The organism is Paenibacillus sp. J22R67, from assembly GCF_059692175.1.
On the sequence record NZ_JCAUAX010000003.1, the window covers coordinates 403,699 to 461,369 of the forward strand.

Consider the following 57,671-nt stretch of genomic DNA (forward strand, 5'->3'; position numbering starts at 1 on the left):
CGAAGCAAATCAGGTAAAGTTTTACATTTTGACAACGAACATATGTTTGGTATAATACAAATGAAGCATCCAATCCAATAGGGTTGGATTTTTCTCATTATAGATGCTGTTCGCATTGTTCTTGCTCTTTCGAACGTTTATACTAGTAGTACAGAGTAGTACAGGAACAGGCGAATGGGGTGTAACAGTTGGATACTCAATCCGTGGATGCGTTAACCAAACATGAACAAATTTTACGTCATATAGAAAGCTTGAAACTTGGTAGTCGAATCTCTGTTCGCAAAATTGCCAAGAACATGGAAGTAAGTGAAGGCACGGCATACCGAGCGATCAAAGAGGCTGAGAATCAAGGTCTCGTCTCAACCAAAGAGCGAATCGGAACCGTGCGTGTAGAGAAAAAACTCCGACAAAACATCGATAAGCTCACTTTTGCAGAAGTCGTGAATATGGTGGACGGACAGGTGCTTGGCGGCTCGCGCGGACTGCACAAAACGCTCAATAAATTCGTCATTGGCGCGATGGAACAGGATGCCATGATGCGATATATCGAAGCTGGAAGCCTGCTCATCGTCGGAAACCGGAACGAGGCGCACAGCTGTGCACTCGAATACGGAGCTGGGGTGTTGATTACAGGTGGATTTGATACCAGCACAGAAGTGAAGCTTCTTGCCGACAAGCTGGAGCTGCCGATCATTTCAAGCAGTTACGATACTTTTACGGTAGCCTCTATGATCAATAGAGCGATCTACGATCGTTTGATTAAGAAGAAAATTATGCTCGTTGAGGATATCCTAGCTTCTGGTGCTTCACTGTATGCGCTGAAGGCGAATAGCACGCTGAAGGATTGGCAGCGATTATCGGAAGATACTGGTTACAGCCGTTTCCCGGTTGTGGATGAGTGGAACCGCATTATTGGTGTTGTGACGTCCAAGGATATGGTTGGGGCAAATGCTTTGCAGACGGTCGATAAGCTCATGACGCGCAGCCCGCTCACGGTTACGCCGCAGACTTCGGTAGCTTCTGCTGCCCACATGATGGTGTGGGAAGGTATCGAGCTGCTGCCTGTTGTGGATCTGAACCGCAAAATGGTGGGGGTGCTGAACCGGAGCGATGTGCTCAAAGCGATGCAATATATCCAGAAGCAGCCGCAGAACGGGGAAACATTCGAGGATTTGATTTGGTCCGGACTCGAAGAGGTAAGAGATGAGAAAGGGACATTACAGTTCCACGGTGTGATTACCCCTCAGATGACGAATCATCTGGGCACAGTGTCTGAGGGAGTTCTTACGACGCTAATGACCCAAGCGGCCTACCGCATTGTACAGGAATTTAAAAAAGGCGATCTTGTCATGGACAACATGTCCACCTATTTCCTCAAACCGCTGCAAATTGATTCTAAAATAGAAATACGACCCACCATTATTGAAGTGAGTCGTAAATTCGGCAAAATTGATGTGGAAATTTATCATGCTGGGGCTCTGGTTTCCAAAGCGATGCTGACCGCCCAAGTCATCTAGCGGAGCAGTCGATCGAAGTGCCCGTGATTGCGAATGCCTGCGAATAAATTAAATAATCCAAGCAGGACTAGTATGGTGCCGAAGATTCGGCGAAAGCTGGACTCGCTGAAGAAGAAGAGCTGAGTGACAGCAATCATCACGAGCATCAAGCCCATGCAAATATTCATACGAGCCGAATAAAGACCGCGTTTGGCGGGTTCCTTTTCACGACGCGCCCGGAAGCTGAAGAAGACCGATAAGGCAAGCAGCAGGCAAATGAGAGAGAATAAAGTAACTTGAATCGCGAACATGTGGTTCATCCGTCCTTTTAAGCGAGTTTACTGTTAACTTTAGCGATTTTGGGAGGAGAATGCAATCACATCTCGCGCTGATCATGCCAATTGCTTATGTTCGCTTCTCTTGGGCTGTGATCCAAACCGTCAATTCAGTCTGAATCAACACGATCGATTTCACATCAACAACATATTTTTTATCATGCAAAACGTAAGTTTTTTGAGTAATCAGCTTTTCGTACAGAGGTTGAGCGTCTTTGACATAAGTGGCTCTCTGGCCGATTACGAGCTTGAGCTCGCTTTTAATATCACTCTCAATTTCCTTTTGAATATCTTCGCTAATAAGCTCATCCTGATTTTTGGGAACTAGATGTACATTGACGACGTTAATTAAGGATTGTTTATTTTTGGTCTTGTTTAAACTGTCGATATCGGCGCGCAAATCACGATTTTCTTGTAAATATTTATGCATTTCCACGTACAGCTGCGTATAGGTGTGCTGATGAATACTCATATAGACCGCGCTCCCAATGATGGCTCCCGAAACCATCAGTGCGAAGTTCGCAAGCAAGCGCTGATAGCGGGCAAAAGGAGGAATCCTCAAGGCTGGTGGCCTCCCTTGCATATCATTTGGATGAGCGAGGTACCGATTTGCGCTCCTACGAAAGCGACGACAATCAGAATGATTTGTTTGATCGCAGGATTCAAATGTCCAACGGCTACATGACTTTCTATATAGCGTATCGGATCAATCGTGCCGCCTACAGCAGCCACCATGGCCCAGATTTTAATATTTTCAGCCACAGTCATCATTTTCTCCGTCGGTGATTGGAGGGTCAGCACAGCTGCAATGCCGCTTAACATGCTGCCCCCGAAGACGACCCCGAAAGCAATGCAGAAATATAAAATAATATTTGCCCAAAAGATTCCCATGACTTTACCGCTTCCTTTCCAGTCCGTTATGAGGACAAACTCTCTATACTTAATGTATGGGAATGCACAGCTACAATATGATAATATGTAAGGAATAAAATGAGAGCAGGGAGGAAATGCTGATGAGTTCGTTTGTACACTTGCACGTGCATAGTGAATACAGTTTATTGGATGGTGCCGCACGCATGGAGGAGCTTGTTACACAAGCAGCTAATCTGGGCATGACCTCTCTGGCTTTGACGGATCACGGTGTGATGTATGGGGCTATCGCCTTCTACAAAGCATGTAAGCAGCGTGGTATTAAACCCATTATTGGTTGTGAGGTTTATTTCACAGCGGGCTCCATTCGCGACAAAGGGACAAGACAAGAACAGCCGATCTATCATCTCATTCTGCTTGCCAAGAATTACCAAGGCTATCAGAATCTGATGAAACTTTGCTCGATTGGGCATTTAGAAGGCTTTCATTATAAACCGCGTATCGATCTGGAACAATTATCCAAATATTCAGAAGGACTTATCTGTCTGAGTTCCTGCTTGGGCAGCGAAATCTCGCAGCACTTATTGCATAATCGGCAGGATGAAGCGAGACAAGCAGCGGAGCGTTATCAGCGTATCTTCGGGGATGATTTCTTTCTGGAGATTCAAGATCACGGCATGATTGAGCAGAAAAAAGTGATGGTTTCCATGATCGAACTGAGCAAACAAACCGGTATTCCGCTGATTGCGACGAACGATGTGCACTATGTGACGGAGCCGGACCATGTGATGCAGGATATTCTAATCTGTATTGGAACTGGCAAAACCGTGGATGATACGGATCGGCTCAAAATGGGAACAAGCCAGATGTATTTGAAAAATGAAGAGGAGATGCGGCGTTTATTCGTCCATGTGCCCGAAGCGCTAACGAATACGGCTGTCGTGGCTTCGCGCTGCGAGCTCGAACTTGAGTTTGGCAAATCGATTTTGCCAAGCTTCCGTCCCATCCCTGAGCCTCTTACCGCGGCCCAATATTTACGAGAACTGTGCGAACAGGGCATGAATCAGAGATATGGTGCAAAGCCGGAATGGGAGCAGCTGGACTCACCGCTGAGGAAGCAAGCGGAAGAACGCTTGGCTTATGAACTAGGCGTCATTGAGAAGATGGGTTTCTCCGATTATTTCTTGATTGTCTGGGATTTCATTCGTTTTGCCCATGAAAAACACATCATGACAGGGCCAGGTCGGGGATCCTCTGCTGGAAGCCTTGTAGCTTATGTGCTGCGCATAACCAATGTCGACCCACTTCAATATAAGCTGCTTTTTGAGCGCTTTCTGAATCCAGAGCGGATTTCGATGCCCGATATCGATATCGATTTTAGCGATGAACGTCGGGATGAAGTCATTGATTACGTCGTTGCCAAATATGGGCATGAGCATGTAGCCCAGATTATTACCTTCGGAACGATGGCGGCCAAAGCGGCAGTCAGAGACGTCGGTCGTGTTTTGAACGTTCCTTACGGGGATGTCGATCGCGCGGCGAAAGCCATTCCTAATCAGCTGGGCATGACGCTGACGGAGGCGCTGCAGGTAAGTTCGGATCTCAAGTCTCTAGTTGCTAGACAGCCTAAGACAGCAGAACTGATTGAAATGGCTAAACGTGTAGAGGGTATGCCGCGTCATGCATCGACGCACGCGGCAGGGGTTGTCATTTCCAGAGAGCCGCTCACACAGTATGTCCCCCTTCAAGAAGGGACGACTCAGACGGCGTTGACACAATATACGATGGAGCATTTGGAAGCCATTGGACTTTTGAAAATGGATTTTCTAGGTTTGCGGACATTGTCGATTATTGAACGAACCGTGGATTGGATTGCCCAGATGGAAGGCCTGCATCTGGATTTCGATGGACTGGATATGGATGAGGACCCTATTACTTACGCGATGCTGAGCAGGGGGGAAACCACCGGCGTTTTCCAATTAGAATCAACAGGTGTCCGCAAGGTGCTGAAGGACTTGAAGCCATCTGTTTTTGAGGATATTATCTCTGTACTAGCCTTGTACCGACCGGGTCCGATGGAGTTCATTCCTAAATATATTTATGGTAAACATGGCCAAGTGGAAGTGGTTTATCCGCACCCTACGTTAGAACCAATTCTTCGAGATACGTACGGCATTATCGTGTATCAGGAGCAAATTATGCAGATTGCCTCCTCGATGGCCGGCTTTTCCTTAGGCGAAGCGGATTTGTTACGGCGTGCGGTTTCCAAAAAGAAGCGGGAAGTACTCGATGAAGAACGTGCCCATTTCGTAAAAGGCAGCTTGCAGCAAGGCTTTAGTGCAGAAGAAGCGAATCATGTCTACGATATGATCGTGCGATTTGCCGACTATGGCTTTCCTAGAGCACATGCTACGGCATATGGGGTATTGGCTTTTCAGACGGCCTATCTCAAAGCGCATTACCCAATTTATTTCATGGCTTCCATGTTGACGGCAGTCATGGGTAATCACAGGAAGGTCGCCGAATATGTAGATGAGTGCAGGCGTACGAAAATTGCTGTACTTCCGCCGGATGTGAATAAGAGTGGAACGGTGTTTACGCCTGATCCTCAAACGGGAGCGATCCGGTTTGGCCTTGCTGCAATCAAAAATGTAGGCACGCAGGCAATCGATGCAATTTTGTTGGAACGTAAGAAGTCTGCCTTCGAGAGCTTGCTTGACTTCTGCAGACGTGTTGATTTGCGAGTCTGCAACAAGCGGGTCATTGAATCATTGATTCAGGGCGGAGCTTTCGACTCTTTGGGAGGTCACCGTGCTCAGCTCATGGCTATTTTGGATGAAACGATTGCTTCCGCTACCAAATGGCGCAAGGAGCGGGATGACTTGCAGCTGCACCTCTTCGGATTTGTCGAAGAGCCGAACTGGGAAGTTGAAGTTCCGAACATTCCAGTCATGCCGCAGAGCAAGCAGCTGGAACTCGAGAAGGAACTTCTCGGGATGTACATCTCGGGGCATCCGCTGGATGCCTACGCACAGCCTCTTGAGGAGATGGACGCAGCCATGCTCCACCAGTTGGCTGAGCTGCCGGATAACAGCGAAGTTCTTGTAGCCGGGATGATCCTCTCGCACAAGACGATCATCACCAAGAAGGGGCAGCCCATGGCATTCATGGAGCTGGAGGATCGCATTGACAAGGTCGAGGTGGTGCTCTTCCCCGAGACCTGGAAGAACGCTGCTCCGCTCGTGCAGAAGGGCAGACTCGTCCTCGTCCGTGCGAAGCTGCAGCTGCAGGACGAGGATCCGCCCAAGCTGCTCGCAGATCAGGTGGCCGCGCTGGACGACCCAGCGGCCATTCAGCGGCTTCGCCGGCAGCCTGGGGCGCCTAGGCGCCCAGCTGGCGTAGCCAGCGAGCAGCCTGGGATGCATAGGCGAGCAGTTGACGGAGTCAACGACCAGCCTGCTCGTGCGGCTGCTGTAACTGGGGCCGCGCGCAGCGGCGCCCCTGTCAAGCAAGCGGCCCCGTCAGCGGGCCGCCAGGGAGCCGCTGCCGAGGCGAAGCCGCAGCGGGTGTTCGTCAAGATCTCGGCTAACTGCGAGCAGCCGGATAAGCTCTTGCAGCTGAAGGCGCTGCTGAAGCTGCACAAAGGGCCGCTCGCGGTTGCGCTTTTCTACGAAAGCAGCAACAAGCTTTTGGCCCTGAGCGACCAATACTTGATCGATCCCTCCAAGGATCTGGTCCGGATGATTGAAACGATCATGGGTAAAGATTCCGTAAGGGTGAAATAAAGCATGCTTCCTCCGCATATGAATAGGAACCCGGCATTTCAGGGGCATTCCATGCGTAGGAGGGGGACTTATGACCGAACAACATATGATCCAATTGCTGCAAAAACGCGGTGTGACGGTTGAACAAATTTCCGAAATTGTGTTCAAGCTGCAGAAGCCCTATAATGATCATCTAACGGAGCAAGAATGTACCGACAGTGTAATGGCTGTACTTGCCAAGCGGGAAGTACAATACACGCTGTACACGGGCATCGCGCTGGATGAGCTGGCAGAGAAAAAGCTGCTGCCCGAACCGTTGCAATCCATTCTTGAGGCAGATGAACCCTTGTTCGGTGTCGATGAAACACTGGCCCTAGGTATTGTTCATGTATACGGGATGATCGGATTAACCAGCTTTGGCTACCTAGACAAAGAAAAAATGGGAATTATTAGGACTCTCAATGATGATAAAACTTCTGTGCATGTTTTTCTGGATGATTTAATTTGCGGATTAGCGGCTGCCGCGTCTGCCAGAATCGCCCATCAGAATGAGCATGCGCCTGATTATAGCAGTAAATTACGTCTGGACTAACTCGTTTAGTTCAGACTTCACTTTTTTTTCAAGAACGTGCTCTGTTGCGGGGAAAAGAGAAATTATGATATCATTATTCCATTGTGTGTGCCTATGCTTATTACAGGATGTTTATTATCATCGTACTAAATGCCCTAATCCATGTAGCAATACTTCATAGGAGGTTTTTTTTTCATGTGGACGGTGATATACATAGCTCCTACCGCGAAAATTGCAGAGCGGATTAAACAGAGGCTAACGGAAGAAGGGTTTCTCGTACAAGTAAGGGGTATCTCCTTATCCAAAAATCAGTTTGAAATTGTCGTTCCCGCAGGGGAAGTTGAAGAAGTGCAGGAAGTACTCAATTCTATTTTACATAGATAGTGCAAAGTAGAAGCAAGTAACATGGCTTGTCAGAGATTGACGATAACAGCCAATTAGAGGTGGAAATGTGCTAAAGGATTTATTTCAAAAGCGTAAATACGCAACGATTCCTTCCGAGAAAACAAAAAGGGAAATTCCCGAAGGGTTAATGAATAAATGCCCGAAATGCGGTACCATTCAAACGAGCAAAGAGCTAGAGAAAAACTTAAAAGTCTGTACAGCATGCGGCTACCATTATCGTTTAAGCGCATTGGAACGTATTCAATTAACGCTCGATGAAGGCCAGATTCTGGAATACGATGCGGACATGATTTCTGAGGACCCTTTGCAGTTTCCTGATTATGTTGAGAAATTAGATAAAGCGAAGAGCACGACGAAATTACAAGATGCGATTATTACGGGTGAAGGCACCATTGGCGGCTTCCCGGTCGTGATTGCGGCAATGAGCTTTGATTTCATGGGCGGATCACTTGGGTCCGTTGTAGGAGAGCGAATTACGAGAGCAGTTGAAGCTGCTACTGAGAAGCAAATTCCTATTATTATTTATTCCACTTCAGGTGGCGCTCGTATGCAAGAAAGTATTCTTAGTTTGATGCAAATGGCCAAAACAAGCGCAGCCATATCCAAGCTTAACAACGCAGGCGGGCTCTTTATTTCCGTCATCACAGATCCGACATTTGGCGGTGTTTCCGCAAGTTTTGCGATGCTGGGTGATATTATTATCGCTGAACCAGCTGCACCGTTTGGATTCACAGGCCGCCGTGTTATTGAACAAACCATTAAACAGAAGCTGCCGGACAATTTCCAAACATCAGAATTCAATCTCGAGCATGGTCAGCTCGACAAGGTCGTGCCCCGCAAGGATCTGCGACCTACGTTAATCAAGCTGTTGGACATGCACGGAGTGAAGGGGGAGGCGACTTATGGCGGGTGAAATGCCGTTTGAACAGCCGCTGGCGGAACTAAAGAGCAAGATTGCGGAGCTGCGCAAATTTGGAGCAGAAAAGCAAATTGACTTTTCAGAAGAAATTCGCCGTTTGGAAGAAAGATACGTAGAGCTTGAGGATGAACTTTATGCAAGTATGTCTTCAGCGGAAAAAATGCAATTGGCTCGTCATCCGCAAAGACCGACGACGATTGATTATATTTTATCTATTTTTACTGATTTCATAGAGTTTCATGGAGATCGCTTATATGGAGATGACCTAGCGATTGTAGGTGGACTAGCCAAATTTAACGGCATTCCAGTTACCGTTGTTGGGCACCAAAAAGGGAAAGATACGAAGGATAACATTGCTCGTAACTTCGGTTGTCCGCACCCGGAAGGCTTCCGTAAAGCGCTGCGTATGATGCGTCAAGCGAACAAGTTTAATCGTCCAATCATTACGTTTATTGATACGAAGGGCGCATTCCCCGGGAATGCTGCTGAAGAGCGTGGTCAAGGAGAAGCGATTGCCAGAAATTTGCTGGAAATGGCCTCTTTTCGCGTGCCAATCATCTGTATTGTTATCGGTGAAGGCGGCAGCGGCGGCGCGTTGGCATTAGGAGTTGGCAATAAGGTGTTGATGTTGGAAAATGCGATCTATTCGGTTATTAGTCCGGAAGGCGCGGCTTCCATCTTATATAAAGATGCTTCCAAAGCTTTACATGCCGCAGAAGCAATGAAGATTACGGCAGATCATATTAAGGATCTGAACGTCATTGACGGCATCATTCCAGAGCCAAAAGGCGGCGCACACCGTGATCTGGCTGCACAAGCAGAATTCATTAAAACAGCGATCTGGGAACAGCTTCAGCCTTTGCTAAGCTTGACCGAACAGCAGCTGTTAGAGGACCGTTACCGTAAATTTAGAGACATTGGTCGGTTCACATTCACTCAGGAGGGAAACCATGCGTAAAACGAAAATTGTCTGTACCATTGGACCAGCAAGCGAATCACAAGAAAATTTGAAAAAACTCTTGTTAGCGGGAATGAATGTTGCCCGTCTTAACTTCTCCCACGGAGATTTTGAAGAGCATGGCGCACGTATCCGCAACCTTCGCGCTGCATCCGCTGAGACTGGCAAAGTAGCAGCTATCTTGCTTGATACCAAAGGACCGGAAATTCGTACCGGTAAATTGAAAGAAGAGCCGATTGAGCTTGTACAGGACAAGCACATCATTTTGACTACAGAAGAAATTCTGGGAGATGCAGACCGTATCTCTGTTACTTACTCGGATCTGCCGCGTGACGTTGCAGTAGGATCCACGATTCTGATCGATGATGGTTTGATCGGTCTTACTGTCGTTGACATTCGTGGAACTGAAATCGAGTGTCGTATCGTTAACGGTGGAACAATCAAGAGTAAAAAAGGCGTTAACGTGCCAGGCGTGAAAATCTCTCTTCCGGGTATCACGGAAAAAGATGCCAACGATATTGTTTTCGGTATCGAGCAAGGTGTGGATTTCATCGCAGCATCATTCGTACGTAAAGCTAGCGACGTCATGGAAATTCGTGAATTGCTCGAAAGACATAACGCATCGCACATCCAAATCATCAGTAAAATCGAGAACCAAGAAGGCGTAGACAATCTAGATGAAATCCTCGAAGTTTCCGACGGTTTGATGGTTGCTCGTGGAGATCTTGGTGTTGAGATTCCGGCTGAAGATGTACCCGTTGTTCAAAAGCAAATGATCAAAAAATGTAACATCGTGGGTAAACCGGTTATCACGGCAACGATGATGCTTGATTCCATGCAGCGTAACCCGCGCCCAACTCGCGCAGAAGCAAGTGACGTGGCTAACGCAGTGTTCGACGGAACAGACGCAGTTATGTTGTCTGGTGAGACGGCTGCAGGGAAATACCCAGTTGAGTCCGTGCAAACGATGGCTCGTATTGCTGAGCGTGCGGAAGAAGCTTTGGAATACAAAGAAATCTTCCTTCGTCAAGCACAAGCACAGCAAGTAACAGTTACGGAAGCTATCTCTCAAGCGGTGGCTAACTCGGCGTTGGAGCTTGGAGCAAAAGCGATTTTGACAGCTACAGAAAGTGGATATACAGCAAGAATGGTATCCAAATACCGCCCAAAATCACCGATCATCGCGATCACTCCAAGCGAGCAAGTTATCCGTCGTTTATCTTTAGTTTGGGGCGTTATCCCTGTGATGAGCGAACAAGCCAAAACGACAGACGAGCTGTTCAACCTTGCTGTTGATAGCAGCATCAAAACAGGACTAGTATCCTTAGGTGATATCGTTGTTATCACGGCAGGTGTCCCTGTTGGACGCTCTGGAACCACGAACTTGATCAAAGTTCACCATGTTGGCGAGATGCTTGCCAAAGGTACAGGTATCGGTATGCAAACAGCTACGGGTATCGTTGTCACAGCTCGCACACCTGAAGAAGCAAATTCCAAAATGGTTGACGGAGCCGTGCTAGTTACGGTAACTACAGACAAAGAGTACATGCCGGCTGTACAAAGAGCTTCCGCGTTGATTACGGAAGTTGGCGGTATCACATCTCATGCAGCTGTTGTTGCGCTTAGCCTGGGTATCCCGGTTATCGTAGGCGTTGAGAACGCGGTTGAGCTAATTAAAGACGGTACAGAAGTGTCGATCTATCCAGAAGTAGGTATCATCTACTCGGGTCAAGCGAGCGTACTGTAGGGTATAAACGAAGAGGCTATCTAGTGGGGTCTGAAAAGACCGATCTGGATGGCCTCTTTTTTGTTGTGTTGCTTCCCTCGCCAAAAGAGAGTTCCTGCAACCCCTGTGTTATACTAAACACATATTAATATTTCAGGAGGAATGCATAATCATGAACGAGGACCACTGGTATCAGCACCAGCTGCGCGTACGATATGCCGAAACAGATCAGATGGGCGTTGTGTACCATGCCAATTATTTGAACTGGTTCGAAATCGGACGAACAGAGCTGATCAGAGAGCTCGGCTACCCCTACCGCAAGATCGAGGATAAAGGCTTGCTGCTTCCCGTCGTTGAGGCGGATCTTAAGTTTAAGAAACCAGCTCGTTATGATGATTTGGTAACTATTAACACGCGAGTGCTTGAGATGACCTCGGTGCGGCTCCATTTTGCCTATGAGATTCGTAAGCTGAACGAGGATAAAGCGGCGGATTCAGAGGGGAATTCAGGGGAATTGCTTGTAACAGGAACAACGCGGCATGTTTGGGTGAATCCTTCTTGGAGGCCAGTACGTATAGAGAAGGAAGCGCCGGAATTGTGGCAGCTATTATCTAAGTACTCTTAAAGGGGATGGGCTTATGTTTCGTATCATTCTTGCTATTTTCATCATAGTGCCTGCCATTGAAATTTCTGTGCTTATCGCATTGGGTCATTTTGTAGGCGGCTGGACGACCTTTGGGCTTATATTGTTAAGTGGTTTCCTTGGCGCATATTTCGCTAAGCGAGAGGGGCGTAAAGTGCTGGAGTACGCTCGATTTGAGTGGTCGCAAGGACAACTGCCGGCACAGCAATTGCTGGATGGGATTTGTATTTTCCTCGGCGGTATTTTATTGATTACACCAGGCTTTATTACGGATATCTTCGGGTTCCTGCTTGTTTTTCCATACACGAGACCGATATTCAAGGTCATGCTGCTAGCGTTGATCCAAAGGCAAATCAGCAAAGGCAATATTCATTGGATTAATCGAAGATAAGCCATTCTTAAGCAAACAAAAGCTCGGTCCCCTCTTAGTCAGGAGGAGCCGAGCCTTTTTTTATGTAAGCAGCGATATCATGAAAGATTCTTGCTCGATAGAAAGCTGAGATGAGAATCAAGGAAACAGGGCCAATAATAAGCCCCAGGAGCCCGAACAGCTTGAGCCCTACGAACATCGCGATTAACGTAGCCAAAGGATCAAGTCCGACGGAGGAGGCTAGTACTTTAGGCTCCATAATTTGTCTGGCAATGACGATAACACCGTACAACACACTAAGGCCGATTCCCAGAAACAGATTTCCTTGTGCAAAAAACACGTACAGAATCCACGGCACCATGACCGCGCCTGTTCCCAAATAAGGCATTAGGTCCGCCAGACCTGTCAATAAGCCGATGGTGATCGCATAGTCTACACGCAGGACTAGCAAACCGATGATGACAACCAATGCTGTCAGCGATACCAGGATAAGCTGTGCGCGCATATACCCGAACAATGCTTTTTGTAAATCGTTGCGAATCAATTGCGTGGTTTTCACGATGAGATCTGAGAAAATGCCTTTGTATCTTTTGATGAGCTGATACCAGTCTTTACTTATAAAGAAGGTAGCCAACATGATGATAATTGTAATCGTTGCAATGTTCGGCAGCGAAGTGAGTAAACTTTTGAGCGTGTTAAAGACATAATTAATAATTAATTTACTCACATCAGCAATAGATCCTGCTGTGGACGAGAGGTTGTTATTAACGGTTTCCTGATATTTGGGATTATTTTCGAAAAACTCATTAATTTTCTCAATCCAATCTTGGAAAGCCGTTGAATTGATGAACACATTGAATTGCTCCACCCAGCGGTTAATCTGAAGCTGCAGGGTATCCGCAAGTGATCCTAATTCAACAATGATATTGGCAACTAGCAGGGTGATGGCAGTAACCATGGCCGCTAAAAAGATGAGCATAGAGAAACTGACGGCAAGCCATCGCGGAAATTTGAGCTTGAATTGAAAAAAATTCACAATTGGATTGAGCATAAGCGCCAGAATCCAGCCAAAAATAAAAGGGTAAATGAGTGGAATAACGTAGTAGAAAGCGTAGGCGATTCCAGCTATGATTAAAGCCACCCAAATACCCCTGAAAATCTGGTGAACTAGGCGCGGGTTCAGGATTCTCATCGTTCTTCTCTCCTTGATTCAGTTGTTTGTATTGTAACATGAACATGGATAAATACGGAAACGAACATCTCTTTACAAAATCTTAATATAATTGTGAAGGGGGGACTGCATTGTCGGCATTCCAGTCACATAGTACAATGAGGTAATAAACTAGATCAATTAATTGGAGGCTTTATGAGTATTGCGCGAGAACCCGATCTGAAAGAAGTTAAAGAGCTCAAGGAACATAAAGAACTCAAAGAGATTTCGACCAAATACTTAAATCGTGATTTAAGCTGGATCGAATTCAACTGGCGAGTTTTGGAGGAAGCTCAAGATCCAAGCACTCCACTGCTTGAGCGTGTGAAATTTCTGGCTATCGTATCTAGCAATCTCGACGAGTTCATGAGTGTTCGTGTCGCAGGTCTTAAGGACCAGATTAAAGCGGGGTATACCAAAAAAGATTTTACCGGCTACACACCTGCGGGGCTAATTAAACGGATTATGAAGCGCACGAACAAAATGGTGAGTGAACAGTACAAAACGTATCGCGAAGTCACGAGATTATTGACGAGAGAAGGCATCGTGTTCACCGAATACGAGGATTTAAATACGACCCAGAAGAAAGCCATGGATGCTTACTACCATGATATTATTTTTCCGGTATTAACACCGATGGCTGTGGACCAGAGCCGACCATTTCCACTCGTACATAATCATTCTGTTTACTTGGCTGTCCTACTCATCAGAGAAGGCGATGACCCGGATGATGAGCCTTATTTTGCCATTGTTCAAGTTCCAAGCAATTTATCCCGCTATATCTCAGTACCTACACGGCCTAATAGCAAGAAACAGGAATTTATTCTACTTGAAGAATTAATGGAGCATCATATACAGTCGTTGTTCAGTGGTTACATCCCCATATCCGTTCATGGTTTCAGAGTGACTCGTAATGCTGATCTAACGCTCAATGAAGAAGGGGCCGAAGATCTGCTTGAGGAGATTGAGAAAGAGCTAAGACGCAGGCGCTGGGGCTCTCCTGTGCGGCTTGAGGTTCAAGAGGGGATTCACCCTTACGCGCTTGCCCAATTACAAGAAGAGTTCGAGATTGAAGAGCAAACCTTTGAAATTGACGGACCGCTCGATATCACTTATTTTATGAAACTGGCCAATACGCTCAATGGTTTTGAAAATCTTCGATATCCGCGAATCAACCCTAAATATCCAGTGGAATTTGAGGATGAGGTCGATTTCTTCGATGTGCTGAAGCAAAAGGATGTTCTCGTTCATCACCCGTATGAAACCTTCGATGCTGTGACGGATTTCATTGTCCATGCCGCTTATGACCCTAAAGTGCTTGCGATTAAAATGACACTGTACAGGGCAAGCGGGAACTCGCTGATTATTCAGTCCTTGGCGCGAGCCGCGGAATCCGGCAAGCAGGTTACGGTGGTCGTGGAGTTGAAAGCGCGTTTTGATGAAGAACGGAATATCGCTTGGGCGAGAATGCTGGAGAAGTCAGGCTGCCATGTCGTTTATGGCCTTGTTGGCCTTAAAACACACGCGAAAATTACCTTGGTTGTGCGCCAAGAAGAGAATACTCTCCGCCGATATGTGCATGTGGGGACAGGGAACTATAATGATAATACAGCCCGTCTCTATACGGATGTGGGGCTTTTCACCTCAAACAGTGTCATTGGCGAGGATGCTTCGGCGTTATTCAATGAAATTACCGGCTACTCCGCTCCGCATGATTGGCAGTCTTTCGCTGTAGCTCCTACGGATCTTAAGGATAAACTGTTCGAGCTGATTGAAAGGGAAACGGCTCATGCGAGAGAAGGCAGACCAGCGAAAATCATAGCCAAAATGAATTCATTATCGAATCAAGAAATGGTGGATGCGCTGTACGCGGCGTCGCAGGCTGGCGTGAAGATTGAATTAATTATTCGCGGCGTATGCTGCTTGCGTCCAGGAGTTCCGGGACTTAGTGAGAATATTACGGTGCGAAGTATCGTAGATAGGTTCCTTGAGCATTCACGCATTTACTATTTCCAAAATGGCGGTCTGATTGACGTTTATTTATCTTCCGCTGATTGGATGACACGGAATTTGACGCGTCGAATTGAATTGATGTGCCCAGTCCTTGATCCGCAGATGAAGAAAATGATGATTTCGATTCTGAATGTCAGTCTGAATGACAACGTGAAAGCCAGAGAGCTTATGTCAAATGGTATGTACAGCAGCATAAAAAATGAACTGACCCCATATCGGAGCCAGTTCGAGGCCATGAAAATTACGTCTTGGAAAAAACTCCAGCTTGAATCTTAAGTTTGAGGCCCCAAGCTTTTTCGAAATCTTTGGTAATGGCTGCGAGCTCTTTCAGCTCTAAGATTGGGTTGTGTACACAGAGTAGTTTGAGCGTTAAGGACGTATCAGATCGTGTGACGACCAGCTTATGAACAGGCTGAGTTTCACTGTGATCTAGGGCAGTGGCAAGCTTTAAGAGTGTGCCTAGCTTGACAATTAACACCTCGTCGGATTCTTTCAACAAATCCTTGTAAGCAAGGGTTTGCTGATGGGTCCGGCTTTTTGTTTTGTACGTCGCAATGAGGGAGCAGATCACAATCTCTCGATGCGTGAGTCCATCGATGCGAGCATTTGCTAACATGTACTGAGTATGCTTCAGGTATTGATAATAGTGAACGCTGACACCGATTCGGTGCAGGAGCGCGGTTGTATGCAAATAGCGCCAGCTGCCTTCTTCAAGGTTAGCGTGAACCTCAAGCTTGTCATAGAGCAGCAAGGCAAGCTGATCGACACGTCGGACATGCTTCTCTGCCCCATTGGGATGAAGGCAAAGTAAGTTTTGGATGCTTGCTTCTAAGACATCCTGTTTAATTGGCTGCTGGGGATCGAACATTTCGAAGAAGATCCCGTCGCGAAGTCCCGAACCGCTGATGATGCACTGGGAGGCATTAGCAGCTTGGAACAAGGTATCTAAAATCAGGAGTCCCGGAACGATAATATCGGAGCGTTCTTTAGAAAGGCCGTCGACTTTCTTTCTCTTTTCGATGGGCAGAGAAGACAGTAACGTGACGAAAGATCGAAGCTCTCCGGGCTTCAGTTCGTAGTTATGTGCCAGTTGTAAAGAGTACTTCGAGCGTTTCTGGCTCATTTTGCCGAGCGTTCGAATCGTGCCGCCTAATCCGATCATCGGCAGATTCGGTGACTGGGTGATCCAGGGTTGACTGGCTATCGCATCTTCAACCATGCGGCGAATATCTGCTGACGCCTGTTCAGTGAGATTCGCATTTTTCATGAATTGATGGGTCGTGTTCACGGCACCGAACGGAAAGGAAACACTTTTCATCAGCTTCCGATCTCGCAGTAAAGTAACCTCCGTACTACCGCCGCCAATATCAATGATGAGAGCGTCCCGAATATCAATGGTATTGATAACCCCCAAATAGCCGTATCGCGCTTCCTCCGAACCGCTGAGTACCTCTATCTTCAGACCGGTCTGCTCCTCAAGGACACGGACGATCTCATTAGAGTTGGCCGCGTTACGAATGGCTGCTGTTGCAACTGCTCTTACCGTTTGAACTTCGTGTACTCGGCATAGCAGCGCATAATGCGAAAGAATGGGGACAATAGAAATAATATCTTTGCTATGTAAAATGCCATCATATCCGATGCGTTCACTGAGTCTTGCGGAATCCTTATGCTCGCTTACTACACGGTAGGCTCCCAACTCGTTGATTTCATAGATCACGAGTCGTATCGAGTTGGACCCGATATCGATGATGCCGATTTTTGTGCCGCTGCTCATGTATTTGCTCCTTTATCCGAGAAATCACTGATGCTTTGCCTACATTGTATCAAGGGAAGGCCAACTCGACAAACTTTTGCAAAATTGTTGTATAATTCGGGGAAATAAACAAAAACTTGTAGCGTGTGTTTTAAGTTGTGGAGTAAAATAAAGTGGCTTTTTTGTGTCAAAAAGATTCTTTATGGTAGTGATAATGAAGTTTTATGCCCTATTTTGTTCACTTACCGAGTAAAATACTTTATTATTAAAGTTAGGAAAAAAGCAATTTTTTGCTAATAGAGTAGCTAAGGAGAGATTCCAATGACTGCAACCAAAGGTTTAGAAGGAATTGTAGCCACGACCTCGTCGATTAGCTCCATTGTAGATGGAGTGCTAACATATCGCGGGATTGATATTGATGACCTCGCAGAAAATGCGACATTTGAAGAAGTAATTTATTTGCTTTGGTTCGGCAAACTCCCTAACCAAGCTGAGCTTGAGAAACTGCAAAGCGACCTGAACGCTTATAGCAAGGTGCCTGATGCGGTAATCGACCAGTTGAAAGCATTCCCGAAAGATGTTAATTCCATGGCTGCGCTTCGCACAGCTGTGTCCGCTCTTGCATTGTATGATGAGGAAGCGAACGACTTGAGCCAAGAATCCAATGTGCGCAAAGCGATCAAGCTGCAAGCGCAAATTCCGGGTATCATTGCTGCTTTCGCTCGTATCCGTCAAGGTAAAGAACCGCTGGCTTCGCCTGGATATTCTTCCGTTGCGGCTAACTTCTTGTACCAATTGACTGGAAAAGAGCCAGACAAAGTGGCCATTGAAGCTTTGGACAAAGCGTTAGTGCTTCATGCTGACCACGAGTTGAATGCTTCCACATTCGCGGCGCGTGTAACAGTTGCTACACTTACTGATATATACTCCGGTATCACATCGGCTATCGGCACGCTCAAAGGACCTCTTCACGGTGGTGCAAATGAAGCTGTTATGGCTATGCTTGAAGAAATCGGTACTGTAGAGAATGTAGTTCCTTACATTAACGGCAAATTAGAGCGTAAAGACAAAATCATGGGCTTTGGACACCGTGTTTACAAAAACGGAGATCCGCGCGCGAAGCACTTGCAAAAAATGTCTTACGAGCTTGGTAAAATGACTGGCAACCTGAAATGGTACGAAATGTCCATTAAAGCGGATGAGCTGGTGACAGGCCTTAAAGGCTTGAAGCCGAATGTAGATTTTTACTCAGCTTCCGTTTATACAACACTTGAAATCCCGCGTGATCTGTTCACACCGATCTTCGCGATCAGCCGTACATCCGGTTGGACTGCACACATTCTAGAGCAGTACGAAAACAACCGCTTGATCCGTCCTCGCGCTGAGTACACAGGTCCAGTTAACCAAAAATACATTCCGATTAGCGCTCGCTAATTGGCCTAGATTAGATGTAACGCTCAAGGTGCGGGCAGTTCGGTACCGGCTTCAGGGACTCAAGTTCCTTGGGGGCGTACCGCAACTCCCGTCGCTTTTTGTGTGTCTACCACTCTTCTCCCGACGAGTTATATTTGTGTAAAGGGTACTCGTTGTAGTAACGTAACTAGTGGAGTGCTTGGCAGTGCCTGTAGAAACTTTGTGCCCGCCTTTATAATCGAGTTATTTACATAGGAAAGTTGTTCGCAAATAATGGATTATAACAAGTGGTCGGAATGAACTGTCAAAAAGCATGCAGCATATTGCACCATAGTTAACTCATTAATGCCATTTTAAACAAATCTTAGGAGGAACTATCATGCCACAATTCGAAAACTACGAACTACCAACAGAAGGTCAAAAAATCACCATCGAAAATGGTGTTCTGCAAGTACCTAACAACCCAATCATTCCTTACATCGAAGGTGACGGTACAGGTCCTGATATCTGGGCGGCTTCCGTACGCGTTCTTGACGCTGCTGTAGAGAAAGCTTACAAAGGCGAGAAAAAAATCGCTTGGTACGAAGTTTTCGCAGGAGAAAAAGCTTTCAACAAATTCAACAACTGGTTGCCTAACGATACATTAACAGCTATGCGCGAATACATCGTGTCCATCAAAGGACCATTGACTACACCAATCGGTGGCGGTATCCGTTCCCTGAACGTTGCGCTTCGTCAAGAGCTAGATCTATACGTATGTTCCCGTCCAGTTCGTTACTTCAACGGCGTTCCATCACCGGTTAAACGTCCTGAGCTAGTTGACATGGTTATTTTCCGTGAAAACACAGAAGATATCTATGCAGGTATCGAGTGGGAAGCTGGTTCCGATGCGGTTAAGAAAGTAATTTCTTTCTTGCAAAACGAAATGGGCGTTAACAAAATCCGTTTCCCAGAAACTTCAGGTATCGGTGTAAAACCAGTATCCTCTGAAGGTACAGAGCGTTTGGTTCGCGCTGCAATCGAGTATGCAATCAAACATGGCCGTAAAACGTTAACTTTGGTTCACAAAGGTAACATCATGAAGTTCACAGAAGGCGCGTTCAAAAACTGGGGTTACGAGCTAGCTGAGCGTGAATTTGGTGATAAAACATTCACATGGGCACAATATGACCGTATCAAAGAAGCAGAAGGCGCTGAAGCAGCTAACAAAGCTCAAAAAGACGCAGAAGCTGCTGGCAAAATCATCGTAAAAGATGCGATTGCTGACATCGCGTTGCAACAAGTATTGACACGTCCAACTGATTTTGATGTTATCGCAACATTGAACTTGAACGGTGACTACCTGTCTGATGCACTTGCTGCACAAGTAGGCGGAATTGGTATTGCTCCAGGAGCAAACATCAACTACCTGACTGGTCACGCGATCTTCGAAGCTACGCATGGTACAGCTCCTAAATATGCAGGTCTTGACGTTGTTAACCCAGGTTCTGTTATCCTTTCCGGCGTAATGCTTCTTGAGCACCTTGGCTGGTTGGAAGCAGCTGAGCTGATCTACAAAGGCTTGGAAACTTCGATCAACAACAAAACAGTTACTTATGACTTTGCTCGTTTGATGGAAGGCGCAACTGAAATTAAATGCTCCGAATTCGCGAACGAAATCATCAAAAACATGGCTTAATCATTGTTAACGCTCCAAGGGTACGATAACTAATCATTATTAGGAGGCACATCTCAAATGGCAATCCGTCGTAATAAAATTACTGTTGTCGGTGCAGGCTTCACAGGAGCAACAACTGCTCTTATGCTAGCTCAAAAAGAACTTGGTAACGTTGTTCTTCTAGATATCCCGCAATTGGAAAACCCTACAAAAGGAAAAGCGCTCGACATGCTCGAAGCTGGCCCGGTTCAAGGTTACGACGCTCAAATCACCGGTACATCTAGTTATGCAGATGCTGCTGATTCCGACATCGTCATCATCACCGCAGGTATCGCCCGTAAACCGGGAATGAGCCGCGATGATCTGGTGAACACGAATGCGGGTATCGTGAAATCCGTTTGTGAAAATGTAAGAGAAGTTGCTCCAAACTCTATCGTGATCATCTTGAGTAATCCAGTTGATGCAATGACTTATGTTGCTTATCAAGCTCTGGGCTTCCCGAAAAACCGTGTAATCGGTCAATCGGGTGTACTGGATACAGCTCGTTACTTGACGTTCATCTCTCAAGAGCTGAATGTTTCAGTTGAAGATGTTAAGGGAGTTGTAATCGGCGGTCACGGCGATGACATGGTTCCACTTGTTCGTTACACATACGCAGGCGGAGTGCCAATTGAGAAGCTGATCCCAGCTGACCGTATTGAAGCAATCGTGCAACGCACACGTACGGGCGGCGGGGAGATCGTTAACCTGCTTGGTAACGGTAGTGCATACTACGCGCCAGCAGCGTCCCTTGTGCAAATGACTGAAGCTATTCTGAAAGATAAAAAGCGTATCATACCTACGATCGCTCTTCTCGAAGGCGAGTATGGCTATGATAAGCTGTTCATGGGCGTTTTGACTGTCCTTGGTGCGAACGGTATCGAGAAAATTATGGATATCGAACTTACGGAAGCAGAAAAAGCGGCTTTGGACAAAACGGCTAACTCAGTTCGCAGCGTTATCAAAGTTGTAACAGGTTAATCAAACCAAAGAGCCGATCACCTATTGAAATAGGGGGTCGGCTCTTTTTTTAACTTGTTATTTATGTTACCAAGGCAGCTCTTCGTCTAAATAATAGAATTTACCAGTTGGACCATCAGCAGGTAAAGTAGCTAGTTTCACGCTGGTCATGCTGCCTTCTCTAGCATCCAATTGGGCGTGTTTTCCGCCAATTTCTGTCTTCACCCAACCCGGATGTGCCGAATTTACTTTAATTGAAGTATCTCTAAGTTCATGTGCAAGATGATTAGTAAATAAATTCACTGCTGCCTTTGAAGAGTTATAAGCAAGCAGCTTCATGCCATAAATCGGAGCTTCAGGATTAGCGTGCAGGGTAAGGGATCCTAGAACACTGGACAGATTGACGATTCTACCTGCTGGTGATTTACGAATTAACGGAAGCAATTTTTGGGTTAATTCAATCAGTCTGAAGAAATTGGCATCGAATGTTTCACGAAGAACTTCCGGCGAAACGGTGCTTGTTTCATTCATAGGTGCAAGATGCTCGACTTCTTTCTGTACACCAGCATTATTAATTAAAATATCCAGCTTTCCGTAACGTTGTTCAAAAAAATCATAGGAAGCTTGATGATCTTCAACACGAGTGACATCAAAGACAAGGCTCTCCGCTTGGAGTCCTTCGGAACGAAGTGTTTCCGCGGCACCTTCCCCTTTCTCTAAATCACGTGCTCCAATAACGACCTTAGCACCAAGCTTAGCTAGTTCACGTGCAGTTTCCAATCCAATTCCTCGATTTGCTCCTGTAATAAAAGCAACTTTACCTTCAAGATTAGATGAGTTTGTTGTCATTTTCTATTTCTCCTTTGATTTTAATTTGATAGAAGAACTGTTGGCCGACCATTACGAAATGGTTGGCATCACCGCCTTTCATCTAGAGAGGATCATTTTCAGGATTAATGAGAACGATCATTCTATATTTGGCAAAAAAAATTATTGAAGGATTGATAAGGTTGTGTCGGTAAGGCTTCTTAGTTTTTCTTTGTCATTTGTTGTCTTAACCAGAACACGTAACCCCACCCAAGCGTTATTCAGATAAACCGAAAGATGCTCAGGACTGTGCTGTTTAGAAATTTCTCCTGTTTGCTGTCCATTCACTAACAGGTTATAAAATAATTTCTCTGTAACTAAAAACTCCTCCTGAACTTTAGCAGCCACTTCCGAATCGAGCAAAGCTAATTCTACCGCGGAATTAACCAATAGACAGCCTTTGGGCTGATCGTCTTCTCTGCTAATTGTCATGTCAAACAATAGACGTATGGCCTGTTTTATAGAATTAGTTTGATGAACTCTGTTATTTATATTTGTTTCAATCATTGTTTTGTATCGATTCATTACTTGCATGAATAAATCATGTTTGTCTCCGAAAGTATCGTACATGCTTCTTCTATGGATACCCATATGGGTGACAAGCTCTTGTATGGAGGTTTTCTCATAGCCTTGTCTCCAAAATAAATCCATTGCTATGTCTAGCACAGCATTGATTTCAAATTCTTTATTTCTAGCCATGAGCATTCTCACGTCCTTATTTATGAACTAGTCGTTGTCTACAAAACCTATGTTAACATATTGAGAACGATCAGTAAAGAAAAGGTTTTGACATATTTGGTCACATTTATATGGAGATATGGTGAAAAAGGAGAATTGTTGACATCGCTTTCTTGTCCCAAAGATAGGTATTCGGTATACTTACATAAGAACGATTCTAATTCAAAATTGCGGAGGTTATTAGAATGTATCAAGTCATGATTTTTTTACATGTGCTTAGTGCCTTATTGCTTGGCGTATACGTCGTGTTCCCGTTCATTGTGGGACGTGCCGCATCGTTAACTGGCGCTGCACTCGAGGGGTTTATGGGGCTGCTGTCTACGTTAAATCGGGTTGGGCAATTTTCATTGATTGTGACCTTCATCACAGGCGGAGCTATGGTTTCCAAAGTTGACGCATCCGTGTTGTGGATGGTACTGGCTGTTGTTTTACTGGTTATCGTGGGAGCGGTGACTGGCATGATCGGCGGAAGAATGAAGAAGTTGGTTGCTAACGCTAAGGCTGGAAACAGCACGGCAACAGATGCTGCGAAAATTAAAACATTCAGCTGGATTGCCGCGGTAGCGGTAGTGGTTGCTATCTTGTTTATGACGAATCCTCAAATATTGGGTTAAGGTTGAAGTAAAAGAGAGGCTGTATCAAGAGTAGAATATTCTACTTTTGATACAGCCTCTTCGTATTATTGGGTCCTCAGGAATGGGGAGGAGTCAGGTGAATTAAAACCTTTTCAAATCGTGGAATCGCCTTGGTTTGGATTTAGCGTAATCTCATCCAGTGTTTTCTCAAACGAAGCGCTCATATGTTCAAGGAAATAATCAACTTCCGGCATATTCATTTTCTTTAAGCTTTCTAGAATTTGCTGCTTCGCAACAACGAATTCGCGGTTGCCGGTTGAAAGTTCTGTTAAGCACTTGATGTAAGCCTCAAGCAAGTCTGCAGCCTTCACCCAGCGGTAAAGCTCGGGATCTGGTTCCTGAATCAGCTTACGGTAGATGTCGCTAATTTCCGGCGGAATCGTCTGAATGAGCCGCTCTACCGCGACATCTTCGATTTCGCGGAAATTGCGCAGAATCTGCTCATTGTTATGTTTGACGGGCTGAGGGATATCACCCGTTAATACCTCAGAAGCATCGTGGAACAAGGCGATAGAGACAACACGATCCGTAGGGACATTGCGGCCATAGACTTCATTGGCAATCGTACAAAGCATATGCGCGATCGTGGAGACGTAGAAAGAATGCTCAGCTACAGTATCCCTGCGCATGTTCCACATGAGACTCCAACGATCGATGTATTTGAGGCGGTATAAATAAGCAAAAAAGTGATGATTCATGAGGTCTCATGTACTCCTTCAGTTTGATTTCACGCTCGGCGCCACCCGCGCAGCCACCGTTCCGGTGGCCGGGGTGTAGACGAGCGGCAGCCCGACCACCGCGCTCAAATCATCGAGCGCGATCGTGACCTGCCCGTGCTCGCGCAGCACGGGCTCTTTCAGCTTCACGCGCGCCGAGCCGCGCGTAGCCTCAGTCGCATTCACCTGCAAGGTGAATGCCTCTTGCCCGAGGCGGAGGCGAAGCGCTCCGCCTTCTGCACTTGCGCTGCCGCCGAGCTGCGCTATGGCAGCGGCCGCGTCCACGCGCAGCGGGGCGCTGCCCGGGTGCGCCTGAATGCGGCGCTGGATCGAGCGGTCCAGCAGCTCCGGCGTGATGCCGGGGCTTCCCGCATTGATCCGCGGGATGAGCAGATGGTCGGCGCTGCGCGTGGCCATCTCGGGGGAGATCGTGAAGGCGTAGCGGATGCCCGCCTTCTGGATTTGTTCCGTCGCCGCAGGCGACGTGATGCCGTATGGATACGCCATTGTGTCGAGCGGCGCGTCCGTCAGCCCTGCAAGCTTGCCGACGCAAGCTTGTGTATCTTGCAACACGCGCTGCTTGTAGGCGTCGTCGCTTTCTGCATCCAAGCGGCCGACAAGTGCAGCATCGCCGCTCGGCAGCTTGTTATGCAAGCTATCGGTGTGGCAGCCGATATCGATGAAATTCGTCGCATGGGTCATTTCGCTGATTTGTTCCTTGGACATCGAAGGAATATAGGATGCCATCGGATCAGCCAAATCATGCGTGATGACAAAATTGACAGCGGGAACACGCAAGCTTTTCAGAATTGGATAAGCCCCTGTATAAAAGCTCTGATACCCATCATCAAAGGTCACTAGGACCGCATTGGAAGGAACCGTGGCGCCAGCCAAATATTGCTTAAATTCATTCAGGGAAATAAAATGATAGCCCTTGCTTAGTAAAAATTGCAGCTGATTCTGAAACAGTGAGGATGTAATGGTGCTGGAGCTTGTATCGGTGTCATGGATATGATGATACATGAGGACAGCAACTTGATCCTGATAGTAAATATCTTGAGATCGCTTAGCGGAGAGCGGCGTAAGCAGAAGCGTGAGCCCTATCAGACTCAGCAGAATCGTGATCCCGATTCTTTTGGACATGTCAGCGTAACTCCTTATATGATATAATAGTTTGTAATGATTATTATTTGTTAAGTCGAGAGGAGCCATTTTTAGTCATGCAGCATTTTTATCAAAGCGTCTACGATCTAATTGTCGAAACGTCCACAAACCTTCCGGGTGATGTACGTCGTGCGGTGCAAGCCGCAAGTGAAAAAGAAGACAAAGGAACTCGCTCAGCGCTCTCCCTATCCCGTATTGCCGATAACATTCATATGGCGGAATGCAATGTCTCTCCGATTTGCCAGGATACAGGCATGCCAACGTTTATTATACACTGTCCGGTTGGGGCAAACCAAATTATTATGAAGAAGCACATTCTTGAAGCAGTCGCCAATGCGACCAAAGCCAGCAAGCTTCGCACGAATTCCGTAGATTCCTTAACAGGCGCCAATACTGGCGACAATTTGGGACCTGGAACCCCGGTTATTCATTTCGAACAATGGGAACGCGATGAAGTGGAAGTGAAGCTGATCCTGAAGGGCGGCGGCTGTGAGAATAAAAACATTCAATACAGCTTACCTGCTGATCTCGAGGGTGTAGGCAAAGCTGGACGCGATCTTGATGGTATCCGCAAATGTATCATGCATGCCGTGTACCAAGCACAAGGGCAAGGGTGCAGTGCAGGCTTTATTGGCGTTGGCATCGGCGGCGACCGGACAAGCGGTTATGAGCTGGCGAAACACCAATTGTTCCGCCATGTTGATGATGTGAACCCGCATCCAGAGCTTCGTAAAGTTGAAGAGTATGTGTTAGAGCATGCGAATACACTCGGAATCGGTACTATGGGTTTCGGTGGGCAGGTCACACTATTAGGCTGTAAAGTTGGTGTGGCAAACCGTTTGCCTGCTAGTTTCTTCGTTTCCGTTGCCTACAACTGTTGGGCGTTCCGCCGTCAAGGCGTACTGCTTAATCCTGAAACTGGCGAAATCAACGGCTGGTCGTATCCGAGAGGAAGCGAAGTTTCCTTCCAAGAAGCTTTTGAAGCGAGTGCCGAAGCGGCTAAAAATGTGAAGGAAGATGAACGTCGCGAGATCGTTTTGACTACTCCGATTTCGGAAGAGCAAATTCGCAGTTTGAAAGTCGGCGATGTGGTCGTTATTAACGGGACTATGCACACGGGACGCGACGCGCTGCACAAATATTTGATGGATCATGATGCTCCGCTTGATTTGAACGGTGCAGCTATTTACCACTGTGGACCGGTTATGAGCAAAGACGAAGATGGCGAGTGGCATGTGAAAGCGGCTGGCCCGACGACAAGTATTCGCGAGGAGCCGTATCAAGGCGACATTATCAAGAAATTCGGTATTCGCGCGGTCATCGGAAAAGGCGGAATGGGTCCGAAAACATTAGCAGCGCTTAAGGATCACGGCGGCGTTTATCTAAATGCAATTGGCGGTGCTGCGCAGTACTACGCACAATGCTTTAAGAAAGTAGAAGGCGTTGATTTCATGGAATTCGGTATTCCTGAAGCTATGTGGCACTTGGAGACAGAGGGCTTTGCTGCTATCGTTACAATGGATTCACATGGCAATAGCTTGCATGCTGATGTTGAGAAAAACGCATTCGAGAAGCTGTCAGCGTTGAAAGAACCTGTTTTTAAATAAGCTTAAGCGTTAATTGATTTTGCTCTTATTCATCTTTACAATTAAATAACTGGATTTGGTACGGGAGAAAGGGTTACTATGTAGAGTAGCCCTTTTATCTTTGAATTCAGACTTGATTTATCGGAGGCCAGAGAAACTGATGACTAAATTCCGTGCCAAACTGACATTTATTTTGATTGTAATGATTGGTTCATCCATGCTGCTTGCTGGTATTTTTATGGCAAAAGTGCTTGAGGATTCTCATGTGAAGTCCTTGGAGGAGAATATGGAGCGCGAGCTGCATGTCCTTGTAGCGACGGGGGATTGGGGCAGGATGGGATCAGAAACTGAAATGGTATCCTATTTCTCCGAACAAGCCAAACGGATTAAAACAGCAACGAATGAACGTTTGACCTTTGTTCGTGCAGACGGCAAAGTGATCGGTGATTCCGATCAAAATCCAGCGCAGATGGACAACCACTTAAGTCGTCCGGAGATTGCCGCAGCTGCAGCAAATGGCGTAGGCTACGTTACGCGATACAGTGATACCCTGAAAGAGAAAATGTTGTACGCCGCCATTCCAGTGAAGAATGAGGCACAGGTAACAACTGGTTATTTGCGTATCTCGCTGAGTCTGGAACAAATAGATAATTCGATCCGCAGTTTGTGGTATTTTCTCATTGTAGGGTTGATGATCCTATTCTTGATTGCCGGTCTGGTTAGCTATCGAATTGCTAAGGGGATTACTCATCCGATTGAGAAAATGACGAAGGTCGCCCAGCAAATTACGAATATGAATTATGAATCCCGTGTTCCCGCCTATAGTAATGATGAAGTTGGGCAGCTAGGGCAGGCGATCAATCGTATGTCCGAAAGCCTGCAGCAGCAGATGGCGCGGATTCAGGAGAATGAGCGCAGACTTCAAGGCGTTATGGAAAATATGCTGAGCGGCATTATGATGATTGACCGCGAAGAGCGGATCATGTTGTTAAATCCTTCAGCTGAGTACATTTTGGGCTTTTCTTCACAGGAGCTTTTGGGGAAAAGATATAACGAAGCAAAGCAGCAGTTTGAGTTTACGAAGCTGATTCAGGAATGTATTGAGACGCGCGAATCGATTCGTGACGAAATGATCTTCTATTATCCGGCTGAACGCATTCTGGACATTCATTTAAGTCCAATTGCGCATGAAGACGAAGAGTGGTCTGGCGTGCTGATCGTAATTCATGATATCACGGCTGTTCGCAGGCTTGAACGGATGAGAAGCGAATTTGTAGCGAATGTATCCCATGAGCTTAAGACGCCGATTGCTGCTGTCAAGGGTTTCGCTGAGACGTTGCTGGCAGGCGCGCTGAACGATAAGGAAACGGCGGTATCGTTCCTACAGATTATTTTTGATGAAAGCGAACGGTTGAACCGGCTGATTGGGGATATTCTCGAACTTTCGAAAATTGAATCCAAGCGGATTCCAATGAATTTTTCGCCTATCTATTTACCAGAGTTTCTAGAGAGATCACTTAACGTTCTGAGAAAAGAAGCCGAGAAAAAGCATATCGAGCTGGGTTTGCAGGTCGATGAAGATATGTATATTGAAGCTGATGAAGATCGCCTGCGCCAAATTATTATCAATCTTCTCTCCAATGGCATTGCGTATACGCAGGAAGGCGGCAAGGTTAAGCTTCGGATAGAGCCGCTTGATCCCAATAGCGAGGGTGATTACGAGCGTCTGCGTTTAATTGTCTCTGATACGGGTATGGGGATTCCGAAGAAGGATTTACCGCGTATTTTCGAACGTTTTTATCGGGTTGACAAAGCCCGTTCGCGAAGTTCAGGTGGAACTGGATTGGGCTTATCCATTGTGAAACATTTGGTTGAGCTGCATAAAGGGACGATTCGCGTGGATAGCGAAGTCGGAATTGGGACGAGATTCACCATTGAATTGCCAGTCATCCACTAAATTATATGGATAAAATGCGACATTTACATTCACTATGCAAAAATGTGTTATTATATGGATGTGCAATGTTAATAAACTGTAAATACGGGGGATCCCATGGCACAAAAAATATTAGTAATTGAAGACGAGCCTACCTTGGCCAGGTTGTTATCGTACAATCTTTCCCAAGAAGGGTATCATACAAAAGTTGTGGATCATGGTGGAGATGGTCTCCAAGAAGCGATTCAGCAGTCCTATGATTTAATTATTTTGGACATAATGCTGCCAGGATTGAATGGCTTTGAGGTATTGGCTAAGCTTAGACAAAAAGGAAATAGCACGCCAGTTATCATCTTAACGGCCCGCAATGCGGAAGATGAAGTTGTTCAAGGCTTGAAGCACGGAGCAGATGACTATATAACGAAGCCTTTTGGTGTTGCGGAATTGCTGGCACGGGTATCAGCCGTACTGCGCAGAACGATGTCGGAGGATCTCACGGTAGACAAGCAGGGAACGAATGAGAAAGTCATTCAAGCGGGCGAACTTTTCATCTATCCAGAGAAGTATGAAGTCGTACTGAATGGCGAATCGATTCCTTTGAGACCGAAGGAGTTTGAGGTGCTGCTGTATCTTGTTCAGCGTCCAGGCGTAGTTGTGACTAGGGACGATCTTATGAATATCGTTTGGGGCTTTGATTACATCGGCGGACAGCGAACAGTGGATGTTCACGTGAGTTCGCTGCGTAAAAAGCTGGAAATGAATCAGCAATCGGTGCAGATTGATTCGATTCGCGGTGTAGGATATAAGCTTGTGGCGTCGATTATCAAAAAATAAAGAGCCTAGGGTGCTGGTGAAACAGTTACCCAGGCTTATTTTTTTGCGTGGATTCCGTTCTCGTCATATCAGAAAGCACAATCGGATATATTTATCGCCAGATCAGAAATTTTATTTTTGCAGGTTTTTGATATACTGATAATAGTACGAGCTCTGACGAAAACCCTAAGGAGGACCATCATGTCCAAAACGTATCGAATTGCGATTATCGGCTGTGGAGGCATTGCCAACGGCAAACATATGCCAAGTTTGAACAAATTAAAAAATGTCGAAATGGTTGCTTTCTGTGATATTATTCCTGAAAAGGCACAAGAAGCTGCTGACAAGTATGGAAAAGGTGAAGTTCGCGTATATGAAGATTACCGTGAGCTTTTGAAAGACAGCACGATTGATATTGTTCATGTTTGTACACCGAATGATTCCCATGCGGAGATTACTATTGCGGCATTGGAAGCTGGTAAACATGTAATGTCTGAAAAACCTATGGCCAAAACAGCAGCTGATGCACGCCGAATGGTGGAAGCAGCGAAACGCACAGGCAAAAAATTGACCGTCGGTTACAACAATCGCTTCCGCAGCGATAGCCAGCACCTGCACCAATTATGTTCGGAAGGTGAGCTGGGTGATATTTATTTCGCAAAAGCTCATGCCATCCGTCGCCGCGCGGTACCAACATGGGGAGTTTTCCTTGATGAAGAGAAGCAAGGCGGAGGTCCTTTGATCGATATTGGCACACACGCGCTCGATTTGACGTTGTGGATGATGAACAATTATGAACCGAAGGTTGTTCTCGGTACTTCGTACCATAAATTGTCTCAACGCGAAAACGCAGCAAACGCATGGGGGCCTTGGGATCCATCCAAGTTTACTGTAGAGGATTCCGCATTCGGTATGATTACGATGAAAAATGGCGCTACGATTATACTGGAATCAAGCTGGGCGCTGAACACGCTGGAAGTCGATGAAGCAAAATGTACGCTTAGCGGTACAGAAGGCGGCGCTGACATGAAAAATGGACTTCGCATTAACGGCGAAAAGCACAGCCGCTTGTATACAACAGAAGTTGAGCTTAAAGCTGGCGGCGTAGCCTTTTATGATGGAGAAACGGATAGTGCACCGGATTTGGAAATGCGTTTATGGATTCAAGCCATTGAAAATGATACAGATCCAGTCGTAACACCGGAGCAAGCTTGTGTCGTTTCTGAGATTTTAGAAGCTATTTACGAATCCGCTAAAACAGGTAAAGCTGTTTATTTCGACTAATTTCAACTATTTCCCAGGAAATAAGCAAGAAATCCCCTTTTTCGAGAGTTTAAGCTCGAATGAAGGGGATTTTGCTTTTTTTGAGCTCACCGGGTGTTAGTCCGGTTCTTTTCTTAAAGGTTTTGGAGAAATGGTGGAGATCTGCAAATCCGCAGTAGCTAGCAATGGATTCTTGACTGAGATCTGTATGCGTCAGCAATTCTTTGGCGTGATTCACCCGCATGTTCATCAAATACTGGTGAGGGGAAATGCCATACCGCTGCTTGAACACAATGCTAAATCGAGAAATCGACAGATTAGCTCGTGCAGCCATGTCTTCTAAGGAGATAGGGTCACTCAAATGATGCGAGAAATAGGAAGTAATCCAGTCGAACGAATGTGACGCAGCGTATGGTTCTTGATAGTAGGTTTCTAATAAAGAAAGGATAATCTCCGTTACTAGATGCTGGGTTTTAAGTTGAATGAGCGGATCCTGCTTTTCGGCTTGCTCGATAACCTGTAAGAGCGTTTCTTTCAGTTTTAACGGCTTGAGCGGCTCAACCTGCACAGGCATTTCCACCCCATACAAGTCTTTGATGGTTGGCTGCATGAGATGCTTATAAGCAGATAAATCAATTTGTCCAGGGCGGGTAGGAAAACTGTGTTCACGTTCGCTGTTAAAACAGAGGTCAAAATGGATATACGGCGTAACGGTATTCGTTAACCCTTCCAAAGACAATAAGCTGCCAGGCTGTACAAGGCAAAACTGACCCGTGTTAAAGGTATATTTTTTATTATCAATATGGAAACAGCAAGTGCCTTCTTGAATGTATACCAATAAATAATCAAGCAGTCTGCGCTCTGGGTAAGACCATGGTTTACGAACGGCAAAGTCGCTTTGTCTGACAAAAGGAACGATGGGATGTTGTTTCAGAAAATCGCTTAGCATGTGAACCTACCTTTCAATCCAGTTGTTTTTGACAATAATATAATCTTGTTTGACAAAGATTTGGAACAGGCCCAGCCCTATAATAAAGCTATAATTATACAAATTGAGGTGATCCGAGATGAGCATGAAGGAAACAAGCCATAACCAAGCGTTACCCTCTTTGGAAGACAGTTATACATTGACGGAGCAGCAGATAGAAAGCTATCAGCAGAAAGGACATATTTTGCTGAGGCAGGTGGCCAGCCCAGCGGAAATTACTTCTTACGAGCCGATTATTACGGATTTGGTCAAGGAATTGAATTATCACAACAAACCGATTGAGCAGCGTGATACGTACGGCAAGGCTTTTATCCAAATCTCTAACCTGTGGGAAAAAAGCGAAGCGGCTCGCAGATTCGTATTAGCGAAAAGATTTGCCAAAATCGCAGCGGAATTGATGGGTGTAGAAGGCGTACGCATTTATCATGATCAGGCCTTGTACAAGGAACCTCATGGAGGTCATACCCCATGGCATCAAGACCAAATCTATTGGCCGCTGGATACAGATAAAACGATTACGATGTGGATGCCGCTAGTACCTATCTCAGAGGAAGTAGGCTCGATGACTTTTGCTTCTGAGTCCCATCGCATTGGTTATATTAATAAAATGGTGATTTCCGATGAATCCCACCGTACTTTAGCTGGTTATATTGAGGGCAAAGGGTATGAAAAGATGTCTCATGGTGCTATGGAAGCTGGAGATGCGACCTTCCATGCCGGGTGGACGCTGCACAGCGCGCCTGGCAACCCGACGGACTCTATGCGTAAAGTAATGACGGTCATCTACTATGCCGATGGACTGCATATTGCGGAGCCGGATAGTAAAGCCCGCGAAAGCGATTTGAAAACTTGGTTTCCCGGCGCTCAACCAGGCGATTTGGCGGCAACGGCCATCAATCCGCTCGTCTACAGCCGATCCATACGATAGTAATGGCAGCTATCTGCTGGTTTGTTCCTGTTTGCGGAACTTGCCTGGGGGTAGCTTTTTTTCTTGTTTGAACGTATGGGTAAAATAATGGACGGACGAAAAGCCGGTAACCTCAGCAATTTCGTTAATCGAAAGCTCACTTGTCAGCAACAGGTGGGCTGCTTGGCGTATGCGCTCACTACGGATGAAATCCGTATACGTCTCATGAATCCCTTCTGAAAATAAGCGTGAAAGGTGGCGCTCAGAAACATTAAGATAGCCAGCAACATCGCTAAGGTGAAGGGGTTGAGACAGATTGTCACGGATATAAAGTTTGGCCCGCTGCAGCAGGATATTCGTATTTTTACGGTGGACAATAGGTTTGCCAGTCTCTTTACCGAATAGGCTGAGAAACGATACGAGAAGTGTGTAGGCTAATGTTGGAACGGCTGCAACCGGTAAGCTGCCATGCCCCTCCCGAATCAAAAGCGACTTCCACAAGAGGGCTGTTGGGTGATGGTCCCCATCATACAGACAAATCTCGGCATGCTCAGCTAGATCCTGAAAGGCTTCTCGCATCGTATCTTCGCTTTGTGTTTCATCTAGTTCAAAGGCGACGAACAAAATAAAGAGGCCTTTTTGGGTGCGGATTTGATGTTTGATGCCAGGTCTGGAGCAAAAGTGCGTACCTGGTCTCAACGGGTAGAGGATGCCTTCTTCCGTATACTCACCTTCGCCGCTGATGACGTAACAGACCTCAAAAAAGGAATGTTTGTGGGGCTGGTTATCGAATAAGCACGGATCTACACCCCAATATTGAATTTTAAAGCATGCTGCAGGTCCATGAATGACCGTTGCAACCTCGTTCAGCAGGGATCTGGTTTCCTTGCACAAGTACACATGCATCATCCTTCATGTCCTTATTTTGCAAAAAGCTGTCCTTTGCAGAAAAAGACAGATTGTTGTCCTATTCCTTATAATTATAGATAAGAAAGCGGTTTACAATCAACTGCATAGATGGAGGAATGGACTGTGATTACTCGCGAGGATGTAGAATTTTACAAAGAAAATGGGTATTTGCTTGTTAAAGGGGTATTCAATCAGCAAGAAGTAGAGGAAATGAGACAAGCGGTCGAAGAAATTATTATTCGTGCCGCAGAAGCGAAAGCAGACCGAAATGATCAATGGAGAGGTGATTTCCTTCCACCAGAAGAACTGAAGAAGCTGGTTTTAAAAGGCTTCCACGACGTGCACTATCACGATGCCGCATTCATGCGCGCTGTGATTCATCCGAATATGGCTGCTGTGCTGCAGCAAATCATTGGACCTAACGTGCAGTTGCATCATTCGAAAATGCTCGTGAAGCCGCCGGAGAATGGCGCTGCCTTCCCTATGCATCAGGATCACCCGTACTTCCCGCATGAGAAACATTCGATGCTTGCTGCGAGCGTGCATTTGGATTATGCGGATGAGGAGAACGGCTGCTTGCGAGTTATTCCAGGTTCGCACCGCACAGGCAGCTTGCCACACGTGGGTCAACATTATTTGAACCACAAGGAATATCCCGTTAAAGAGGGGACACCTTGTGTGGCAGAAGCCGGCGATGTACTGTTCTTTAACTACTTGACGATTCATGGCTCGGAATCCAATAAGAGTTCCAGAACAAGACGGAACGTGTTGTTCCAGTACCGTGATCCGAGCGATTTCCCGACGGAGAATACGCATTTTGACTGGGGCATGGGTCTCATGGTCACAGGGAAAAACCCGCATTTCACGAAGGTGAAGCCGGAATATAAAATTATTTGAGGATGAGAAAGGCGCCTGCGGGTGCCTTTTTTCTTTTGAGGTTGAAGAATAGCGCTGCCTTTGTGGATATGGGCTTGATCGATCGCTGTGAGTAGTGTACAACGATGTTTTCCATCGTTGCAGAAGCAGACGAAGCGTCAAAGCCCGCTGTAACGATGAATATCATCGTTACAGATGAGAGCAGGCGATCGTCCCGCCCTTTGCTCGGTGTACAACGATGTTTTCCATCGTTGCAGAAGCGGACGAAGCGTCAAAGCCCGCTGTAACGATGAATATCATCGTTACAGGTGAGAACAAGCGATCGTTCCGCCCTTTGCTCGGTGTGCAACGATGTTTTCCATCGTTGCAGAAGCCGACGAAGCGTCAAGGCCCGCTGTAACGATGAATATCATCGTTACAGGTGAGAGCAGGCGATCGTCCCGCTCTTTGCTCGGTGTACAACGATGTTTTCCATCGTTGCAGAAGCGGACGAAGCGTCAAGGCCCGCTGTAACGATGAATATCATCGTTACAGGTGAGAGCAAGAGATCGTTCCGCCCTTTGCTCGGCCAGCAACGATCTTTTCCATCGTTGCAGAAGCCGCCGAAGACTGGAACGTTGGCTGGCACCTATCCCCTGGAAGGGTTCTACTTTTGGACATTCTGTTGTACGATAGATAGTAAATAAGTGGAAATTGGATGGTGGTTTCTTGGACTGGACGCGTAGAGAACTAAAGGAAAGAGCAAAGCAAGTACTACGAACATCTTACTGGAAGGCTTTTCTGGTAAGCCTATTGCTAGCCGTGCTGAGTGGAGGGGTGTCGAGCTGTTCCTTCAATTCGAACGGAGGGACGTCGGTAAAATTCCCCTTAACGGGAAATCACAGCAGTTGGACTGATTTTTACAGCAGCCCGGTATTTGTTGCAGTCGTTGTTGGAGCGATCTTGTTATTTATCTTCCTTATCCTTGTATCCATTGCTTTTCATGTTTTTGTTACGGCTCCTTTCGAAGTGAGCGTTATGCAATATTTTAAACAGGCCGCATCTGAAGATGTGAATATGAATTATCTCGTCTACTCGTTCCAAAAAGGCAGATATATGGCTATCGTTAAGGGGATGCTCTGGAAAAGCTTTCTCATTTTCCTTTGGTCCTTGCTGCTCATTATTCCGGGCATTGTGAAGGCTTATGCGTACAGCATGGTGCCCTTTCTTTTGGGAGACAATCCGGGGATTGGTACGAAGAGGGCGGTTGAGCTTAGCAAACAGATGACGAACGGGCAGAAGTGGAACATGTTCGTCCTGGACCTATCTTTCCTTGGATGGTATATCCTAGGATTCCTGGCACTTGGCATTGGCGTTCTGTTCGTTATGCCGTATGATCATTCAACCAAGGCTGAACTTTATAAAGTGCTCAGGCAGCAGGCACTGTATGATGGACTCAGCAGCAACAAGGAATTGAATCTTCCCGAGGAATGAATCGTCGACGCGCATTAATAAGGACTTACTCAACAAGGTCACATTAGACCTTGTTGAGTAAGTCCTTTTTCATAAAATGGCTAGTAATTCTTGCAGTGCAGCAATCTCATGGCTCGGCAAGTTGTGCAGCGGCGCCGTCCGCTCATGATGATTGATCCAAACATTTCGCATGCCAACCGCTAAAGCTCCTTTGATGTCGGTATCCAGATTATCACCGACCATGAGGGCTTCTTCCGCCATGACACCAAGCAGCTTCAACGCATGCTGAAAAATAGAAGGATCAGGTTTGCCGCGGCCAAAGACACCGGAAATCAAGATATGATCAAAGTAATCCGCCAGACCTGGTATACTGTCTACCTTTTCCTGTTGCAGGTCAGGCGCGCCATTCGTCAACAAAAGCAGCTGATACTTCGACCGCAAAGCCGCTAATACTTCGAAAGTCGCTTCATAGACCAATGGACGCTCCCGACGCTCCTTGGCAAACCTCTGCGCAAGTGTTTCACCTAACTCCGGATCGTTAATCCCCAGTTTGAGCAGGCCCTGCGTCCAAGCGCTTTTTTGAAACACTGGCGCTAACTGTCCCAGCTCTAGAAAGGTTGGATGCTCTTTGCAATCAAATCGTCCCCACAGCGCTTCTAAATGTGTGACTTCAATCATTTTTGCATAGTCATAACAGGCCATTTCCTTAAATAAACGTTCAGATGATGCGCGCACCTCCTGCTCTAATTCGGTAGGGTTTACGTGGACGGAAGCTGCCGCTGCCTCGCAAGTCGCCTCAAATGCTTCTTGAATACTTCTTTCATCCCATAACAATGTATTATCCAAATCGAAAATAATGGCTTTGATCGGCTTCATTTCTATGTCCCTCCTAGTGTCTTACACTTAATTTCCAACATACTAACAAGGAAGTCAACAGAAAACTGAAGGGTTAATTTCGAATAATAGGTAAATGGAGCAACGAAAACAAATTAAATCAAATTAAAAACACAAATTTTACACGAATTTAACGCTGCGATTACAAACGCAGGTTATTATGTACCTATAGACACAACCAAAACCAACAAAAGGTGCTGGAATAACAAGTACATCAGTCAAACAGGAGGATTTCAATGATACAAGCAGTTGTTTTTGATTGGGCGGGGACGATGGTAGACTATGGATGTTTTGCTCCGCTTAACGTATTTATGGAAGTCTTCCGAAAAAGAGAGATTGCAATCACCTTATCAGAAGCAAGAGCGCCGATGGGCCTTCTCAAACGTGATCATATTAGTGAAATCCTAAAAATGGAGCGTGTCGCCGGCTTATGGCGCGAGCGCTATGGACAATTGCCTCAGGAAGCGGATGTTGACTCACTTTATGCAGATTTTGAACCGATGATGCTAGCTGTCGTTCATGAATACGCCGAACCGGTACCGGGAGCGCTTGCACTCGTAGAACGTTTGCGTCAAAGCGGCATTCGGATCGGTTCCACAACGGGCTACACCGCTGAGATGATGGCGATTGTCACCGCACAAGCGAAGAAGCGCGGTTATGCCCCGGACCACTTGGTTACGCCAAATGATGTGCCCGCAGGACGTCCATATCCTTGGATGATCTACGAGAACGCGGCTGCTCTGAACGTCTATCCCCTGTATAACGTAATGAAGGTGGGAGATACGGTAAGTGATATAAGAGAAGGCGTCAACGCTGGAACTTGGACAATTGGTGTGGTACTGGGAAGCAGTGAGCTGGGTATGAGCGAAGCGGAAGTTGAAGCTTGTGATCCTGAAGTTCTAAAGGTGCGTATGGAAGCTGTCACAGCCAAGTTTCATGAAGTAGGCGCACATTATGTCATCCAAACAATTGGTGAACTTGATCAGCTTATTCCACTTATCAATCAAAAACTTCAAAGAGGTGAACGTCCATGACAACAACGACGAATCAATTACCGGACAATCCATATTTATTGCTTACACCAGGCCCTTTATCCACTAGTAAAAAAGTAAAAGCGGCTATGCTGCGTGATTGGTGCACATGGGACCAAGACTATAATCAACTCGTGCAGTCCATTCGCAGCCGATTAGTGACGATGGCTTCCAGCAAGCCAGATGATTATACAACAGTGCTCATGCAGGGAAGCGGAACATTCAGTGTGGAATCGGTCATCGGATCCGTTATTCCCAAAGACGGCAAGCTGCTTGTTCTTGCTAACGGAGCTTATGGCAAAAGGATTGCCCAAATAGCGGATGTCCTCGGTATTTATTCGATCGTCCTGGATGCAGGGGAAACGAAGCCAGTTAACGTTAAGCAGTTAGAGGAAGTGCTGAAGGTAGACTCGTCGATCACGCATGTTGCAGTTGTTCATGTAGAAACAACGACGGGAATGATGAATCCCATCGCTGATGTTGCTCGCATTGCCAAGCAATACGGCAAAACACTGATTCTTGATGCGATGAGCTCTTTTGGCGGTATTCCGATTGATATAGCGGAGTTAGATATCGATTATTTAATTAGTAGTGCCAACAAATGCATTCAAGGCGTACCGGGTTTTGGATTTATCATTGCGCGTAAAGAGTCTTTGGTCAAATGCAAAGGATTAGGGCGTTCCTTGTCGTTAGATCTCTACGATCAATGGGAGACTATGGAGCAAGGAAACGGCAAATGGCGTTATACGTCACCAACACATACAGTTCGAGCTTTTGATCAAGCGCTCCAAGAGTTAGAGGAAGAAGGCGGGGTTGCACGTAGATTCGAAAGGTTCACTCGTAACCAACAAACGTTGGTTGCTGGCATGCAGCGGATGGGGCTGCAACCTTTACTTCCAACTGAGCTGCAGTCGCCGATTATTACTTCCTTCTTGTACCCGGATTCGTCTGTGTTTTCCTTTGATGAGTTCTATGTACGCATTAAACAAGAAGGCTTTGTAATCTATCCAGGCAAAATAACAGCTGCGGCTACGTTCCGAATCGGCAACATTGGCGATATTCATCTACCTGACATTGAGCGTCTTCTGCAAGGTATTGAAAGACAGTTATTTTGGAAAACAACTTAAAAACAACAAATAAAAATAAAATTCAAATATTTTACGTGCATTTAATACCAATTTTACATTTCTCATTTATACTAATATTTATCAGGTGATAGACATACAAACCGATAATTCGAATGAAGGTGGGAGTAAGAAGATGAAGAAATCATTAGGAAGTGCAGTAGCGTTGTTGACAGTTGCTTTGATGTTAGGGGCTTGCGGCGGGAAAGCGGTAGGTACAGATGGAGCGAAACCAAATACAGCTCCCTCAGCAGCGGGCGAGGTTACAGTGGATACCAAAAGCAAGGATCTAACGGTTTACACGGCTTTGGAAGATGATCAAATCAAAACTTACCTCACGACCTTCAAAGCGAAATATCCGGATGTTAAAGTAAATATTGTTCGTGATTCCACCGGAATTGTAACAGCTAAATTACTTGCTGAGAAAGATAATACACAAGCAGACGTTGTATGGGGGCTAGCGGCAACAAGCTTGCTCGTTCTTGACCAGAACACCATGTTAGAGCCTTACGCACCAAAAGGCGTAGAACGTATTCTTCCAGATTTTAAAGACAAAAATGCCGTAACGCATTGGGTTGGCATCGACGCATGGGAAACAGCGTTCATCGTCAACAAAGTGGAGATGGAGAAGCGCAAGCTGGCCATTCCGCAATCTTATGAGGATCTAGCGAAGCCGGAATACAAAGGGCTCATCACAATGCCGAATCCTTCGTCTTCAGGTACTGGTTTCTTGACGGTTTCCGGATTGGTTCAATTGAAAGGCAATGACGCAGCATGGGATTACATGAACAAATTGCATAACAACATCGCGATGTATGTTCACTCCGGTTCCAAACCAGCCAAATTAGCTGGTACTGGCGAATATCCAATTGGTATTTCCTTTGGTTACCGTGGTATTCAAGAGAAAAAAGCTGGCTCGCCAGTTGAAGTTGTATTCCCTAAAGAAGGTTCCGGCTGGGACGTTGAAGCTAATGCTTTGATGAAGAAGAAAGTCGTGAAACAAGTGGCTAAAGACTTCTTGGATTGGGCTATTACGGATGATGTTATGAAAGAATACAACAAAAACTACGCCATTCTAGCGATTAAAACAGATTCTGCTAAGATTCCTGACGGTTACAGCGTAGATCCGGTTAAACAACTTATCAAAAACGATTTGAACGATGCTGCCAAAAAACGTGACAGTGTTCTAGCTGAGTGGGACAAGCGTTTTAATTCAAAAAGCGAACCTAAATAAATAACCGACAAACCAAGAAAAGGCTGACTGCGAACCATGCTTGCAGCAGTCTTTTTTCTATCACCTTTTTACAAAGCGATAACATAACACACTTATACTAGAGCTAATAAGACTAAGGGGGCTGCTTGATCATGACACAAGCTTACTTGTCCATTCAAGGGGTAAATAAAACATTTGGATCTTTCAGCGCATTGAATAATATCCATATTAATATTCAGAAGAATGAGTTCATTTGTTTATTAGGCCCAAGCGGTTGCGGTAAAACGACATTACTTCGCATTATTGCGGGATTAGAAAAGCCGACACAAGGTCGGATCACGGTTGATGGGAAAGATATTACCCAACTACCGCCAGCTAAAAGAAATTTTGGCATGGTGTTTCAGTCCTATGCGCTTTTTCCTAACCTTACTGCTTATCAGAATGTAGCCTATGGCTTGCAGGGCAAGAAATTTAAGAAGAAAGAGATTGACGAGAAGGTAAAGGAAGTCTTGAACCTAGTGGATCTGCTGCACCTCCACGATCGCTACCCAGCGCAAATGTCCGGCGGGCAGCAGCAACGTGTAGCATTGGCACGCGCTATCGTATTGTCTCCGGATTTCCTGCTGCTTGATGAACCGCTTTCAGCGTTAGATGCCAAAGTTCGTGTGAAACTTCGTGAGCAAATTTGCGAACTGCAGGACAAGCTTGGCATTACAACGGTGATGGTTACGCATGACCAAGAGGAAGCGCTCACGATGGCAGATCGCATTGTGGTGATGAAAAACTCCGAAGTTGTGCAAATGGGAACGCCAGAACAAGTGTATGAAGAGCCGAATTCGGCATTTGTCGCCGATTTTATCGGATCGATTAATTTCTTGGAGAACGGTGAGCAAGGAGGATTATCACAACCTAGAGGTCTAGCCATTCGACCTGAACATATTCGCCTTTCAGCGCCTGGATCAAACAAAGGAATGAAGGCGGTTGTCAAGCATGTCGAGTTCCGGGGCGCTTTCTACAGAGTGACGCTTCAGCCAGCAGCTGGCACAGGCTACCAGAATGTCCTGCTTACAGTGGATGTGTCTTCCCAAGCGACGCATCAACTGAAGCTCATCAAACATGCCGAAGTATCCGTTGATTTCCCGCAGGAAAAGATGATCACATTCCCAGCTGATTCTATGGTAGGTGCCTAAATGAACAAGGGAATTATCAGCATGAATCCGCCGATCCGCCGTCACCTCGGAGCTATTTTTACCTTACAAAATGTGTTGATTGTCGTACTCGTGCTCACTTTAACAACAAGCACTCTCATTCCGTTAATTCTTTTATTTAGCAAAGCTTTGCTGGATAAAAATGCGGAGTTTATTGGACTAGCTAACTTTGTCCAGTATTTCTCTACGCCTTCCTTACTTCAATCGTTAACGAACACAATCTGGATTTCTGTGCTATCCACGGTACTTGCCGTTGTTCTCGCCTTCGCTTATGCCTACGGGATAAGCCGTACGGCTATTCGCGGCAAAAGTTATTTCCGCTATGTTGCGTTATTGCCGCTTTTTCAACCGACGATGATGCACGGTATTGCACTTACTTATTTGTTTGGGAATCAAGGGATCATTACACACGGTTTTTTCGGACTCTTGCCTGGTCTGAGAATACCGATTTATGGACCCATTGGGATTGTCATCTCGGAAGTGATTTACTTATTTCCACAAGCTTTTCTGATTTTTATCACAGCTCTGTCAATGACCGATCAGCGACTGTATGAGGCCGCGGAATCGCTGGGCGCGAATAAATGGAAGACTTTTTTCACGGTAACTTTGCCCTCCGTCAAGTATGGCCTCATTAGTGCCATTTTCGTCTGCTTCACAGCTAGCTTTACGGATTTCGGGGCTCCGCAGGCTATCGGAGGTAAGTTTAACGTACTTGCCACGGATATTTACAAGCAGGTCATCGGGCAGCAGAACTTATCCATGGGAGCAACAGTTGGGATCCTGCTCACAATTCCGGCAATCATCGCTTTTGCTGTAGATCGATTCGTTGAGCGCAAACAGCGCTCGCTGCTTTCTTCGAAATCAACGCCATACCGGGTGCCTGAAGGGCAGGCTCGGGACAAATTCTATCGGACATTTTGCATCATCGTCTCGATTGCTATTTTGGTTCCGTTAATCACCATTGTATTTGCTTCCTTGGTGAAGGTGTGGCCGTACAATATCAGTTTAAGCTTCAAACATTACGACTTTTCGAGTGTTGCAGGATCAGGCCTGGAGCCGTTCTGGAATTCACTTCAAGTTTCACTCATCACAGCTGTGGCGGGTACAATCATGACCTTTATTTTCGCTTATTTAATTGAAAAAACCAGATCGATGAAAGAAATGCGTCAGATTGGTTACTTCTTGTCTATTTTACCGCTTGCGCTTCCAGGTATGGTTATTGGTCTTGCTTACATTTTCTTCTTTAATGATCCAAGCAATCCCCTGAACTGGATTTATGGCACAATGGCGATCATCGTACTTGCGAACATTACGCATTTCTATGCGGTTCCCTTCATCACGGCTACGACTGCTTTGAAAAAGCTGGACAAGGAATTCGAGCTCGTTTCGGAGTCTATGCGTGTTCCTTTCTACAAAACATTTTTGCGAGTAACTGTGCCAATGTCTCTCCCAGCCATTATCGAAATTGCCATGTACTTTTTTGTTAATTCCATGGTTACGGTATCTGCCGTTGTGTTCCTCCGGGCTGCTGATATGAATCTTGCGGCTGTCGCTTTAGTGAATATGGAAGATGCAGGTGATGTAGCTGCCGCTGCCGCGATGTCTACCCTGATCGTAGGAACGAATATTATCGTCCGTTTGTCTTACGAGCTCATTTTAAAAAAGGTGAAAAAGCGAACGGCTGCTTGGCAAATGCCGAAGTAACGTCCTATTAAGCAAAACGTGATGCATAAATTGGAGGGTCTAACCTTATGTCTTTGATTGGTGAAGAGCGAAAGAATTATATTCTCAATCAGTTGAATTTGGATGGCAAAGTAAAGACGAATGAATTGGTTGAAGCGCTGGATGTTTCCTCCGAGACGATACGTCGTTATTTGGAAGAGTTGGAAGATGAAAATAAGCTGAAGCGGGTATATGGCGGCGCCGTCAAAATTAATTTGTCCCGAGACGAGCCGTCACACCTGAAAAGGGAAGTGCTGTATGCAGATGAGAAACGTAAAATCGGCCGCGCAGCAGCCACTCTTGTGGAGGATAATGACGTTATTTTCATCGATGACGGAACGACGACTCTTCATATCATCGATTATTTGCTGAACAAGAAAAACCTGACGGTTCTAACCATTTCCATACCAGCCCTGTACTTGTTAATTGACTACAAAAACAAAGGATTGTTCACCGGGGACATCTTTTTAATTGGCGGTAAGGTAAATGCCTTGCATTCCAGGGTCACAGGTTTACTGGCAGAGAAGATGGTGGAAAATTTCTATGCAGATAAAGCATTCTTATCCGTGGACGGCATGATGCTGGACAAAGGGATTACAGGTTTCGAAGAAGGTAAGGGTCAATTGACTCAGCAAATGATGAAATACGCTAAGCAAAGCATCGTGCTCTGCGATCACTCCAAGTTCGGGTTCGTACAGTTCTACAAAATTGCGGATTTAAGAGAGATCGATATCATTGTCAGCGATGTGCCTGCCCCCAAAGAGTGGCTATACGAGTTGCAGAAAAAAGGAGTTGTCTGGGTCTCATCAAACGATTAGCTGTGTTATGATAGAACAGTAATCATGACAAATATTGGGAGCTGATTCGTTTGTCGGTACAACTGAAAGTGACGCAATCTGCAGGTAGTATTGGCATTTTGAAGCATGCCGTCACGATGGTGATGGGGATGTGGCTAATTGTTGGCTTGTTTATCGATGGCTTTGCTCATAATCACGGAGCGGTTGAGACCTTTTTTACGCCATGGCATGCCATCTTGTACTCCGGCTATTTGGCCTGTGCGATTTGGATTCTTATCATTACTTATCAGAACAAAACAAGAGCCCGTCATGCCACTTGGGCAGCGGCTATTCCGACGGGATACAGGCTCGGGGTCGCAGGTGTAATCCTCTTTTTCATCGGCGGTATTGGCGATATGCTCTGGCATACGATATTTGGCATCGAGAAAAATATTGAGGCTCTCCTCAGCCCAACACATCTGATTCTATTGACTGGAGCATTGATGATTCTGACCAGCCCTTACCGTGCAATGAGTTATGCGGAGAAGGACGTTTCACCAAGCTTTCGCCGGTTGCTGCCTGCGCTGACTTCTGTGGCGCTGACCTTTGCCGTGATGGCTTTTTTTCTCATGTATGCATGGTCATTTCGTCAGAATTTATGGATGGCCAGGGAAGAGGACGCAGTGGCTAAAGCTGTAGTAGATTTTCTGGTCACAACGTTGCTGCTCGTTTTGCCGATTATGCTCGTACTAAGAAGGTGGAAGCTGCCTTTCGGCACGGTAACCTATTTCTTTGTTTTTGAAGCGGTATTGATGGCGGTGCTGGACGGTTTTTCACACTATGGTTCTATTGTGATTCTGCTCATTAGCGGGATCATCGGGGATTTGCTTTTAAAATCGGTCAAAGAAAAAGAAGTCAGTGCGTGGCAATATCGCGGCGTTTTCTTCCTGCTGCCTGTGCTCATCTGGGGCCTATATTTTGCGGATTTGCGCTTGTTCCATACGTTAGATTGGTCTCCTGAGCTCTGGGGTGGCACGATCTTTATTTGCGGCCTCTGTTCGATGGGATTAAGTATGCTGACGGCACCAGTCACATCTGGAAGAAAGCAATGAAACAGCTTGTCATCCTTCTCATGGGTTTAGCTATTCTCTTAACAGCTTGTGGGAATCAAAACACGACCATTGATATGTCAGGCATGCAGATGACCGGGAATATGGAGACTATGCCGACACATGCCCACAGTAGTGATGCGATTGCACATTTCTCGGTTGCCATGGACCGTTATTTGCCAGGTGAAGAGGCGACGATCACGATTCTAATTCAAGACAAATGGAATAAACCCATCGATAATTTTGACCTTATGCACGAGAAGCTGATGCATTTGATCGTGGTGAGCAAGGATCTGTCTTATTTTGATCATCTTCATCCGGAGCATGTTGGTAAAGGGCAATTCACAGTCAAGACAAAGTTCCCTGCTAGCGGCTATTATCAGCTGATTGCTGATTTCACCCCGCAGGGGAGTGGTGAGACGGTGCAAACGCACTGGGTCACGATTAACGGGAAAGAGCCGAAGATGGCGGTGCTCCAACCAGATACCTCGCTAACGAAAGAGGTGGGCGGCAAGGAAGTGACTCTTGCTTTCGACCATCTCATGGCGGGCATGGGGCTGGATATGATCTTCACGATCAAGGATGCCCGAACGAAGCAGCCGATTACCGATCTGCAGCCCTATCTGGGCAGCTTAGGGCATGTAGTTGCCATCAGCGCTGATGCGAAGGAGTATGTCCATGTCCACCCGAATGAGCAGAAGGGCTCGGGACCTGCAGCACCTTTCACAATTATTTTCCCCAAAAGTGGCATTTATAAAATATGGGGGCAATTTCAGCATCAGAATGAAGTATTTATCGTACCTTTTACCATTAAAGTGCCATAAAGGCGTTACATTTACAATTTCATCTGAATTTTGTAATCAAAAAGAAATATGTTATTCATCTAGCTTTAATAAAGTAGGCTTATAATAGAACTCGACCCCCTTTAAAATATATATATCTTAAGACCTGCAGCCCGTTGCTGTGGGTCTCTTTTTTTATGTAAAGGGAACTACAGTCCGCTATTTCTCTGCAAAGGCGCATTTTCCATGTGGATGGGGAACTATGGTCCGTTATTTTGCCGATATCACCTGAAAACGTGGCATGGAGGCAGCAATAGCGCCCTGTAGTTCCGCTCTGGCGGGAAACAGCCCGTTTCACTTCAATTAGCGAACTCAATTTCCCTTGAATCTGGGTCACGGGGATCTCACGGCTCCGCCAAAGAAAAGCAAAAAGACAGGTCGAATCAAAGATTCCCCTGTCTGTGAGCAACTGCTTATTTTTTCGCTACGTCGGTGATAACGAATTTGTCGCTTACTTTTTTCGTTGTATAAGTAGCGCCATCTTTTGTAGTGAATTTGACTTGATCCGCTGTATTTGCCTTGTCAAATGTGACGTCCGCTTTGGTTGTGTCTAACAGGTTTGTCGGGAAGAAGGAAGTCGGGTTAGTTACAATAGCTCCGTCTGCCTGCTGTTCCGTCAAATAGTGAGCTGCCAATTTATCCGCCATAGCAGCATCAAAATAGCTGGAAAGGAACTTCACGGCTTTCTCTTTGCTATCTGCTGCGATAGGGTTCAGGATGAACTTGTCATCTTTGGATTTTGCTTCTCCGAATAGGAAGCCCACTTTCTCTTGAGCAATTCTAGCGCCGATATAGCCTTTCATGTTGACAACATCCTGCGTTTCAGCTGTTGCTTGCGGTGAAGCTGCTGCGCTGGCGCTTGGAGACGGGCTAGTCGCTGTATTTTTTGGTTCGGAGGAGCATGCTGCTCCTGTAACCATCATCGTAAGCAGGATGACGCCTGCGGCTGTTTGTTTCAAAATCATGCGTGATACACCTCTTCGTCCGTATGAATGTATTTATATGTAAATAAATACATATTATATTTAAATTATTTAACTGCAAGTAAAAAATATACGCTATTTTCAAACGTAATGCAATGAATTCAAGGAAAGTTCACATTCTATTCTGTCCCTGAAAAGGTGAAAAAAACCTTCGCATCCACCAGATAAGTGGAGTTGAAGGTTTTTGTTTGAGCTAACGTTCGCTTGTTTATTTACGTTTATAAAACAACCTGGAAATCCCAACCCCAATGGCCCCAAGCCCGATAAACAGGATTGCCCGAATAGCGGTAGACACATCAGGTAGATCAATGAAAATGATTTTGAGGAGGGTTACAAACAGGAACAGGATGCCGATTAGATTTGCCTTTGCTTTTCGGACAAACAGTCCCGCGACAATGAGGAGCACAGCATATATTGCCCAAACACCAGAGAGAATGAGATGTTGATAATCACCACTCAGCCCCTTCGTTAAGGCATTCGTTAATTGAGAGACGAAGACGAGGAGCAGAATAAATCCCATCCATAGCAAAAGCAGAGAGATTCGCGCCGGTACATGGCCTTCTCGGGCAGAGGCCGAAGAGCGAAAGAAAGCATATAGGCCAGAAGTGGTAGCCACGAGCACAAACCAAGCAAAAGTTTCATGTGATCCGATATCATGGATTGGATGAGTGAGAACGAACAGCATGCCGATGAAATAGGTGAGGGCTCCGCTGATTTGTTGCAGCCTGCTTTGGAAATGGACACCCAGACAGAGTGCGATGCCTCCTTCAACTAGCAGTGCTGATCCAGCATGGTCGGCATGCAGGACGAAAATCAGCCATAAGAAGATGCTGAACGTTGCGATGGAGAGCTGCACGGAGAAGGCCAGCTTTTGCCGATAAAGCCAGAAGGAAGTGCCGATGTATACAAGCGACCACAGAGCCAGCATCCACTCGTAGAGGAGCCTATCGCTGTCCGCAGTGCCGTACAGACCGTATGTCCAGGCTGCGACGAGGCCAAAGCTTAGGAACAACGTGATGCGCTGTCCAATTCGGCTGTCTTCCGAGCGCAGAAGCGCAATGCCGAAGAGGAGCAGATGCTGCAAGATGATCACAGTGAGCAGTGCAGGCTTGTCACTCGCCGCATGGCTGAGCAAGGTTGAAATGATCAGAGGCAGATGAAGGACGCCAAATGCGGTGAAATAAGCACCTCGGAAGGCGTAGCGCAAGGATAATAACATCATAGCCATGGAAAAGAGACCTTCATAGCCAGCAAAAACCCACATATTCGGATGCGACGAGTCGACCATGAACGGGACGAGATAACCTGCAAGCAGCGTGATAATCATGAGGGCTTGTGAACGGTGGCGAATCGCTGTAAACACACTAGCAGTTATAGAAAGAATGTATAGTACAAAAGCAAGCCAGGAGGGGATCAGCTCAAACAGCATATGAGCTGCAAAAAGCGATAAGATCAGCACCCCACTTGCTCCGCCTAGCAGCACTTGCCCTAGTGCTGTGCGTTTGCGCTTCAATTGCGCTTCCCCTTGCCAATACATGAGACCTGCAGCGGCAACTCCGAGTAAGCAGCGCACGGGTTCGGTAATGATGCCGGCACTTACGGCTGCTGTAAACCCCCAGAGGACGCCAAGCAGGAAGACGATGATAAAAATGCGCGGCAGCCAGACGCGGGCGATCAAGTGCTCCCAATCTCTTGGGGGAGCAGGTTCTGCGGCGGGAATCAACAATTCCTGCTGGCGGGTAGGGTGTGGAGCTGGCTGGGAATGCTCCGCTACAGGAGTTGGCGTGTCTGAGCGTTGAGATCCTGAAGTCGTTTTTCGGTCAAGCGCATGGTCCAGTAACTGTTCGAGCTGTTTTACTTTCTTTTCCAATGCGGCTACTCGCATTTCTAGATCCATAATAGCCCCCTTTGTGGTGCGCATTTTAGGTATGTTTTTCCATCACATTCTATGTTAACATGGGCCTGGTAAGACGTGTAGGCTGACAGAAAAAATAAAAGCGGGACAACTATGCTACAATAGTCATAAACACGAATAGGATATTAGGAGATGAACCATCATGAGTAAGGAATTAAACGAACAAGAGCTTATCCAATTTATCGTAGAGAAATCGCAAGCAGATGCCAAACAAATTCAGCTCGTACTGAAATATGAGAAAGCTTATATCCTTAAAGCCGAAGAAAATGCCAAAGGGGAAGTGGACATCGACAGTGACGATTTGATCGATCATATTCTAAGCAGGCCGGATGTGAAATTGACGGAGCTGGCGGTTGACACTATTTTGGAAGCAGAAATGGCTTACTTGATGAAACATGGATTAGCCGGATATATGGATTAATGAAATGAGACGATGCAGGGGATTTCTCCGGTGATCGTCTTTTTTTATTTATATTAATCTGAAAGTTAATTGAATAACATGTATTGACAGGGAATGAGCTTAGGATGATAATAGTCTTAGTTATATTGGACTTATTTAATTAACTTATTAATTAACTTTATGGAGGTAGCGTTACCCATGACGAATCAACCACGAGCCGATTACCCAAGGCCACAATTTGTACGAGACAGCTGGATGAACCTGAATGGCGAATGGGAATTTGAATTTGATGATGATCGTGTAGGCAGCAGAGAGAAGTGGCATTTAGGTAATAAAGCGTTATCCAAAACGATTCAAGTGCCTTTCGCTTTTCAGAGTAAGCTAAGTGGCATTGGCAGCAATGAGTTTCATGATGTTGTATGGTATCGCAGGGATTTGGTGATTCCGGATTCATTTGCCAATAAGCGGATTTTGCTCCACTTTGGGGCTGTTGATTATGATGCATCCGTATGGGTGAACGGCACTTTGGTTGCGACGCATGAGGGTGGACATACGCCGTTTCACGCGGACATTACCGATGCACTTCAAGAAGGTACGAATAAATTAGTTGTCAAAGCCGTTGATTACAGCAAAGACGTGACGCTGCCTAGAGGCAAGCAGTACTGGCTTTCGGATTCAGCGAGCATTTTCTATACAAGAACTACGGGTATTTGGCAAACCGTATGGATCGAAGCGGTAAGCGCTGATGCGTATTTAAATAAAGTCAGAATTACGCCGGACATTGACAATAAGCAGGTGGAATTACAATTTTTCATCGAAGCTGCCAAAGCGCATGAGAAGCAGCAGGTGAAGGTTGAAATTTCTTTTAAGGGCAAGCCTGTTTCCGAGGACACCTATTTGTTGAAAGACAGCGTTGGAACAAGAACAGTTCGTTTGAATGATTTTAATGATCATGGACTTGGCGGCTGGTGGACACCGGAGCGTCCGAATTTGTACGACGTTACCTTCACACTGCTCGTTGATGAACAAGCTGTTGACCAAGTGACGAGCTATTTCGGTATGCGTAAAGTTTCGATCGAGAATGGTAAGCTTTGTCTCAATAACCGTCCATATTTCTTGAAAATGGTGCTGGATCAAGGTTATTTCCCAGATGGAAATTTGACGCCGCCAAGTGATGAGGCGATCAAACAGGATGTCGAGCTGACGAAAGCAATGGGCTTTAATGGCGCCCGTAAACATCAGAAGCTGGAAGATCCTAGATATCTGTACTGGTGTGACCAGCTCGGACTTGTTGTCTGGAGCGAAGCGGCAAATGCTTACGAATATACGGAAAAATATGTAGAACGGTTTACCAAAGAGTGGCAAGCATCTGTCGATCGCGATTATAACCATCCTTCCATCATTGCCTGGGTCCCTTTGAATGAAAGCTGGGGAGTTCCTAATATCCAGATTGATAAAAGGCAGCAGCAGCATGCGCTAACGATGTATCATTTGACCAAATCGCTTGATCCGATGCGTCCTGTCATCTCGAATGATGGTTGGGAATTGGTGAAAACAGACTTATTCGCGATTCATGATTATGAATGGCGGGAAGAGGTTTTGACAGAGCGTTATAGCTCCAAAGAGAAGGCCGTTCATGCGATGCCGGCTAATCGCCGCCTGTTTGTTGAAGGTTTCCCTTATGAGAATCAGCCGATTCTTGTTACTGAGTTTGGCGGGATTGCATACAAGAAAAGCGATTGGGAGGGCTGGGGTTACTCAGGTGCAGAGAACGATGAAGAATACGAGCAGAAGCTGCGTGCCGTCATTCGTCCACTTCTGAACTCCGGCGTTGTTCAAGGATATTGCTATACGCAATTAACGGACGTGGAACAGGAAATCAACGGCTTGCTCACTTATGATCGGAAACCGAAAATTCCGGTTGAACTGATTAAAGCGATCAATGACCGTAAATAAAAAAGAGTCGGGGCAGTTAGATGCCCCGGCTTTTTTTATTTAGTGGGGTTTTCAAGGAACTACAGTCCGCTATTTCTCAGAAAAGGCATGTATTTTATGGGCAAGGGGAACTACAGTCCTCTATTTTGCCTATTTCTTCTGAAAAACGCACCATGGAGGAGAAATAAGAGTCTGTAGTTCCGTTCAAAAGGTAAACTGCTCATTTTTCTCGAAATAGCGAACTCCAGATCCCTTATGTGAATCCTTAATCCCTTATTTATTCCTCGGCTTCCTCGATCCGAATGACAACTTCATTGGAGAGCGCCGTTCCTGTATGAACAGGTTCGTTAACCTGGTACACATATTTGGCAGCGGCTCTTAGCGGAATGCGTTTGGCATTCGGCCGAAGAATAATTGTCGCTGAATAGGTAATCTCAGTGGTGTCTTGAGGCGAGATGACTCCAAGTGATAAAGGCTGTGAGGAACCAAAAGACTGATTCATCTGAGTGCCATTGATTCGCAGAGTGCCGGAGTTCAACGTTGTCAATGGAGAAATCCAATCGTGCAGATAAACACTGCCTGCAGCAAGATTGCCTGTATTGGATACTTGCACTCTGTAATGGATAGTGGACCCAGGCTCCGCTATTAAAGGATTGGTAAATATTAAGATAGTTACAATTGGCCGTAGTAATTGGACACTTACGGTATTAGAGAGCACATAATCGGAGACAACCCGATCATCCGGCAGACGGAAATTATATAACACATCGGCATGGCTGGTAAGCTGGGTCTGCTCGGCAGAAATCGCAACGGCGTTGACGGTAACTTGGAATGTGACGACCATTTGGCTATTTAGCGGCAATTGCTCCATATAAACGGAGCTTGTTAACAGTGAGTTGCCAGAAGAAGCCCCATTCACCATCAAGCTTCCCAGCACATAGGAGCTGCCCTCGGGAATGAAATCGGACAGCCAGATTTCAACAGCAATATTACCTGTGTTTGAAATGAATAAGGTATAGGTCAAGGTATCGCCCAAAGTAGCCTTTGGCTGCAGGACGGTCTCGACGACCGTAATCGCAGGATCGTACACTTCCAATGAAATGGAATTGGAAGTCATTTGTTGTTTGTAGTCTTCGAGTTGCAGGATAAGCTCAGCATCATTCACGATTCGTCCGGATGAGGGAGCTTGGGTAACGGTTACTTGGAACTGTAGAGATGCATCAGCATGAGGAGGCAGCTCGCTTAGTGAAATGCCATCCTCGGGATTCGCTGACGGGTAAGAAGTGTGCCCGATTTTTACGTTGCCCGCAACGAAACGAACGCCGGCTGGCAGCCGATCCACAAGACGCATTTTGTTAATCGTATAGCTTCCTTCGTTCTTGATGGTGAACAGAAACGTGACGGTATCACCAACAAACGTATAGGCTTTATCCGCTTGTTTCTTAAAGCTGATTTTCGTTTCCTCGAAAGGAATGATGACGGTATTGGATTTGGAGCTCCCCGTCGCTGATCTTCCTCCTGATGTATGGAAGGTATAGGTTGCAGTCGCTTGATTTCTTAGCTGCGAAGAAGGTTGAAGCACGATGACTTGAAAGTTTGCTTCGATGTGCTGACCAATATGAATCGTCCCCACATAGATACCCTTATCGGGTTTGGCCATAGGCATGGGGACGCCATCCACAATGACGCTGTTAGGAACCAGCGAAGTCCCGTCCGGCATGGAGTCAAAAAGGGTAACTTGTGCATCCAAGTTACCCTTATTGGCTATTGTCAAGGTGTAAGTCACAATCTGACCGAGCGCGGCTTCCGACGTATTCGCCTTCTTCCGTATCGTAATGACGGGACCAACCACAGGAGTATCTACGGTGTTCGAATAGGCGTGGCTGGTCAAGTTACCTGAACTGAAACGGACGACGGATTGATTAATTAAATGTTTGGGAGGTTGGGATTCGGCCGTCATACGACCGTCACCTCGAATGTCACAGTGACAGATCCTCCGGCCGGAATCGTGCCGAGCGGAACTCCTGTACCTGGGTTCTGGCCTGGTCTAAGGTCGTCATTAACCGTTACACTGTCTGCGACAAATACAGTTCCAGTCGGGATTGGATCCGTAAGAACAACGCTGCTGACAGCAGCTATACCGCTATTGGTGACAATGACAGTGTACGTAATCGTATCGCCAACGATCGCATCGATAACATCAGAGCTTTTCGCCACTCTAACATCTGGTGAGGAAACTGGAATCACGAGCGTGTTAGAAGCAACGGAGCCTGACAGCACCCGTCCAGCTGGTGGCGAGTAGGTGTAGTTGGCGGTCGCTGTGTTCACTAATTGCTGTGGTGACGGCAAGGATTCTACCGTGACGGCAAGCGATATTTTCACAGTAACCGTATCGCCTGGAGGGATTACTCCAGCATTGATGCCGTTTGTTGGATTGACGCCAGGTCGAAGTTGGCCGTTGACAATTACGCTGTTAGGGACAAACTCAGCTCCTGCCGGAATGGTATCGAACACCGTTGCAACGGCTGGCAGATTCCCGGAATTGTGAAGGTTAAGCGTGTAAACGATCGTATCACCGACCGTTGCATTGGTTGTATTTGCACTCTTGATGAGAGCGATAATCGGTTGATAAACCGGCACGATGACCGTATTGGAGAAGGCTGATGCGGCGAGGGCGCCGCTTGTAAAGCTGACAGACGATTGATTCGTAAGCAGCCCGGATACCGGCAGGGCCGTAACGGTGACTCTGAAAGAGAGTGCAACGGTCATGTTCGGCAAAATGGTGCCAAGTGCAATCCCTTGGGTCGGATCAGCGGAAGATACCGGATTATTATCGATTATAACGCTGCCTGGAACGAAGCTTGTGGAACCAGGAAGCTGATCAAAAAATTGAACATTATTGATGGGCGATATACCGCTATTAGTTACATTGGCGAAATAAGTAATCGTATCGCCGACTACTGCATCGGTGGCAGGTGTTGATTTAACGATAGCAACATTCGGAGCGGAAACCGGAATGGTCACGGTATTGGAATCCGTTGAGCCCGTAATGACCCGACCACCATCTGGCGGACTAAAGCTAAAGTTAGCCGTAGCGGTATTTGTTAATACCTGCGGATTCGGCTGCGAAGTAATGAGAACAGCAAATGTTACCGTGTTAGGAACTCCTGGTTGAGCAGTGAAAGGAATACCATTAGTAGGATTAGCACCAGGTTGCGTGTTACCGTTTAGCACGACAGAGTTTGGTTGGAAAATGGCCCCATTAGGGATTGGATCAACAAGTGATACACTAGCCGCGTAGTTTCCGGAATTGCCCACATTTACCGTATAAATAATGAGATCGCCGATTGTTGCATTGGTTGAACTTGCCGTTTTGGCTGCGGCAAGAATAGGTTGATAAACCGGTGTTGTAATGGTGTTGGAGAATGCAACCGCCGAGAGGGCACCGGAGGTAAAGCTGACAATACCTTGGTTATTTAACTGTGCAGGATCAGGCAACGCAACCACTCTGACATTAAAGGTGATCGTAACCGTTCCTCCAGGAGCTATCGTACCCAGCGCAATTCCGGATATTGGATTTGGCGGAACAGGCGGTGTTGGCGCTCCGACAATGACGACGCTGCCTGGAATAAACGCTAATCCGGATGGCAACGGATCAGAGAAAACAACATTGTTAACAGGCGCAATCCCATTGTTCATAATGACAATCATGTACGGAATAATATCACCTACGACGGCACCCGTCACGGTTGTGCTCTTCGAAACTTTGACGTCAGGCGAAGACACGGAAATTGTTACGGTATTCGACGTGGCGGAGCGGTTGAACGATCGGCCGTCCGGCAGGGTGAAAGTGAAAGCAGCCGTTCCTGTATTGGATAAAACCTGTGGATTCGGCAGAGTATCAATCACGACAGAGAAAGAAACTGGAATCGTGGTACCTGGCTGCACAGAACCGAGATCAATGCCCGTTGAGGGATCTATCCCTGGAGCGGGCGTCCTTCCAACGAATACGCTGTTTGGTTGAAAGGAGGTTCCGGCAGGAATCGTATCCGTAAGAATGGCAGATGCCGCATAGTTGCCTGTGTTAGAGACATTCAGCGAGTAAACGATGGTGTCCCCGACTGTTGCATTTGAAATGCTTCCAGCTTTGAGAACACCGATGACAGGTTGGTAAACGGGTGTTGTTATAGCATTTGAGAAGGTTGTGCTAGAGAGTGCACCCGATGTGAAGGTTACGGCCGATTGGTTCGTTAATTGTTCCGGAGTCGGTACAGAGGTAACAAGCACATTGAAAATCACCGTGACCGTTGCTCCAACCGCAATTGTGCCTAGCTGAACGCCTGTAGCCGGGTTCGGAGGAACAACCGGCGGTGGAGCGCCGATGATGACGACACTGCCCGTAACAAACGTGCCACCCGCAGGAATTTGATCCGTGAATATAACATTGTTGACGGGGGCAATTCCGCTATTCATAATGGTCGTGCTGTACGTAATTGTATCGCCTACGGTTAAAGAGGTGGAAGATGTGCTTTTCGTTACAGTTACGTTTGGCGAAGAAACCGGGAACGAAACTGTATTCGATGTAACCGCACGTGTGATGACACGGTCATCCGACGTAGTGAACGTGTATGTAGCCGTTGCGATGTTGCTGATCGTTTGTGGACTAGGCAAAGTTTCAATCAGCACTGAAAAGCTTACTGTCTTAAGTGTTCCAGGCGCGATGGAACCAGCATTAATCCCGGCTATAGGATTTGAGCCAGCCTGAGGGAATCCATCGACTTGCGCACTGTTCTCCACAAAAGAAGTTCCTGCAGGAATCGTATCTGTGACAATGACATCCCCGGCCAGGTTACCTGTATTCGACACAACGATGCTGTATAGAACGGTGTCGCCGACTGTTGCACTGGTTGTGTTGGCTGTCTTGACCGCCTTGATATCCGGTTGGATAACAGGCGTTATGACATCATTGGAAGAGGAAGAGCCTGAGAAAGATCCAGACGTAAAGCTGACGGAAGATTGGTTAATGATTTGTGGCGTTGGCATTGTGATTTTCACCTCAAAAGTCACGGTAACCGGGTCGTTAGGAGCCAGAGTACCGATTGGAATACCGGTCGACGGATTGGTATTCGGCAACGAAATGCCGTCCACAATGACGCTTCCGGGAATAAATGAAGTGCTCGGATCGGCAATGCTCGTAAGAATCACATTGTTGACGTTCGCAACACCTTGGTTGGTGATGACGATAGTATAGGTGACGGTATCTCCTTGAACAGCTGAACTGACATTGCTGGTTGTCATCACCGTCACATTAGGAGCTGAAACAGGAATGGTAACCGTGTTTGAAATGCCGGATCCAGAGAGCGTTCGGTCGTCTGAAAGCGTAAATGTGTAGGATGCACCCGCCTGATCGACCAACTGCTGCGGAGTTGGCAGGGAAGTTACCGTTGCTTCGAAAGTAACAATTTTCGTTGCGCCAACTGCAAGTGTGCCGAGCGGAATACCGCTCACAGGATCAAAGCCTGGAAGAGGCGCGTCATTAATGATGACGCTGTTCACGATAAACGTAGTGCCTGCGGGAATGTTATCTGTTAACGTCACGTCGGCAGGGGAACTGCCGGTATTGCCCACCTCCAGTTTGTAAACAACAATATCGCCGAGAACTGCCAGCGTCAGATTGGAGCTTTTGACAATGGATAAGATAGGCTGCTGAATCTGAGTGATAACGCTGTTCGAGAAGGCAGCTCCAGAGAAGACGCCGGAGGTAAAGCTGACACTGGCGTGATTCTCAGCCTGAGCTGGCGTGGGGACCGAAGTTACGGTTGCCCGGAATATGACCTGTGTTGTGACGCCGGCCGCAATGGTGCCGATAGAAAAGCCTGTATTCGGGTCGGCTGCAGATCTAGGCACACCGTCTATCGTCACGCTTCCTGCTTGGAACGTAACACCGGCAGGCAGTGAATCCTGCAAGGTGACGCTGCTTACTTGAACAATGCTGGTGTTCGTAATATTAAGTGTGTAAATAAGTGTTTCACCGATAGCGGCATAGGCAAGGTTGACTGATTTGTTTAAGACGACATTGGGGGCGGATACGGGAATATCGGTCGTGTTTGAAGCGGCGCTGCCGGTTAACGTGCGTCCATCCGGTGGCTGGTACGTGTAATTTGCCGTTGCTTGATTTTGAAGCCTTGGAGGAGACGGCAGGTTCTGCACAATGACCTGAAACGTAATCTCACTCGTGCCTGAGGGCGGGATAGATCCTACCGGAATACCGACAGCAGGATTGGCGCTCGGACTGGCAACGCCATTTATTGTAACACTGCCTGCCACAAACGTAGTGGATGGCGATATCGTATCCACGACCGTTGGTATAACAGCGATATTACCTTGGTTGCGAACCAGAAGTGTGTAGGTTAAGGTTCCCCCTACGGTGACGTTGGTGCTATTCACACTCTTGGTCACAGAGACAACAGCCTGAAACACGGGTGTCGTAACTGTGTTGGTTAAGGTGGTTCCAGCAAATGTACCAGAACTGTAAGAAATAGAAGCTTGGTTACTTAATTGCGC

50 protein-coding genes (1 of these 50 running past the window's edge) are annotated in these 57,671 nt (G+C 46.4%); 33 read left to right on the forward strand and 17 right to left on the reverse strand.

Annotation, left to right across the window (positions count from 1 at the left end):
• Positions 1-188: 188 nt before the first annotated feature.
• Positions 189-1,517, forward strand: coding sequence for a DRTGG domain-containing protein (locus AC58VC_RS13790; protein WP_497369330.1), 1,329 nt, complete (start codon positions 189-191; stop codon positions 1,515-1,517).
• On the opposite strand, the gene AC58VC_RS13795 is transcribed toward AC58VC_RS13790, so the two are convergent.
• From AC58VC_RS13795 to AC58VC_RS13805, 3 genes are all read right to left on the reverse strand, one after another.
• On the reverse strand, positions 1,514-1,807 hold the full coding sequence (locus tag AC58VC_RS13795) for a YtpI family protein (protein WP_497369331.1): 294 nt from the start codon (positions 1,805-1,807) through the stop codon (positions 1,514-1,516). The two genes, AC58VC_RS13790 and AC58VC_RS13795, sit on opposite strands and share 4 nt — an antisense overlap.
• Before the next feature lie 94 nt (positions 1,808-1,901).
• Positions 1,902-2,393: a sporulation membrane protein YtrI gene (locus AC58VC_RS13800; protein WP_497369332.1), complete on the reverse strand. Its 492-nt coding sequence runs from the start codon at positions 2,391-2,393 to the stop codon at positions 1,902-1,904.
• Positions 2,390-2,722: a YtrH family sporulation protein gene (locus AC58VC_RS13805; protein ID WP_127458086.1), complete on the reverse strand. Its 333-nt coding sequence runs from the start codon at positions 2,720-2,722 to the stop codon at positions 2,390-2,392. The genes AC58VC_RS13800 and AC58VC_RS13805 overlap by 4 nt, the downstream gene beginning before the upstream one ends.
• Before the next feature lie 122 nt (positions 2,723-2,844).
• Here AC58VC_RS13805 and AC58VC_RS13810 point away from each other — a divergent pair, with 122 nt between their 5' ends.
• The 8 genes from AC58VC_RS13810 (at position 2,845) to AC58VC_RS13845 (ending at position 12,078) form a co-directional block, all read left to right on the forward strand.
• Complete coding sequence (locus tag AC58VC_RS13810) at positions 2,845-6,486, forward strand: DNA polymerase III subunit alpha (protein WP_497369333.1); 3,642 nt, start codon at positions 2,845-2,847, stop codon at positions 6,484-6,486.
• Between the two features lie 70 nt (positions 6,487-6,556).
• Positions 6,557-7,057, forward strand: a complete 501-nt coding sequence (locus AC58VC_RS13815) for a phosphatidylglycerophosphatase A family protein (RefSeq protein ID WP_497369334.1) — start codon at positions 6,557-6,559, stop codon at positions 7,055-7,057.
• Positions 7,058-7,231: 174 nt separating this feature from the next.
• Complete coding sequence (locus AC58VC_RS13820) at positions 7,232-7,420, forward strand: hypothetical protein (protein WP_057307280.1); 189 nt, start codon at positions 7,232-7,234, stop codon at positions 7,418-7,420.
• A 67-nt stretch (positions 7,421-7,487) separates the two neighbouring features.
• A complete protein-coding gene (accD, locus tag AC58VC_RS13825) occupies positions 7,488-8,354 on the forward strand; it encodes an acetyl-CoA carboxylase, carboxyltransferase subunit beta (RefSeq protein ID WP_497369335.1) in 867 nt (288 codons plus the stop codon).
• A complete protein-coding gene (gene accA / locus AC58VC_RS13830) occupies positions 8,344-9,318 on the forward strand; it encodes an acetyl-CoA carboxylase carboxyl transferase subunit alpha (RefSeq protein WP_497369336.1) in 975 nt (324 codons plus the stop codon). Before accD ends, accA begins: the two co-directional genes overlap by 11 nt.
• Entirely contained in the window at positions 9,311-11,065 is a 1,755-nt protein-coding gene (gene pyk / locus AC58VC_RS13835) for a pyruvate kinase (RefSeq protein ID WP_497369337.1), read from the forward strand. Before accA ends, pyk begins: the two co-directional genes overlap by 8 nt.
• A gap of 151 nt (positions 11,066-11,216) precedes the next feature.
• On the forward strand, positions 11,217-11,669 hold the full coding sequence (locus AC58VC_RS13840; protein WP_497369338.1) for an acyl-CoA thioesterase: 453 nt from the start codon (positions 11,217-11,219) through the stop codon (positions 11,667-11,669).
• Between the two features lie 13 nt (positions 11,670-11,682).
• On the forward strand, positions 11,683-12,078 hold the full coding sequence (locus AC58VC_RS13845; RefSeq protein ID WP_145659570.1) for an FxsA family protein: 396 nt from the start codon (positions 11,683-11,685) through the stop codon (positions 12,076-12,078).
• A 34-nt stretch (positions 12,079-12,112) separates the two neighbouring features.
• Here AC58VC_RS13845 and ytvI read toward each other — a convergent pair whose 3' ends face one another.
• Positions 12,113-13,249 (reverse strand): sporulation integral membrane protein YtvI, encoded by a 1,137-nt coding sequence (gene ytvI / locus AC58VC_RS13850; RefSeq protein WP_497369339.1) that lies wholly within the window; start codon positions 13,247-13,249, stop codon positions 12,113-12,115.
• A 174-nt stretch (positions 13,250-13,423) separates the two neighbouring features.
• Here ytvI and ppk1 point away from each other — a divergent pair, with 174 nt between their 5' ends.
• Positions 13,424-15,556, forward strand: coding sequence for a polyphosphate kinase 1 (ppk1, locus tag AC58VC_RS13855; RefSeq protein ID WP_497369340.1), 2,133 nt, complete (start codon positions 13,424-13,426; stop codon positions 15,554-15,556).
• Here the strand turns inward: ppk1 and AC58VC_RS13860 are convergent.
• Positions 15,522-17,057 carry a Ppx/GppA phosphatase family protein gene (locus AC58VC_RS13860; RefSeq protein ID WP_497369341.1) on the reverse strand — a complete coding sequence of 512 codons (1,536 nt, stop codon included), beginning with the start codon at positions 17,055-17,057 and terminating at the stop codon, positions 15,522-15,524. The two genes, ppk1 and AC58VC_RS13860, sit on opposite strands and share 35 nt — an antisense overlap.
• A 300-nt stretch (positions 17,058-17,357) precedes the next feature.
• Between AC58VC_RS13860 and citZ the strand changes: the two genes are divergently transcribed.
• The 3 genes from citZ (at position 17,358) to mdh (ending at position 21,126) form a co-directional block, all read left to right on the forward strand.
• Positions 17,358-18,470 (forward strand): citrate synthase, encoded by a 1,113-nt coding sequence (citZ, locus tag AC58VC_RS13865; RefSeq protein ID WP_497369342.1) that lies wholly within the window; start codon positions 17,358-17,360, stop codon positions 18,468-18,470.
• A gap of 358 nt (positions 18,471-18,828) precedes the next feature.
• Positions 18,829-20,127, forward strand: a complete 1,299-nt coding sequence (icd, locus tag AC58VC_RS13870; protein WP_477499822.1) for an NADP-dependent isocitrate dehydrogenase — start codon at positions 18,829-18,831, stop codon at positions 20,125-20,127.
• Positions 20,128-20,184: 57 nt separating this feature from the next.
• A complete protein-coding gene (gene mdh, locus AC58VC_RS13875) occupies positions 20,185-21,126 on the forward strand; it encodes a malate dehydrogenase (protein ID WP_497369343.1) in 942 nt (313 codons plus the stop codon).
• Between the two features lie 66 nt (positions 21,127-21,192).
• Here the strand turns inward: mdh and AC58VC_RS13880 are convergent, their stop codons facing one another.
• Complete coding sequence (locus tag AC58VC_RS13880; RefSeq protein WP_497369344.1) at positions 21,193-21,954, reverse strand: SDR family oxidoreductase; 762 nt, start codon at positions 21,952-21,954, stop codon at positions 21,193-21,195.
• A 141-nt stretch (positions 21,955-22,095) separates the two neighbouring features.
• Positions 22,096-22,671, reverse strand: coding sequence for a TetR/AcrR family transcriptional regulator (locus AC58VC_RS13885; RefSeq protein ID WP_497369345.1), 576 nt, complete (start codon positions 22,669-22,671; stop codon positions 22,096-22,098).
• A 224-nt stretch (positions 22,672-22,895) separates the two neighbouring features.
• Between AC58VC_RS13885 and AC58VC_RS13890 the strand changes: the two genes are divergently transcribed.
• Complete coding sequence (locus AC58VC_RS13890) at positions 22,896-23,324, forward strand: hypothetical protein (RefSeq protein WP_497369346.1); 429 nt, start codon at positions 22,896-22,898, stop codon at positions 23,322-23,324.
• 113 nt (positions 23,325-23,437) lie between these two features.
• Here the strand turns inward: AC58VC_RS13890 and yfbR are convergent, their stop codons facing one another.
• Together yfbR and AC58VC_RS13900 are read right to left on the reverse strand one after the other, a co-directional pair.
• The gene (yfbR, locus tag AC58VC_RS13895) at positions 23,438-24,043 is read right to left on the reverse strand and encodes a 5'-deoxynucleotidase (RefSeq protein WP_497369347.1); all 606 of its coding nucleotides are present in this window, start codon (positions 24,041-24,043) and stop codon (positions 23,438-23,440) included.
• An 18-nt stretch (positions 24,044-24,061) separates the two neighbouring features.
• On the reverse strand, positions 24,062-25,204 hold the full coding sequence (locus AC58VC_RS13900; protein WP_497369348.1) for a polysaccharide deacetylase family protein: 1,143 nt from the start codon (positions 25,202-25,204) through the stop codon (positions 24,062-24,064).
• A gap of 77 nt (positions 25,205-25,281) precedes the next feature.
• On the opposite strand from AC58VC_RS13900, the gene AC58VC_RS13905 reads away from it, so the two are divergent.
• The 4 genes from AC58VC_RS13905 to AC58VC_RS13920 all read left to right on the forward strand — a co-directional run bounded on the left by AC58VC_RS13905 (position 25,282) and on the right by AC58VC_RS13920 (position 30,844).
• Positions 25,282-26,832, forward strand: a complete 1,551-nt coding sequence (locus AC58VC_RS13905; RefSeq protein WP_497369349.1) for a fumarate hydratase — start codon at positions 25,282-25,284, stop codon at positions 26,830-26,832.
• Between the two features lie 139 nt (positions 26,833-26,971).
• Entirely contained in the window at positions 26,972-28,768 is a 1,797-nt protein-coding gene (gene pnpS / locus AC58VC_RS13910) for a two-component system histidine kinase PnpS (protein WP_497369350.1), read from the forward strand.
• Positions 28,769-28,864: 96 nt separating this feature from the next.
• Complete coding sequence (locus tag AC58VC_RS13915) at positions 28,865-29,581, forward strand: response regulator transcription factor (protein WP_497369351.1); 717 nt, start codon at positions 28,865-28,867, stop codon at positions 29,579-29,581.
• 180 nt (positions 29,582-29,761) lie between these two features.
• Complete coding sequence (locus AC58VC_RS13920; protein WP_145659543.1) at positions 29,762-30,844, forward strand: Gfo/Idh/MocA family protein; 1,083 nt, start codon at positions 29,762-29,764, stop codon at positions 30,842-30,844.
• Between the two features lie 49 nt (positions 30,845-30,893).
• Here AC58VC_RS13920 and AC58VC_RS13925 read toward each other — a convergent pair whose 3' ends face one another.
• Positions 30,894-31,772 carry a helix-turn-helix domain-containing protein gene (locus AC58VC_RS13925; protein ID WP_497369352.1) on the reverse strand — a complete coding sequence of 293 codons (879 nt, stop codon included), beginning with the start codon at positions 31,770-31,772 and terminating at the stop codon, positions 30,894-30,896.
• Positions 31,773-31,890: 118 nt separating this feature from the next.
• On the opposite strand from AC58VC_RS13925, the gene AC58VC_RS13930 reads away from it, so the two are divergent.
• Positions 31,891-32,739, forward strand: coding sequence for a phytanoyl-CoA dioxygenase family protein (locus tag AC58VC_RS13930; RefSeq protein ID WP_497369353.1), 849 nt, complete (start codon positions 31,891-31,893; stop codon positions 32,737-32,739).
• Positions 32,740-32,748: 9 nt separating this feature from the next.
• Here the strand turns inward: AC58VC_RS13930 and AC58VC_RS13935 are convergent, their stop codons facing one another.
• On the reverse strand, positions 32,749-33,627 hold the full coding sequence (locus tag AC58VC_RS13935) for a helix-turn-helix domain-containing protein (RefSeq protein ID WP_497369354.1): 879 nt from the start codon (positions 33,625-33,627) through the stop codon (positions 32,749-32,751).
• A 123-nt stretch (positions 33,628-33,750) separates the two neighbouring features.
• Here AC58VC_RS13935 and AC58VC_RS13940 point away from each other — a divergent pair, with 123 nt between their 5' ends.
• On the forward strand, positions 33,751-34,524 hold the full coding sequence (locus AC58VC_RS13940) for a phytanoyl-CoA dioxygenase family protein (RefSeq protein WP_497369355.1): 774 nt from the start codon (positions 33,751-33,753) through the stop codon (positions 34,522-34,524).
• Here the strand turns inward: AC58VC_RS13940 and AC58VC_RS13945 are convergent.
• Positions 34,517-34,690, reverse strand: a complete 174-nt coding sequence (locus tag AC58VC_RS13945; RefSeq protein ID WP_497369356.1) for a hypothetical protein — start codon at positions 34,688-34,690, stop codon at positions 34,517-34,519. The genes AC58VC_RS13940 and AC58VC_RS13945 overlap by 8 nt on opposite strands.
• Before the next feature lie 51 nt (positions 34,691-34,741).
• Between AC58VC_RS13945 and AC58VC_RS13950 the strand changes: the two genes are divergently transcribed.
• From AC58VC_RS13950 to AC58VC_RS13960, 3 genes are all read left to right on the forward strand, one after another.
• Positions 34,742-34,903, forward strand: coding sequence for a hypothetical protein (locus AC58VC_RS13950; RefSeq protein WP_497369357.1), 162 nt, complete (start codon positions 34,742-34,744; stop codon positions 34,901-34,903).
• Positions 34,904-34,967: 64 nt separating this feature from the next.
• Complete coding sequence (locus tag AC58VC_RS13955) at positions 34,968-35,189, forward strand: hypothetical protein (RefSeq protein ID WP_497369358.1); 222 nt, start codon at positions 34,968-34,970, stop codon at positions 35,187-35,189.
• 22 nt (positions 35,190-35,211) lie between these two features.
• Complete coding sequence (locus tag AC58VC_RS13960; RefSeq protein ID WP_497369359.1) at positions 35,212-35,976, forward strand: DUF975 family protein; 765 nt, start codon at positions 35,212-35,214, stop codon at positions 35,974-35,976.
• 69 nt (positions 35,977-36,045) lie between these two features.
• On the opposite strand, the gene AC58VC_RS13965 is transcribed toward AC58VC_RS13960, so the two are convergent.
• Entirely contained in the window at positions 36,046-36,831 is a 786-nt protein-coding gene (locus AC58VC_RS13965; protein ID WP_497369360.1) for an HAD family hydrolase, read from the reverse strand.
• 254 nt (positions 36,832-37,085) lie between these two features.
• On the opposite strand from AC58VC_RS13965, the gene phnX reads away from it, so the two are divergent.
• The 8 genes from phnX (at position 37,086) to AC58VC_RS14005 (ending at position 45,856) form a co-directional block, all read left to right on the forward strand.
• On the forward strand, positions 37,086-37,883 hold the full coding sequence (gene phnX / locus AC58VC_RS13970; protein ID WP_497369361.1) for a phosphonoacetaldehyde hydrolase: 798 nt from the start codon (positions 37,086-37,088) through the stop codon (positions 37,881-37,883).
• A complete protein-coding gene (gene phnW, locus AC58VC_RS13975) occupies positions 37,880-39,007 on the forward strand; it encodes a 2-aminoethylphosphonate--pyruvate transaminase (RefSeq protein ID WP_497369362.1) in 1,128 nt (375 codons plus the stop codon). Before phnX ends, phnW begins: the two co-directional genes overlap by 4 nt.
• Positions 39,008-39,140: 133 nt before the next feature.
• Positions 39,141-40,238, forward strand: coding sequence for a putative 2-aminoethylphosphonate ABC transporter substrate-binding protein (locus AC58VC_RS13980; protein WP_497369363.1), 1,098 nt, complete (start codon positions 39,141-39,143; stop codon positions 40,236-40,238).
• Positions 40,239-40,369: 131 nt separating this feature from the next.
• Positions 40,370-41,407 carry a putative 2-aminoethylphosphonate ABC transporter ATP-binding protein gene (locus tag AC58VC_RS13985; protein ID WP_497369364.1) on the forward strand — a complete coding sequence of 346 codons (1,038 nt, stop codon included), beginning with the start codon at positions 40,370-40,372 and terminating at the stop codon, positions 41,405-41,407.
• The gene (locus AC58VC_RS13990; RefSeq protein ID WP_497369365.1) at positions 41,408-43,129 is read left to right on the forward strand and encodes a putative 2-aminoethylphosphonate ABC transporter permease subunit; all 1,722 of its coding nucleotides are present in this window, start codon (positions 41,408-41,410) and stop codon (positions 43,127-43,129) included.
• Between the two features lie 47 nt (positions 43,130-43,176).
• Entirely contained in the window at positions 43,177-43,965 is a 789-nt protein-coding gene (locus tag AC58VC_RS13995; RefSeq protein ID WP_497369366.1) for a DeoR/GlpR family DNA-binding transcription regulator, read from the forward strand.
• A 50-nt stretch (positions 43,966-44,015) separates the two neighbouring features.
• Positions 44,016-45,035: a hypothetical protein gene (locus tag AC58VC_RS14000; RefSeq protein WP_497369367.1), complete on the forward strand. Its 1,020-nt coding sequence runs from the start codon at positions 44,016-44,018 to the stop codon at positions 45,033-45,035.
• Entirely contained in the window at positions 45,032-45,856 is an 825-nt protein-coding gene (locus AC58VC_RS14005) for a DUF8832 domain-containing protein (RefSeq protein ID WP_497369368.1), read from the forward strand. The genes AC58VC_RS14000 and AC58VC_RS14005 overlap by 4 nt, the downstream gene beginning before the upstream one ends.
• Positions 45,857-46,287: 431 nt before the next feature.
• Here the strand turns inward: AC58VC_RS14005 and AC58VC_RS14010 are convergent, their stop codons facing one another.
• Positions 46,288-46,839: a hypothetical protein gene (locus tag AC58VC_RS14010; RefSeq protein WP_497369369.1), complete on the reverse strand. Its 552-nt coding sequence runs from the start codon at positions 46,837-46,839 to the stop codon at positions 46,288-46,290.
• Between the two features lie 226 nt (positions 46,840-47,065).
• Positions 47,066-48,754, reverse strand: coding sequence for a DUF2339 domain-containing protein (locus AC58VC_RS14015; RefSeq protein WP_497369370.1), 1,689 nt, complete (start codon positions 48,752-48,754; stop codon positions 47,066-47,068).
• 160 nt (positions 48,755-48,914) lie between these two features.
• On the opposite strand from AC58VC_RS14015, the gene AC58VC_RS14020 reads away from it, so the two are divergent.
• Both AC58VC_RS14020 and AC58VC_RS14025 read left to right on the forward strand, forming a co-directional pair.
• Entirely contained in the window at positions 48,915-49,193 is a 279-nt protein-coding gene (locus AC58VC_RS14020; RefSeq protein ID WP_497369371.1) for a hypothetical protein, read from the forward strand.
• A 177-nt stretch (positions 49,194-49,370) separates the two neighbouring features.
• Complete coding sequence (locus AC58VC_RS14025) at positions 49,371-51,128, forward strand: glycoside hydrolase family 2 protein (RefSeq protein ID WP_497369372.1); 1,758 nt, start codon at positions 49,371-49,373, stop codon at positions 51,126-51,128.
• Positions 51,129-51,384: 256 nt separating this feature from the next.
• Here AC58VC_RS14025 and AC58VC_RS14030 read toward each other — a convergent pair whose 3' ends face one another.
• Positions 51,385-53,067, reverse strand: a complete 1,683-nt coding sequence (locus AC58VC_RS14030) for a hypothetical protein (protein WP_497369373.1) — start codon at positions 53,065-53,067, stop codon at positions 51,385-51,387.
• On the reverse strand, positions 53,064-57,671 hold the 3' portion of the coding sequence (locus tag AC58VC_RS14035; protein WP_497369803.1) for a DUF7507 domain-containing protein. The gene runs 2,106 nt beyond the window's last position; 4,608 of the gene's 6,714 nt are visible here — the last part of the coding sequence; its start codon lies beyond the right edge, outside the window; it ends in the stop codon at positions 53,064-53,066. Before AC58VC_RS14035 ends, AC58VC_RS14030 begins: the two co-directional genes overlap by 4 nt.

Bases quoted from the DNA above. Each gene is read 5' to 3' on its own strand.
- AC58VC_RS14020 (WP_497369371.1), top strand. From the start codon at position 48,915: ATGAGTAAGGAATTAAACGAACAAGAGCTTATCCAATTTATCGTAGAG.
- AC58VC_RS13935 (WP_497369354.1), bottom strand. From the start codon at position 33,627: ATGATGCATGTGTACTTGTGCAAGGAAACCAGATCCCTGCTGAACGAG.
- AC58VC_RS13955 (WP_497369358.1), top strand. From the start codon at position 34,968: ATGTTTTCCATCGTTGCAGAAGCGGACGAAGCGTCAAGGCCCGCTGTA.
- AC58VC_RS13900 (WP_497369348.1), bottom strand. From the start codon at position 25,204: ATGTCCAAAAGAATCGGGATCACGATTCTGCTGAGTCTGATAGGGCTC.
- AC58VC_RS13945 (WP_497369356.1), bottom strand. From the start codon at position 34,690: ATGATATTCATCGTTACAGCGGGCTTTGACGCTTCGTCTGCTTCTGCA.
- ytvI (WP_497369339.1), bottom strand. From the start codon at position 13,249: ATGAGAATCCTGAACCCGCGCCTAGTTCACCAGATTTTCAGGGGTATT.
- AC58VC_RS13845 (WP_145659570.1), top strand. From the start codon at position 11,683: ATGTTTCGTATCATTCTTGCTATTTTCATCATAGTGCCTGCCATTGAA.
- AC58VC_RS13840 (WP_497369338.1), top strand. From the start codon at position 11,217: ATGAACGAGGACCACTGGTATCAGCACCAGCTGCGCGTACGATATGCC.
- AC58VC_RS13905 (WP_497369349.1), top strand. From the start codon at position 25,282: ATGCAGCATTTTTATCAAAGCGTCTACGATCTAATTGTCGAAACGTCC.
- AC58VC_RS13930 (WP_497369353.1), top strand. From the start codon at position 31,891: ATGAGCATGAAGGAAACAAGCCATAACCAAGCGTTACCCTCTTTGGAA.
- AC58VC_RS13985 (WP_497369364.1), top strand. From the start codon at position 40,370: ATGACACAAGCTTACTTGTCCATTCAAGGGGTAAATAAAACATTTGGA.
- AC58VC_RS13885 (WP_497369345.1), bottom strand. From the start codon at position 22,671: ATGGCTAGAAATAAAGAATTTGAAATCAATGCTGTGCTAGACATAGCA.
- AC58VC_RS13990 (WP_497369365.1), top strand. From the start codon at position 41,408: ATGAACAAGGGAATTATCAGCATGAATCCGCCGATCCGCCGTCACCTC.
- mdh (WP_497369343.1), top strand. From the start codon at position 20,185: ATGGCAATCCGTCGTAATAAAATTACTGTTGTCGGTGCAGGCTTCACA.
- citZ (WP_497369342.1), top strand. From the start codon at position 17,358: ATGACTGCAACCAAAGGTTTAGAAGGAATTGTAGCCACGACCTCGTCG.
- ppk1 (WP_497369340.1), top strand. From the start codon at position 13,424: ATGAGTATTGCGCGAGAACCCGATCTGAAAGAAGTTAAAGAGCTCAAG.
- AC58VC_RS14025 (WP_497369372.1), top strand. From the start codon at position 49,371: ATGACGAATCAACCACGAGCCGATTACCCAAGGCCACAATTTGTACGA.
- AC58VC_RS13820 (WP_057307280.1), top strand. From the start codon at position 7,232: ATGTGGACGGTGATATACATAGCTCCTACCGCGAAAATTGCAGAGCGG.
- AC58VC_RS13795 (WP_497369331.1), bottom strand. From the start codon at position 1,807: ATGTTCGCGATTCAAGTTACTTTATTCTCTCTCATTTGCCTGCTGCTT.
- AC58VC_RS14015 (WP_497369370.1), bottom strand. From the start codon at position 48,754: ATGGATCTAGAAATGCGAGTAGCCGCATTGGAAAAGAAAGTAAAACAG.
- phnW (WP_497369362.1), top strand. From the start codon at position 37,880: ATGACAACAACGACGAATCAATTACCGGACAATCCATATTTATTGCTT.
- AC58VC_RS13880 (WP_497369344.1), bottom strand. From the start codon at position 21,954: ATGACAACAAACTCATCTAATCTTGAAGGTAAAGTTGCTTTTATTACA.
- AC58VC_RS13805 (WP_127458086.1), bottom strand. From the start codon at position 2,722: ATGGGAATCTTTTGGGCAAATATTATTTTATATTTCTGCATTGCTTTC.
- AC58VC_RS13815 (WP_497369334.1), top strand. From the start codon at position 6,557: ATGACCGAACAACATATGATCCAATTGCTGCAAAAACGCGGTGTGACG.
- icd (WP_477499822.1), top strand. From the start codon at position 18,829: ATGCCACAATTCGAAAACTACGAACTACCAACAGAAGGTCAAAAAATC.
- phnX (WP_497369361.1), top strand. From the start codon at position 37,086: ATGATACAAGCAGTTGTTTTTGATTGGGCGGGGACGATGGTAGACTAT.
- AC58VC_RS13860 (WP_497369341.1), bottom strand. From the start codon at position 17,057: ATGAGCAGCGGCACAAAAATCGGCATCATCGATATCGGGTCCAACTCG.
- AC58VC_RS14030 (WP_497369373.1), bottom strand. From the start codon at position 53,067: ATGACGGCCGAATCCCAACCTCCCAAACATTTAATTAATCAATCCGTC.
- accA (WP_497369336.1), top strand. From the start codon at position 8,344: ATGGCGGGTGAAATGCCGTTTGAACAGCCGCTGGCGGAACTAAAGAGC.
- AC58VC_RS13925 (WP_497369352.1), bottom strand. From the start codon at position 31,772: ATGCTAAGCGATTTTCTGAAACAACATCCCATCGTTCCTTTTGTCAGA.
- AC58VC_RS14005 (WP_497369368.1), top strand. From the start codon at position 45,032: ATGAAACAGCTTGTCATCCTTCTCATGGGTTTAGCTATTCTCTTAACA.
- AC58VC_RS13915 (WP_497369351.1), top strand. From the start codon at position 28,865: ATGGCACAAAAAATATTAGTAATTGAAGACGAGCCTACCTTGGCCAGG.
- AC58VC_RS13890 (WP_497369346.1), top strand. From the start codon at position 22,896: ATGTATCAAGTCATGATTTTTTTACATGTGCTTAGTGCCTTATTGCTT.
- AC58VC_RS13965 (WP_497369360.1), bottom strand. From the start codon at position 36,831: ATGAAGCCGATCAAAGCCATTATTTTCGATTTGGATAATACATTGTTA.
- AC58VC_RS13920 (WP_145659543.1), top strand. From the start codon at position 29,762: ATGTCCAAAACGTATCGAATTGCGATTATCGGCTGTGGAGGCATTGCC.
- AC58VC_RS13980 (WP_497369363.1), top strand. From the start codon at position 39,141: ATGAAGAAATCATTAGGAAGTGCAGTAGCGTTGTTGACAGTTGCTTTG.
- pyk (WP_497369337.1), top strand. From the start codon at position 9,311: ATGCGTAAAACGAAAATTGTCTGTACCATTGGACCAGCAAGCGAATCA.
- AC58VC_RS13995 (WP_497369366.1), top strand. From the start codon at position 43,177: ATGTCTTTGATTGGTGAAGAGCGAAAGAATTATATTCTCAATCAGTTG.
- AC58VC_RS13810 (WP_497369333.1), top strand. From the start codon at position 2,845: ATGAGTTCGTTTGTACACTTGCACGTGCATAGTGAATACAGTTTATTG.
- yfbR (WP_497369347.1), bottom strand. From the start codon at position 24,043: ATGAATCATCACTTTTTTGCTTATTTATACCGCCTCAAATACATCGAT.
- AC58VC_RS14010 (WP_497369369.1), bottom strand. From the start codon at position 46,839: ATGATTTTGAAACAAACAGCCGCAGGCGTCATCCTGCTTACGATGATG.
- pnpS (WP_497369350.1), top strand. From the start codon at position 26,972: ATGACTAAATTCCGTGCCAAACTGACATTTATTTTGATTGTAATGATT.
- AC58VC_RS13950 (WP_497369357.1), top strand. From the start codon at position 34,742: ATGTTTTCCATCGTTGCAGAAGCGGACGAAGCGTCAAAGCCCGCTGTA.